Genomic DNA, 56979 nt, shown 5'->3' with positions numbered 1-56979 from the left:
CCGAAGGATTTAGTTCTGTACTGCACAGGACTGAGTCCTTTTAGTTTAACCTTAATTCGTTTGTTGTTGTAGTAATCAATATAGTCTACAATGGCTTGTTCCAATTACTTAAGCGACTGACATGACTTCTCATAACCATAAAACATCTCCGATTTCAGAATGCCAAAGAAGGACTCCATCATACCGTTGTCTGGGCTGTTACCCTTGCGCGACATAGATGCTCCAGGAACCGATGATAAGAATCGTGTTGGTATTGCCAATCTTGGTCACTATGGAGAATCGTATCCTCGTAGTGTTTCTCTGTGAAGGCCTGTTCCAACATCGTTTTTACTTGTTCTAAATTAGGAGAACAAGAAAGATTAAAAGCAATAATTTCGCTGTTAAAGTCATCTAAAAACAGGCGATAAATATAATTTCTGCGAGCTATTTGAAATGGCAAACTCTGTCACATCCGTATAACACTTTTCCATTGGTTTGGCTGCTTCAAATTGGCGTTGAATAAGCTTATCTACTTTCTTGTCAACGTCTCCTTTATGAGAAGAATATTTTCGTTTCTGTCGCATTTTAGCTTGTAAATTGAGTACTTTCATCAAGCGTTGAACTCTTTTCTGATTTACCAGATAACCACGATTTCTTAGTTCTAAATGAATCCGACGATAACCATAATTTCCCTTGTGTTCGATAAAAATGGATTGAATTTCAGCTTTAAGCTCTTGGTCCTTATCTGCTTTGTCTAGTTGTTTCAAGTGATAGTAGTAGGTCGAACGAGCTAGTTTAATGGCTTTTAGAAGAATATCTAACGAAAACTCAGTCATTAATTCTTGAACAATTTCTGTCTTTCTTCTTTCTCTTTTTTCTCCTTCAATCGGAGTTCTCTCAACTTTTTTAGGATGGCATTCTCCGCTCTCAGGTACTCATTTTCTGCTTGAAGACGTTCTAATTCTGTCCTCTTTTCAGGTCTCGTTTTTGGCTTACGTCCCATTTTAGGTACTCTCCCTCTTGATTTCTCAACAATAGTATACCCATTTTTCTTGTATTGTGCTAGCCAATTAAGAAGTATCGTACGACTTGGGAGGCCGTATTCAAGAGAAACTCTATCTTTAGTCCAGCCTTCATGTAAGACTTTATGAATCATTTCTTGTTTTAAATCAGGAGAATAGTAACGATTTTTTCCTTTTTTGACGAACTCCATTCCGTAACGATCAATCAATTTAATCATATACCTAAGATTAGAATTATTTATCCCAAATTTATTTGAAAGCTTCTCTAAGCTATAGCCTTGTTTTCTAAGTTCATAGATCTGAACTTTATCATCATAAGTTAATTTCAAGATAAAAACACCCCAAAAGTTAGATTTTTTCTGTCTAACTTTTGGGGTGCAGTTCAATTTCTCACTTCATTTTGGTCGTTTTGATTTTTTAAGTTTATATACTGGTGTTGATTACTATTTCAGCTAAAAAGGCAGAATTCTTCACTGGTTCCTTCATCAATTTTTTGTTCTTGAATTTTATTTATTGTGTAAATAATTTTGTTTCATTGCTAAGAGTCGGTTGAATTTTTTATTTTAGGGAATTAGATAATAGAAGTATTTATAGTTTTTAAATTATGATATAATGAATAAAGTTAATTATCCTTGGTAATATGATAGGAACTAATCCTAAAAAGATAAATCAAGAGATGAGAAAAAAAGGAGTTTGGCTGGTATGAATTATTTCGAGGGGAATGAGTTTTTTCTTCTTTTGTTTGCAGTTTTACTGATTGGTTTTGTGGTAAACTTTTTTGAAAAACGTAAGGACTACTATATTTTGGCGCTCTCCCTCTTATTTGCAGGAGCTATTTATGGCAAGAGTAGAGCAATGATTGTCTATTTACTCGCCTTTGTCGTTTATCAATATTTTCTAGTTTTTCTAGCACAGAGTATAGAAGTAAAGCGAATGAAACCTCTGATTTTCCTTTCTATTCTTCCTTTAGTGATCAATAAAGTTTTTGCCCTGACTTCTCTGCATTTGTTGGCCTTTATTGGAATTTCTTACATGTCCTTTAAGACCATTCAGATTATGCTAGAAATATCGGATGGCTTGATTAAAGAAAAAATCAGTGTAAAAGATTATTTACAGTTTTTGCTCTTTTTTCCAACAGTTAGTGCTGGTCCGATTGATCGGAGTAGGAGATTTTTAAAAGAGATAAACGATGTCATGCCACGAAAAGAGTATCTAGAGTTGGCAGGTGACGGTGTTTATCGTATCGTTCTAGGCCTTCTTTACAAGGTTGTTTTATCAACCTATGTGTACCAGATATTACTCGCTCTAAGCAATACTGGCACAGTCGTTTACTCAATCAAATATATGTACCTCTATACCTTGTATATGTTCTTCGACTTTGCAGGCTATAGTCTAATGGCTGTCGGAAGTAGTAACATTCTAGGTATTCAGACACCGATGAACTTTAACAAACCTTTCTTGAGTGTCGATATCAAGGATTTCTGGACCAGATGGCATATCACTTTGTCGACCTGGTTGAGAGATTTTGTATTTTCAAGAGTATTGATGCAGGTTATCAGGAAACAATGGTTTAAAAATAGACTACACAATGCAATCTACGCCTATATGGTCAATATGTTGGTCATGGGTTTTTGGCATGGTCTTAGTGTTAGCTACATTGTTTATGGTTTTTATCATGGTGTCTTGATGGCTGGATTTGAAGTGTATCAAAAGAAAAGTAATTTTTATAAGAAAAATAAAAATAAAAATTGGTATAAGTTACTAAGTTGGTTTGTAACCATGAATTTGGTTATGATTGGTTTCTTTATCTTTTCAGGTGAACCCTATAAAATCTTACTTACGATTTTAAAGAGATAAGAAATTGAAAAGAGATTGGACGGATCGAAGGGATAGGATAAAACTAGATGATTAAACTAAAAGCATTTTTGCTATCGCTTGTGCTCGTAATTGCGACGCTTGCCCTTTTAAATGTGACATACGTCAAGAAGATTGATGATTATTATAAAGTAAAGGATAACAGTATTCGCTACAGCACTTCGTATGAAAAGTATAAAAGTAGAGATATTCTGACAAGCAATATTACTCCCAATACATTTGTTTTATTGGGATCATCTGAGTTGGTTGCGACGATAAATGAAGACTATCATCCCAATAAAATTTTTAACTACAACGATTTTAATATCATGCAGATTGGGACCAGTTATTCACAAAACATCATTCAGGCTACGACCTTGGGTTCTATTGAGGGATCTATGACTAAGAGAAAAGTGGCTATAATAGAGTCGGTTCAGTGGTTTGAAAAAGATGGGACTCATCAAGATGCCTTTTTGAACAAGGCTTCTCAGGAACATATTTTCCATATGCTAGGTAATGATAAGATTAGTAAGGAAACGAAAGAAAAACTAATCAATCGCATTATCGAAATTACCAAGGGGAACAAGCAACAAAATGACATCTACAAAAAATACAAAAGTTATTTTATAGATGAGAAAGGAATGATTGTTGATAAAAAACTATTGGAGTTAGATAATGCGATTTATTCCTTTAAACTCAAACAGACTTTTTATCAAAAACATGCCAAATCAGATTATCCTTCACTAGGGGATAAAACCCCAGACTATGATTGGGAAGAAATGACGAATCAGTTTGTAGAAGAGGTCAAAAAGAAAACAGACAATAATGATTATGCTGTTGATAATAACTACTACAATACCTACTTAAAAGATCGCTATGTATCTCTGAAAGATTCTAATAAAGATTTGAGCTATCTGGAGTCGCCAGAGTATTCAGATATGGAACTTTTCTTGACAGTTGCCAAGGAATTGGGAATTGAAGTTGAAGTCATTATTTTTCCAGTAAACGGGAAATGGAATGACTACACAGGTGTCTCAAGAGAGATGAGAGAGAAAACTTATAAAAAAATAGAAGATATCGCAAAAAGCCATGGTGCAACGGTATTAAACTACGGAAACAGAGAGTATGATGATTACTTTTTATTTGATGTGATGCACGTTGGAGTGAAAGGATGGATGGAAGTTGAAAAAGAACTTTACAAATTTGCAAACCAAGATAACTAACACACACAGTTTAATCTTGTGGACGCTATTTTTCTATACGGTTATCTTAAGCATCGTGATTTATTGTTTTGTAACCGATTTTTCAAACATTCAAGAATTTATCTATAGTGAATTCTAGGATCACATACTATAAAAATCTCTAGATAAAGGGAACTGCACTGATAAAGTGAGACATAAGATAAGGCTCTATAATATTTATAGTGGAGAAATCCTATATAGGTAGTATGGAGCCTATTTTGTTGTAGTCCCCATATAATCTATACTGAAAAGCATTCGAGATATCATTAGAAAGAATCATATGGAACAAATTAATGTTACTGAAACGTAGTGAAAATAGACGGGTAAACAATTGAAAAACTAGTCTATAAAGTGGTATAATAGCAGAAAAATAAATTAGTAAGAAATTGATTTTATTTTAGCGAAAAATTACAGAAATGAATGGTTTTTCTTGATGAAACAGAGAAAAGAATTGTACCTCTTTTTTGGTCGGACAGCCTTGTATTTTATTATCTTTCTAGGGCTACTTTACTTTTTTAGCTATCTTGGTCAGGGTCAAGGAAGCTTTATCTATAATGAATTTTAACTTGAAGGAGAATCCTTATTATGTCAAATAAACCAATAGTAGATATGATTGAAACCATTGAGCATTTTGCTCAGACCCAGCCTAGCTATCCTGTTTACAATGTTTTGGGACAGGAACACACCTATGGAGATTTGAAAGCTGATTCGGATAGTTTGGCTGCAGCCATCGATCAACTGGATTTACCAGAGAAGTCTCCTGTGGTTGTTTTTGGTGGCCAAGAATATGAAATGTTGGCAACCTTTGTAGCGCTGACTAAGTCAGGTCATGCCTACATTCCCATTGACAGCCATTCGGCCTTGGAGCGAGTTTCAGCTATTTTAGAAGTAGCAGATCCAAGCTTGATTATTGCCATTTCAGACTTTCCATTGGAGCAGATTTCTACACCGATGTTGAATCTAGCTCAGGTTCATGAAGCCTTTGCTCAAGGGCCTAGCTATGAGATCGCGCATCCAGTCAAGGGAGATGATAACTACTACATTATCTTTACTTCTGGTACGACTGGTAAGCCAAAGGGAGTGCAGATTTCACATGATAATCTCCTCAGCTTTACCAACTGGATGATTACGGACAAGGAATTTGCGACGCCAAGTCGTCCGCAAATGTTGGCTCAGCCACCTTATTCTTTTGACTTGTCTGTCATGTATTGGGCTCCGACCTTGGCACTGGGAGGAACTCTTTTTGCCTTACCATCTGTCATCACTCAGGACTTTAAGCAACTCTTTGCGACCATCTTTTCATTGCCAATCGCTATCTGGACTTCAACACCATCCTTTGCGGATATGGCCATGTTGTCTGAAGACTTCAACAGCGAGAAAATGCCAGGTATCACGCATTTCTACTTTGATGGTGAAGAATTGACGGTTAAAACAGCTCAAAAACTGCGCGAACGTTTCCCAAATGCTCGTATTATCAATGCCTACGGTCCAACAGAAGCGACAGTAGCCCTATCAGCTGTTGCCGTGACAGACGAAATGCTAGCGACTCTCAAACGCCTACCAATCGGATATACCAAGGCTGATTCTCCAACCTTTATCATTGACGAGGAAGGCAATAAATTGCCAAATGGCGAACAGGGAGAAATCATTGTTTCTGGACCAGCCGTTTCAAAAGGTTATCTGAACAATCCTGAAAAAACAGTGGAAGCCTTCTTTGAGTTTGAAGGACTGCCAGCCTATCACACAGGCGATGTGGGAACCATGACAGATGAGGGCTTGCTTCTCTACGGCGGACGCATGGACTTTCAGATTAAGTTCAACGGTTACCGCATTGAGTTAGAAGATGTCTCTCAAAACCTCAACAAGTCTCGCTTTATCGATTCTGCTGTTGCAGTACCGCGCTATAACAAGGACCACAAGGTACAAAATTTGTTGGCCTATGTCATCTTAAAAGATGGTGTTCGTGAGCAGTTTGAACGTGATATCGATATTACCAAGGCTATCAAGGAAGACTTGACAGATATTATGATGTCTTATATGATGCCGTCCAAATTCCTTTATCGAGACAGTTTGCCACTGACTCCAAATGGGAAAATTGACATCAAAGGATTGATTAATGAGGTAAATAGGAGATGATGGAGTTCTTTAAACAGCTTCATCATTTAGAGCCGTATGGCAATCCTCAGTATTTTGTTTATGTGATTGCTGCAACCTTGCCCATCTTTATCGGTCTCTTTTTCAAGAAACGCTTTGCCTGGTATGAAGTGCTGGTTAGCCTCTTCTTTATCGTCACCATGTTGGTGGGTGGGAAGACTAATCAGTTGGTTGCCTTGGGTATTTATCTGTGCTGGGAAATATTGCTCCTGCTCTTCTATAAGCACTATCGAAAAAGTAAGGATGGGAAGTGGGTCTTCTACCTAGTTAGTTTTCTGTCCCTACTGCCGATTGTCTTTGTCAAGGTGCAGCCGGCTATCAATGGAACGCAGTCTTTGCTTGGTTTTTTGGGAATTTCTTACCTGACCTTTCGTTCGGTTGGGATTATCATCGAGCTGAGAGATGGAGTGATTAAGGATTTTACCCTCTGGGAATTCCTCCGTTTTCTTCTCTTCATGCCGACTTTTTCAAGTGGCCCAATCGATCGCTTTAAGCGATTTAATGAAAATTATCAGACCATTCCTGAGCGGGATGAGTTGATAGATATGCTGGAAGAGGCTGTCAAGTATATTATGCTTGGCTTTCTATATAAGTTTATCATAGCTCACATTTTAGGAGAGATTTTATTACCTCCTCTGAAGAATCTAGCCCTGCAGACAGGTGGCTTTTTTAACCACTATGCCTTGGCAGTTATGTATACCTTTGGTCTAGAACTTTTCTTTGACTTTGCAGGCTACTCTATGTTTGCCTTGGCAATCTCAAACTTAATGGGGATTCATAGTCCAATTAACTTCAACAAGCCTTTTTTATCTAGGGATTTAAAAGAGTTTTGGAATCGCTGGCACATGAGTCTGTCTTTCTGGTTCCGTGACTTTGTCTTTATGCGAATGGTCATGGTGTTGACCAGAAAGAAGGTCTTTAAGAATCGCAATGTAACCTCAAGTGTGGCCTATATTGTAAATATGCTGATTATGGGATTTTGGCATGGAGTGACCTGGTACTATATCGCCTATGGCCTCTTTCATGGATTAGGCTTGGTTATTAATGATGTTTGGATTCGCAAGAAAAAAACGCTCAATAAGGAACGGAAAAAAGCAGGGAAAGCTGCTCTACCTGAGAATCGCTGGATTCAGTTGCTTGGCATGGTTGTCACCTTCCATGTCGTCATGCTGTCATTCTTAATCTTTTCTGGATTTTTGAATGATTTATGGTTTAAAAAATAAAAGGAAATAAAATATGGATATCAAATCAGAAGTTATCGAAATTATTGATGAGTTGTTTATGGAAGATGTTTCTGACATGATGGATGAAGATCTTTTTGATGCAGGTGTCTTGGATAGTATGGGAACGGTTGAGTTGATTGTGGAGATTGAAAACCGTTTTGCTATTCGTGTCCCTGTTACAGAGTTTGGTCGCGACGACTGGAATACGGCTAATAAAATCGTAGCTGGTATTGTGGAGCTACAAAATGCTTAAACGCTTATGGTTAATCTTTGGGCCTCTGTTTCTTGCTAGTTTTCTTGTCTTATTATTGATTTATTTCTATCCTGGTAATCAAAGTCATAATTTGTTAGAAGAAAAACATTCTGCGGCTGCAATTAGCACGGAAAGTTTTAAAGAAAGAAGTCAAAAGGTTAGGGCTCTTTCAGATCCTAATATGCGTTTTATCCCCTTTTTTGGTTCAAGTGAGTGGATTCGTTTTGATAGTATGCATCCTGCTGTATTAGCTGAAAAGTATAATCGTTCTTATCGTCCATATTTTTTGGGTCAGGCGGGGGCGGCTTCTCTCAATCAGTACTTTGGTATGCAACAAATTTTGCCAGAAATTGAGAATAAACAGGCGGTATTTGTGATTTCTCCTCAGTGGTTTACAGAAGAAGATTACGAGCTTGCATCCTTTCAAAATTATTTTAATAATGATCAGTTGACGGCTTTTTTGGAAAATCAAACAGGAGATATAGCTGCGAAACACGCGGCCAAACGTATCTTAAAGCAAAATCCAGACTTATCTATGAAAAGTATTGTTCAGAAGTTGGAAAAGGGAGAGGAACTGTCAGAAGTTGATCATGCTCTCATTAAAGCATTTGCCCGATTCAATGAGAGACAGGCTTCTCTATTTGGTCAGTTCTCCATTAGAGGAACACTCAAATATAAGGAACATGTGGAGAATTATTTAAAAGATCTTCCAGATCAATTTTCTTACCAAGAGTTAGAAAAAATTGCTCGAAAGGATGCAGAAGCAAGTACGACCAATAATGATATGGGGATGGAAAATCAATTTTATAAGACCCAAATTAAAGACTACATCAAGAGATATAAGGGCTATCAAAAGAATTACAGCTTCCTAAAATCATCTGAATATAATGATTTACAGTTGGTTCTCAATCAATTTGCAAAATCGAAAGTTAATGTCCTCTTTGTCATCCAACCTGTCAACAAGAAATGGATGGACTACACAGGGCTTAGAGAAGATATGTACCAGCATGCAGTGGAGAAAATTCGTTACCAATTAGAAAGTCAAGGTTTCACTAATATTGCTGACTTTTCAAAAAATGGAGGGGATCCTTATTTTATTAAGGATACCATTCACCTAGGTTGGTTGGGTTGGCTTGCTTTTGATAAGGCAGTTGATCCTTTCCTATCCAATCCCACGCAAGCTCCGACTTACCATCTGAATGAACGCTTTTTTAGCAAAGACTGGGCGACTTATGATGGAGATGTTAAGGAATTTCAATAAATTGATTAAAAGCTTGAATTTTTTAGTTCAGGCTTTTTTGTTAAATGGCGAATATTTTAGTAAAAAATATGTTGAAAGTTTCAAAAATATTGTAAATAGCGTACAATATAGTGTGAATGAGAAAAAGAAAGGGATGAAAATGAATAAACGTTTCTTGTTACCTGTCTTGTCGACAGCCCTATTGGCCCCAGTCTTATTGGCTGGGCATGCTTATGCTGATGAAACGGCTAGTTCTATAGAGAAGTCACCTGCTGTAGCAACTCCTGCAGCTCCAACAATAGAGGCGGCAACTCCCACAACTGTTGAATCAGCGGAAGCAAAGGAAACTCCTGTTGAATCTCCTAAAAGCGAAGAAAAAGACACCGTTATCTTGCACACCAATGATGTCCATGGTCGTATTGTTGAGGAAAAGGGCGTTATTGGAGACGCTAAGCTAGCGACAGTCATCGAGCAGGAACGCGCGAAATCAAATCAAACTACTCTCGTCGTAGATGCTGGAGATGCCTTCCAAGGTTTACCGATTTCCAACTCTACAAAGGGTGAAGCACGCGCCGAAATTCTCAATCAGATGCAGTATGATGCCATGGCAGTAGGAAACCATGAGTTTGACTTTGGTTTAGACGAAGCTAAGAAATACAAGGAAATTTTGAAATTCCCATTACTTAGCTCAAATACCTACGTCAATGGTACCCGTCTCTTTGAAGATTCTACAATTGTTGATAAAGATAAGACTGTAGAAGGTGATGAGTTTGTTGTGATTGGTGTGACAACACCGGAAACAGCTACTAAAACTCACCCTAAAAATGTCAAAGGAGTAACCTTTACAGATCCAATCACAGAGGTGAATAAGGTTATTGAAGAAGTGCAAGCTAAGGCAAGTACCGAAGGTAAGGACTACAAACAATATGTCGTACTCGCTCACTTAGGTGTAGATACGACAACCCCAGTCGAATGGCGTGGTTCAACTCTGGCAGAAGCCTTGTCTAAAAATCCTCGTTTGAAAGGGAAACGCGTAACAGTAATCGATGGCCACTCTCATACAGTAGAATCAACGACCTATGGGGAAAATGTTACCTATAACCAGACAGGAAGCTACCTTCATAATGTAGGGAAAATCATCTACAAATCACATCAGCTTTTGGGAAATCCAACTCAGATTGCGGCTGCTGATGCCAAAAAACTACCAGCAAATCCAACAGTTGAAAAACTAGTCAAAGACATTAAACAAAAATACGATGCTGAAAATGCTGTTGAAGTCGTTTCAAATAGCCCAGTAGAACTCAACGGTGACCGGGAAAATGTTCGAGTCCGTGAAACTAACCTCGGAAACGTCGTAGCAGATTCCCTCTATCAGTATGGTCAAACAGGATTTAGCCATCAGACTGACATAGCTGTGACAAATGGTGGTGGACTGCGTGAAACTATTGCAAAAGGAAAACCAATCACAAAAGGTAATGTTATTGCTGTTCTTCCATTTGGAAATACCATTTCACAAATCCAAGTGACTGGGCAACAAGTATTGGATATGTTTGAAAAGTCACTCGGATCTATCTTGCAGGTCGATAAGGATGGCAAGAAGGTCTTGGATGAGAACGGACAACCATTGCTAGAACCAAGTGGTGGTTTCTTGCAAGTTTCAGGTGTGAAGGTCTACTATGATACTAACCTACCATCAGGGAAACGTGTCTTGGCAATCCAGGTCAAAAACCGCGTGACTGGTCGTTATGATCTCCTGGATCTCGTAAAAACCTACTATCTTGCAACCAATGATTTCCTAGCTGCAGGTGGAGATGGTTACACTATGTTAGGTGGTGCACGAGAAGAAGGTCCTTCTATGGATGCAGCCTTTGAAGAATATCTGAAAACTGCTGATTTGAGTCAGTATGAAAAGATTAATCCAAATTCACGGACGATTTCTGTTGATTCTAAAAACTTTAGTCTACCTACAGAAACGTCTCAAACGGATGCAGCTACAGGTGATGCAAATACTACTGTAAAACTTTCTTATGAGGTGGCAGGTCAATTTAGCAAGAAGGAAGTCGTTTCAGAAAAAGTTCTTCCAAATACAGGTAGTGAACAATCTATTTTCTTGCTTTTAATGGGAATGGTTGCAGGGTTAGCAGGTATCTTTGTAAGTAAAAAATCACAGCAAAAATAAGTTAAATTTCAAATCTAAAGGAGTCAAGGGAAACGTTTTTATAGCTCTTTCCCTTGACTCTTTTTTGGTTTGTGATATAATTAACCAGTAAAGAATCGATGGCTATCGGTATTTTTATCTAAAAGTGATAGTTAAGAAAGGAGTAACACATGAGACAGCTTGCGCAGGAAATTGATACTTTTTTGAATGAGGTTATCTTGAAGTCTGAAAATCAGCATGAAATCCTAATAGGTCATTGCACTAGCGAGGTGACCCTGACCAATACTCAGGAGCATATCCTCATGCTCTTGTCAGAGGAATCTTTAACAAATTCAGAACTGGCCCGTCGTCTCAATGTCAGTCAGGCAGCAGTTACCAAGGCCATTAAGTCTTTGGTCAAGGAAGGAATGCTGGAAACGTCTAAAGATCCGAAGGATGCGCGTGTGATTTTTTATCAGTTGACTGATTTGGCTCGTCCAATCGCTGAGGAGCACCATCATCACCATGAGCATACACTTTTAATCTATGAAGAAGTGGCGACTCAGTTTACTCCAAATGAACAAAAAGTGATTCAGCGGTTTTTGACTGCTTTAGTAGGAGAAATCAAATAATGAGATATATTACGGTAGAGGATTTATCTTTCTATTATGATAAGGAGCCTGTTCTTGAACATATCAATTATAGTATTGATAGTGGGGAATTTGTTACCTTGACGGGGGAAAATGGAGCGGCTAAGACGACACTCATCAAAGCCAGTCTTGGAATTCTCCAACCACGCATTGGTAAGGTAACTATTTCAAAGACAAATACGCAGGGTAAGAAATTGAGAATGGCCTATCTTCCCCAGCAGATTGCTAGTTTTAATGCAGGTTTTCCAAGTACGGTTTATGAATTTGTCAAGTCGGGTCGCTATCCGCGAAAAGGCTGGTTCCGTCGCTTGAATGCTCATGATGAGGAGCATATCAAGGCTAGTCTGGACTCAGTTGGCATGTGGGAACATCGAGACAAACGCTTGGGTTCTCTATCTGGAGGACAAAAGCAGCGAGCGGTGATTGCGCGTATGTTTGCTTCGGATCCAGATGTGTTTATCCTAGATGAGCCGACAACGGGGATGGATGCAGGAAGTAAAAACGAATTTTACGAACTCATGCATCACAGCGCCCATCATCATGGCAAGGCTGTTTTGATGATTACTCATGACCCTGAAGAAGTTAAGGACTATGCGGACCGCAATATTCATTTAGTCCGTAACCAAGACTCGCCATGGCGTTGTTTCAACGTTCATGAGAATGATCAGGAGGTGGGCCATGCTTAGTTTATTATCTTATGATTTTATGCAGCGTGCCTTTCTGGCCGTTATTGCCATGAGTCTTTTCTCGCCAGTTCTTGGAACCTTCCTTATCTTGCGCCGTCAAAGTTTGATGAGTGATACCCTCAGCCACGTCTCTCTTTCAGGTGTAGCCTTTGGTCTGGTCCTAGGGATTTCTCCGACTGTTTCTACGATTGCCATTGTCTTGATTGCGGCGGTCTTTTTGGAGTATCTCCGTACAGTTTACAAGAGCTTTATGGAAATCGGGACAGCTATCCTCATGTCGACAGGTCTGGCTGTTTCTCTGATTGTCATGAGCAAGGGTAAAAGCTCGAGTTCAATGAGTTTGGACCAGTATCTTTTTGGTTCTATCGTGACGATTAGTGAAGAGCAGGTTATTTCCCTCTTTGTCATTGCGGCGGTTGTTTTGATGTTGACCTTCCTCTTCCTTCGTCCGATGTATATCTTGACTTTTGATGAGGATACAGCCTTTGTGGATGGCTTGCCTGTTCGTACCATGTCTATTCTTTTTAACATGGTGACGGGGGTGGCCATTGCCCTTATGATTCCAGCTGCAGGAGCTCTTCTGGTATCGACCATTATGGTCTTGCCAGCCAGTATTGCCCTTCGTCTAGGGAAAAACTTTAAATCGGTTATGCTGCTTGCCAGTGCTATTGGATTTTTGGGAATGGTAGCAGGACTTTACATTTCCTACTATGCAGAAACACCTGCAAGTGCAAGTATTACCATTATTTTTGTAACTGTCTTTTTACTCATTAGTTTAGTAAGACGTTTTATCAAATAGGAGACTAACGTGAAAAAAATTAGCTTATTGTTCGCCAGTCTGTGTGCCTTGTTTTTAGTGGCTTGTTCCAATCAAAAGCAGGCAGATGGCAAACTAAATATTGTGACAACCTTTTACCCTGTCTATGAATTTACCAAGCAAGTCGCAGGAGATACTGCTAATGTAGAATTCCTAATCGGTGCTGGTACAGAACCTCATGAATATGAACCGTCTGCCAAGGCAGTTGCCAAAATCCAAGACGCAGATACCTTCGTTTATGAAAATGAAAACATGGAAACATGGGTTCCTAAATTACTAGATACCTTGGATAAGAAAAAGGTCAAAACCATCAAGGCGACAGGCGATATGTTGCTTTTGCCAGGTGGTGAGGAAGAAGAGGGAGACCATGACCATGGAGAAGAAGGCCATCACCATGAGTACGATCCCCATGTTTGGTTATCACCAGTTCGTGCCATTAAACTGGTAGAGCACATCCGTGATAGCTTATCAGCAGATTATCCGGATAAAAAAGAGACCTTTGAGAAGAATGCTGCTGCCTATATCGAAAAATTGCAAGCCTTGGATAAGGCTTATGCAGAAGGCTTGTCTCAAGCCAAACAAAAGAGCTTTGTGACTCAACACGCAGCCTTTAACTACCTTGCCTTGGACTATGGGCTCAAACAAGTCGCAATCTCAGGCCTTTCTCCAGATGCAGAGCCATCAGCAGCTCGCTTGGCAGAATTGACAGAGTACGTCAAGAAAAATAAAATTGCCTATATCTACTTTGAAGAAAATGCTTCACAAGCACTTGCTAATACACTTTCAAAAGAAGCAGGTGTCAAAACAGATGTCCTCAATACTTTAGAAAGTCTGACGGAAGAGGACACCAAGGCTGGAGAAAACTACATTTCCGTGATGGAGAAAAACCTCAAGGCTCTGAAACAAACAACAGACCAAGAAGGCCCAGCTATTGAGCCTGAAAAGGCAGAGGATACCAAGACAGTCCAAAATGGTTACTTTGAGGATGAAGCTGTCAAGGATCGCACCTTGAGTGACTATGCAGGTAATTGGCAATCAGTTTATCCTTTCCTTGAAGATGGTACGTTTGACCAAGTTTTTGACTACAAGGCTAAGTTGACTGGTAAGATGACTCAGGCTGAGTACAAGGCCTACTATACAAAAGGCTATCAGACAGATGTGACTAAGATTAACATTACTGATAACACTATGGAATTTGTTCAAGGTGGCCAAAGTAAGAAATATACTTACAAGTATGTTGGTAAGAAAATCTTGACTTACAAGAAAGGAAATCGTGGCGTGCGCTTCCTATTTGAAGCCACAGATGCGGATGCTGGACAATTCAAGTATGTTCAGTTTAGTGACCACAATATCGCCCCAGTTAAGGCAGGACATTTCCATATCTTCTTTGGAGGCACAAGCCAAGAAGCCCTCTTTGAAGAAATGGATAACTGGCCAACCTACTACCCAGATAACCTATCTGGCCAAGAAATCGCCCAAGAAATGTTGGCGCATTGATGAGAAACCGACTAGTTCATAGGAGCTAGTCGGTTTTTGGGTACTAGATGGTAACTTCATTATAGACCTTTCAGATACCTAAGGAACGTAATCGGTAACCGATGACAAAAATAGTATACACATCAATTTTAGATCATCAACCTCACTTAATGCTTGAACTATTGGAGTGCGGTTCATTTCAATGATGTTTTTTGTGAGTCTTTTAAAGGGATTAATCGTTACTTGTTTTGTTTCTTTGTCCACAACTTGTAAAGCTCAGATAGTATGTTGATAATCAACGGAGTTAGAGAGAACTAGCATGTTGCACCTAATTCCTTACCAGTTGGTTTAGCAAGAGATTAGACGACAATGTGACAATTCACCTCTAATTATTGACATTTCAGGAAAAATCGCAGTAAAAACTGCACAGCCTTCTTTAAATGTGCTATAATACAGGAAAATAATGATGGAGGTCACGATAATGGCAACATTTTTGATGATTTTTGTGGTGGTTTGTGTGCTCCTATTGGTGATAGTCACACTGAGTACAGTTTATGTGGTTCGTCAGCAGTCGGTGGCGATTATTGAACGCTTTGGGAAATACCAAAAGGTTGCCAATAGCGGTATTCATATTCGCTTGCCTTTTGGGATTGACTCGATTGCAGCGCGGATTCAGTTGCGCTTGTTGCAAAGCGATATTGTGGTTGAGACCAAGACCAAGGACAATGTGTTCGTTATGATGAATGTAGCGACTCAGTACCGTGTCAACGAGCAGAGCGTGACAGATGCCTACTATAAACTCATGCGTCCAGAATCTCAGATTAAATCTTATATCGAAGACGCTCTTCGCTCTTCTGTTCCAAAATTAACCTTGGATGAATTGTTTGAGAAAAAAGATGAGATTGCCCTTGAAGTCCAACACCAGGTAGCAGAAGAAATGACTACTTACGGGTACATTATCGTGAAAACCTTGATTACTAAGGTCGAACCAGATGCAGAAGTCAAGCAATCCATGAATGAAATCAATGCGGCGCAACGTAAGCGGGTCGCAGCGCAAGAATTAGCGGAAGCCGACAAGATTAAAATCGTCACTGCAGCTGAAGCCGAAGCAGAAAAAGACCGCCTCCATGGTGTGGGGATTGCCCAACAACGTAAGGCGATTGTGGATGGATTGGCAGAGTCTATCACAGAACTCAAGGAAGCCAATGTTGGTATGACAGAAGAGCAAATCATGTCCATTCTTTTGACCAACCAGTATTTGGATACCTTGAATACCTTTGCCTCTAAAGGAAACCAAACTATCTTTTTACCAAATACTCCAAATGGTGTTGATGATATCCGTACACAAATCTTGTCAGCCCTCCGTGCTGAGAAGAAATAATAGACTAAAGAGCCTGGAGTCAGGCTCTTTTTAGTGTTTGTGAGAGATAAGTCTTAGCTTAGGCAAGACGATTCACAAAAGTTACTAACAGGTTGTGGATAAGTGTGGATAACTTCTGATTATTTTAGTGATAATTCTTATTTGTGTGACCAATTTAGTAACTTTTGAGGATTATAAAGTAGTTTTAATTGCTGAAACTCAAGAGTTAAGCACAGTTTGGGATAGTTATTCACAGATTGTGGATAACCTTGGGGATAGAGTGTAGGCCTACTAATGATAAGCAGATAGATACCTAATACTCTCGTTGTTATAATAGATGATATAGAGTGTTTCTCGTGAAACATTCTATTTCTATATCTTTTCGAGTTATAGGTGACTTAGTTCGATAAACTCAAGAGGGATGATAGATTAAAAGAAATTATGTTGCTTGACTATTGGAGGGATTATGGTACATTAAATGAATAAAACAGGAAATAGAGGCTGAAAAGCTATTATCTGTGGGTTCTTGGGTTATTTCTGTCAAATTTGGAAAAGTTGCTATCGGCATATACACATTCCCAAAAAGAAACATTAGGAGAATTGGCAGATGTGATTTTAGGGAGTCTTGATTTTACAGATGATCATACTCATGATTCTTTCATGGATAGTGTTGTTTGGAGTGACGAGGATTTTTATCATGTCAGTTTTATTGTGGGAAGATTTACTTCGTTTTCTCCTGAAATTGAGTTTTTGTCCAGACTCTAAACAAAAATTTAAGTTCAGTCTAGGTAGGTCTAGTAGTTCAATGAAATGATTTATTGTGACTTGCCAGATTAGTTATTAAAACGGTAGTTAAGATTAAGTTTTATTTTTTCAAATTTCAATTCATCCTATGCGGTGCATGTGATTAATAATATTTTCGCGACCTTACCATTTTTGCTGACTTTTTTACACAGGGTATTTGGGTGAAATATTGGTACGAGAGTTAGGAATGATAGCTTTTCAATTTAAGGAGGAAAATAAGAATGACACCATTAAAATGGTTTGCAGGAGGAAGCGAAAGACGTTGTGAAGCCATGACTATCATAGATCATCTACTAGAAGACATAAAGGATACGCCTCAGCTGACTCCCTTGAAAAATCTGTTAGTGAGCTATAAAAGACGATTAGAGGACGATGGGACCTCTACCCCATTTATTTTGAGTCAAATGAATGTTGACCTTGCGCGCGTATTGATTGATAACAAGCTAAGTTTGTCAGAAAGTCAAGCCGAGCAGATCAAAAAATTGAGAGAACTATCTGCTATTCGATATGGTTATTGATGAAGTGCAGGGATAGGCCTCTTTCTATAAATTTCCAGTCAAATAAATTGCATTCGTTTTCTCAAGCAGGTATACTAATATAGTTAGATAAAAAATTCTGAAAATTTAAGAATAGAAAAGAGAACAAATCTTATGGCAAAAGATATTCGTGTCTTACTTTACTACCTTTACACTCCAATTGAAAATGCAGAGCAATTTGCTGCAGACCACTTGGCTTTCTGTAAATCAATCGGCCTTAAAGGTCGTATCCTAGTCGCTGACGAGGGAATTAACGGAACAGTTTCAGGTGATTACGAAACAACTCAAAAATACATGGACTACGTTCACAGTCTTCCAGGAATGGAAGACCTCTGGTTCAAGATTGACGAAGAAAATGAACAAGCCTTCAAGAAGATGTTTGTTCGCTACAAGAAAGAAATTGTCCACCTTGGTTTGGAAGACAATGACTTCGACAACGACATCAATCCACTTGAAACAACAGGTGCTTACTTGTCTCCAAAAGAGTTCAAAGAAGCCCTTCTTGATGAAGATACTGTTGTCCTTGACACACGTAACGATTATGAGTACGACCTAGGACATTTTCGTGGGGCTATCCGCCCAGACATCCGCAACTTCCGTGAGTTGCCACAGTGGGTTCGTGACAACAAGGAAAAATTCATGGACAAACGTGTTGTGGTTTACTGTACAGGTGGCGTTCGCTGTGAGAAATTCTCAGGCTGGATGGTTCGTGAAGGCTACAAAGATGTCGGCCAATTGCACGGAGGAATTGCAACTTACGGTAAAGACCCAGAAGTTCAAGGTGAGCTTTGGGATGGGAAAATGTACGTCTTTGACGAGCGTATCGCCGTAGATGTTAACCATGTTAACCCAACCATCGTAGGGAAAGACTGGTTTGATGGAACCCCATGTGAACGTTATGTCAACTGTGGAAATCCATTCTGTAACCGTCGTATCTTGACATCAGAAGAAAATGAAGACAAGTACCTTCGTGGATGCTCACACGAGTGCCGTGTTCACCCACGTAACCGCTATGTTTCAGAAAATGAATTGACACAAGCTGAAGTTGTCGAGCGCCTAGCCACTATCGGTGAAAGCTTGGATCAAGCAGCTACTGTATAAGATCAAACAGTCCTTAGGGGCTGTTTTTCTATGCTTTTTACTAAAAAATCTAAAGTTTGTTTCTGTATCTTTCAGGAAAATAGGGTATACTATATGTAAACGATTTCAAAGGAGTCCAGTTATGACGAAAACATTTTTTATTCCAAATAAACAGAGCATTTTAGGAGAACAGGAAATTTTGACTGCCAAGTCTATCTTGGCCTTGGTAGATGGCTTGGAGTCACATAGCTATGATGCAGTCTATCTCCGTCAGCCTCTTAATCGTCTCGAGTATATCGAGTGTGCGATAGTGGGGCAATCACAATTTCTTTTTAAAGTCAGTTATGATGATGGTCAAAAGGCTTACCGTGTCGATCTTCCTGCCCTACTAACGAAGACAGACTGGCGGATTATCAAGTCATTTTTAGAAGCTCTCCTTGCTTATACAGGAACTGAGATTGAAGGACTAGATGGTTTTGATTTTGAAGCTTATTTCCAAGCAAGTATTCAAGCCCATCTGACAGATAATGCAGCTCGTTTTACGATTTGCCAAGGAATTTTTAATCCTGTTTTCTTTAGTCATGAGGACTTGAAAAGCTTTTTAGAGGCAGATGGCTTGGCACAGTTTGAAGCACGTGTACGTGCGGTTCAAGAGACAGACGCCTACTTTGCAAGAGTTTCCTTCTATCAAGATGGAGAAGAGCAAGTGCACGGTGTTTACCATCTGGCTCAAGGGGTCAAGACCGTTTTACCGAGAGAACCATTTGTACCTGCAGCCTATATTGAGCAATTGGTGGATAAGAAAGTTCAGTGGGAAATTGACTTGGTTCAAATCACAGGAGATGGCTCTAAACCAGAAGACTATGAAGCCATTGCCCGCTTGGACTATGCAAAATTCCTTGAGGTACTACCGTCAGAATTTTACCACCAACTAGACGCCAATCAATTAGAAGTGCAGCCCATCCTAGGACAAGATTTTGAAGGATTGGCACAAGAAAAGTAAAGCAGGTCAATCGACTTGCTTTTTTGACATAGAAAAATCCTGCCATGGATGACAGGATTGAAGTTTAAAGAAAGGCCAAGATACGAAGATAATCTCCAATCAGTGCCACTTCAGCTACAAAGAAGAGGAGGATAATGACTCCGTTCACAAGGACAGACAAGAATAATTGATAGAAGGAGTCGGTTTCACTTGCTTGACTTGGTCTTGTAATGATATGGAGACTAGCAAGCAGAATGATTCCAACACTAATCACACACAAGAGAGCCGTAAATCGCAGGCTGTCAAAGAAGGCAAAGAAACTAGCAATAGCAGTGAGGATGATTGGAATTGCCAAGAGTTGACTATATTGTTGGAGAACCTTTTCTAGCGTCCAGTCTTTTTCCTGGTGGATAAATCGTCTCACAACGAAACTACCCAAGAGGAATGAAAAGAAGAAGAGTGTTGTTGCTACTAGTATAGAGATAATCGAAAAGAGAGTTAATGAAGCAAATTGTTCAGGGAAGTGGCTGTTTATAGTTGCCATATGTCCATAGTAAGCATGTTTGATGTGGTAGATACTAAAGAAAAAGGAAGATGCAGAAAACAGAATGAGCAAGAGAAAGGCTGTGTAGCTGTGTGTGTTACTTGTTTCAAGCTTGCTTGTAGGAGATTTGATTGCTTCCACTAGCCAAGACCAAAATAGTGAGATTTCTTCCTTTAATCGGGCAGTTTTGTGGGGGTCAATTTCTGGGATATAGGGACTTTCTAAAGCCTTGTTGATAAGGTTTTTAACTTTGGCTGAACTTTCTTGGGTCTTATCCTGATCAGCCTTAGCTTCTCCCTGTTCTTCAGTTTGATTTTCTTCTATTGTTTCGGGAGCTTCCTCATCATGAGTTTCAGCTTCTTTAGAAGAAATGTCTGTCTCTTCGCTTGCTTGTATATCAGTATCTACAGGCTCGACAGTCTCTGTTTCTTCAGGCTGATTTTCTGATGTTGTCTTAGGTGCTTTCTTCTCAAGATCGGCACTTTCAAACCATTCTTGTGTCATGGTAGAACCTCCTTTTTAGTTAGATAAATATGCTTTCATAGTAGCAGATGTAAGCGCTTTTGTCAACGATTTCTAGAAGAAGACTCGTGTTCCTCTGATTTGAGTAGATAGATATCCTGTTCTGCTCTGGCCATGAGTTGATCGTTTGCATCTGATTTTTCTGTTTTATAAGGATTGCTTAATCGTTCATCTTTGTTTTCTTTGTTTTTAAACGAACGCCTTCCTTCTCTTAAAAAATGAAGAATAGAGCCATGTTTTGTTGAAAGATCTAAGTTGATTCTTTGTTTTTCTTCTTCGGAAAGTAGCAGTTGTAGGTCTGTTTTCGCCATCAGTTCCACCTTACCATGTACTTGGATTTTTTCAGCGTGGATGTGATGTTTTGTTGACTCTAGCTGACTATCTGTAAGGTCTGTATCAAAGATATTGATAATATTTTGTGTTGTGAGTTTACTGTTTTTGATACGACTTCCTTCAATTCGGAGGAGATAGCCATTATTGGTATTGATGGTCGCATTTTCAAGACTAGCATTAGTGATACTGGTTTGTCCACGATTGGCTGAGATGTTGATTCCTTTTAGACTTCTTCCTTTTGGAACTTGGAGAATAACTTCATTAAAACGACGAGAGTAGCCACTTGCGATATGGAGAATCCCACCAATTCCAGAAGAGAGAAATGGAGTTTCAGACAGTTTCTTATCAGTGAGGCTTAGAGTTTTGTCGTTTTGATTTGTGACAAGATCATGGTTAGCAGAAATAGATGGATGATAAGAAATGTGGATTTGATCATCGAAAGAGTCTGTGATGGTGAGCGCGTGTTGGTGGAGAGTGATCTCTAGGTTTTCGACTTCCTTGCCAAAGGTCAACTCTTCCATCCGACTATCATAGACAGGCTCCTTGGACATGGCAAGTAGGCTCTTAATTCCGTCAGATTGGATGCCTACAAAGAGCAGGATAAATCCGATAATGGTAGTCACCACACCAAAAATGAGAAATCCTTTTGTAAACTTACGCATGCTGGTCACCTCTCTTTCCTTTTTTGAGAATAAATTGCACCAGGCGAACAATGAGTAGGCCGAAGAAGCGGGCTACATAGGAAATACCTAGTAAGACTAGTGAAGAAGCACCGATAGCCAGTAAACCAGAACCAAAAATCAAGATAAAGGCTGATTTAGCTTGGGCTAAGACAGTGAAACTTTCAACTAAAAATAGGAATCCACCGATGATACCAAGTATGGAAACTACAAAGAAAGCTAAGATGACGCTCGAAGCGGCCACAAGGATTGCGAAAAGAGCCAAGAGAATGGCGATTCCTAAAGGAATACCGATGGGTGCTGCAAGTAGGGCTAACAAGGCGATATGCAAAATTTGTCGGTTATTCTTTTGAGCAGGTGCTTCATTGATTTTTTTATCGAGAAGATTGGAGAGAACTTCGTGGGCCGCTTCTTTGGGAGTTCCTAAGCTAGCGATGAGTTCTTCTTCTCCATCGACTCCAGCATCGTCAAAGAGTTCCCTGAAATAGTCCATGGCTTCAATTTGGTCAGCTTCAGGTAGTTTTTTGAGATAAAGTTCTAGCTGAGTCAGGTATTCAGTTCTTGTCATGGCGGATACTCCCTTCTATGATTCCATTGATGGTGTCTGTATAAAGTGCCCATTCATCTTTTAGGGTCACGAGCTGTTCTATACCACCATTTGTCAAGGAGTAGTATTTGCGCATGCGACCTTGGAACTCTCTAGAATAGGTTATCAGAAAGCTATTGCCTTCCAATTTTTTTAGGATAGGATAGAGTGTAGATTCTTTGATATTAGCGATCAGCTTAATGGTCTGGCTAATCTCATAACCATAAGAATCCCCTTTTTCCAGTACGGCCAAGATGAGAAATTCAATCAAGGCAGAGGATGTTGGGAAGTACATGGGAAACCTCCTTTTCTAATGTGTAAGATTTTTATATATAATTTTTCTACACATACATTGTACATCTAAAAGAAAGCCCTGTCAAGAGAAATGTGTAAAATTTTTATATATAAAAAACTCCTAGTTTTTACTAGGAGTTTAGAGGATTTTATCAGCTCTGTCCACTGTGAAGAGGGCCACAGTCATCAGGATATCGACGAGTAAGAGAGCAACTACAGCTGGTACCCAAGAGTGGAACAGATCAAAACTGTATCCAAAGAGAGTCGGCCCAAAGGCTGCCAGGATATAGCCTCCTGTTTGAGATAGGCCGGACAATTGAGCTGTCTTTTCAGGGGCGCTTGTCTTGAGTGAAAAGTTGACCATGAGATAAGGAAAGAGGGCGCTGGTTGCGGTTCCGATGAGGAGATGGATGGCAAGCCAGTAAAAGAAATTACCGACTGGGAAAAAGAGCATGGAAATGCCGACCACGCCAGCCAGTGAAACCAGAGTGAGCATGAGCTGACGGTTGCGAGTAGACAAACTGGTTGTCAGGCTTGGGATGGTCATTGAAAAGGGAATGCTAATCAGAGAGAAGATAGAGGTCAGTAAGCCAGCTTCGTGACTGGATAGGCCTGCGTGGATAGCCATGGTAGGTAGCCAGGTCATAGCGGTGTAAAAGAGCAAGGATTGAAAACCTGCAAAGACAATCACTGCCCAGACCTGTTTATTATGCATGACCTTTGCTTTGCTTTTTTGTTTGGTTTGTGGAGTCAGTCTGTGATTATAGCAGTGATTTGGGAGCCAGACCAAAAAAGTTGCTAGACAGAGCAGGGTGAGGAGGATGATAAGTCCTTTCCAAGAACTGGCTTGTGTAATGGGCACAGCTAGATAGGAAGCCAGAGCCGTCGCAACCCCCATAGAAGTTACATATAAGGTGGTCAGATAACCAATTTTCTTTGGTTGATTAGCTTGGATAAGACTAGGAAGCAGAACATTGATGACTGCGATACTTGCCCCAACCATCAAGGTTCCTAGATAGAGCAGGGGCAGATTGATTAGTCGAATGAGAGAACCGATGGTCAAGAAGAAAAGGCTATAGGTAAAGAGATGCTCCAAGCCAATTTTCTGAGCTAGTCGGGTAGAAAAGAGCGAGAAGAGAGTAAACATGAGGAGAGGAAGGCTGGTCAGGACACCAAGTGAACTAACTTCGACTCCCAGCCCTTGCGAAATATCTCCCAAAATAATGGGTAAAACAGTAAAAGGAGTCCGCAAGGAAACACCAATCAGGATAATACCTGGAACAAAAAAGAGTGATTGCTTTTTCATATAATACCTCTTCTAGCTGATTTTAATAACAGCTTATTTTAAGGCTTTTTTCCTATAATGTCAAGTAAGGTTTCTGGCTTTCAAGATAAAAATAGGAAAGTCTTGAAAATTATGATAAAATAGTGGAAGGAAATCTATATATTGGAGAAAAACTGTGCTTGAAAAGCAAAAAATTAGCGTCTTGATGTCGGTCTATGTAAAGGAAAATCCGACATTTTTGAGAGATGCCATTAATAGTATTCAAAATCAAACCTTGCAACCGAGCGAATTGGTTCTCGTAGAGGATGGACCTCTCACACCAGAACTCTATCAGATATTAGACCAGGTTGAAGCTGAGTCTGATATTCCAGTGAAACGCTATCCTCTTGAGCAGAATCAAGGTTTGGGTCTGGCTCTTCGATACGGTGTTTTACAGTGCCAGTATGATATTATTGCCCGTATGGATACGGATGATATAGCTGTTCCAAATCGTTTTGAGAAACAGGTTCAGCTAATGGAGAAGGATAACCTCGATCTATTAGGTGGACATATTGCAGAGTTTATTGACAATCCTGATGAGATCGTTTCTTACCGTCGTGTTCCAACCCAGCATGCAGATATTGTAGCTTATCAAAGAATGAGAAGTGCCTTTAACCACATGACTGTCATGTTCAAGAAGGACATGGTTCTCAAGGCAGGCAACTATGAGGATGGCCTTTATATGGAGGATGACCTCCTCTGGCTCAATATGATTGCTGCAGAAGCTAAGACTGGAAATCTGGATCAAATCTTGTGTAAGGTTCGTGTTGGAGCAGGAATGTTTGAGCGTCGTGGGGGACTGCGTTACCTCAAACTCTATCGTCAAGCTCGTCAGCGCATATTGAAGAGAGGGCAAATTTCTTACATGGAATATGCGAAAAGCATTGCCATTCAAGCAATCGTTGCACTCTGTCCGGGCTTTGTACGTCAGTTTATCTTTGTCAAGCTTTTAAGAAAAAGCAAATAAGTTATAGACAAAACAAGCAAATTATATTATTATAGCAATAGAATCCTTTAACTCTTTTAAGGAGGAGTAAATTCCTATGAATAAAAAACTCACAGATTATGTGATTGATCTGGTGGAAATTTTAAATAAACAACAAAAACAGGTTTTCTGGGGAATATTTGATATTTTGAGTATGGTGGTTTCCATCATTGTATCTTATATCTTATTCTACGGCTTGATTAATCCAGCACCTGTTGACTACATTATCTATACGAGTTTGGCCTTCCTGTTCTATCAATTGATGATTGGATTTTGGGGGTTGAACGCTAGTATTAGTCGTTACAGCAAGATTACGGATTTCATGAAAATCTTTTTTGGTGTGACTGCTAGCAGTATCTTGTCATATAGTATCTGCTATGCCTTCTTGCCTCTCTTCTCTATCCGTTTTATCGTGCTCTTTATATTGTTGAGTACTTTCTTGATTTTATTGCCACGGATTACTTGGCAGTTAATCTACTCCAAACGCAAAAAAGGCAGTGGTGATGGAGAACACCGTCGGACCTTCTTGATCGGTGCCGGTGATGGTGGAGCTCTCTTTATGGATAGTTACCAACATCCAACTAGTGAATTAGAACTTGTCGGTATTTTGGACAAGGATTCTAAGAAAAAGGGTCAAAAACTTGGTGGAATCCCTGTTTTGGGTTCATATGATAATCTGCCTGAATTAGCCAAACGCCATCAAATCGAGCGTGTTATCGTTGCGATTCCGTCACTTGACCCGTCAGAATATGAGCGTATCTTGCAGATGTGTAATAAACTGGGTGTCAAATGTTACAAGATGCCTAAAGTTGAAACGGTTGTTCAAGGACTTCACCAAGCAGGTGGAGGCTTCCAGAAGATTGATATCACAGACCTTTTGGGTCGTCAGGAAATTCGTCTTGACGAATCGCGTCTGGGCGCAGAACTTACTGGAAAAACAATCTTAGTCACAGGTGCTGGAGGTTCAATCGGTTCTGAAATCTGTCGCCAAGTTAGTCGCTTCAATCCTGAACGTATCGTCTTGCTCGGTCATGGGGAAAACTCAATCTATCTTGTGTATCATGAATTGATTCGTAAGTTCCAAGGGATTGATTATGTACCTGTGATTGCGGATATTCAAGACTATGACCGCTTGTTGCAAGTCTTTGAGCAGTACAAGCCAGCTATTGTTTATCATGCGGCAGCCCACAAGCACGTTCCTATGATGGAGCGCAATCCAAAAGAAGCCTTCAAAAACAATATCCGTGGAACCTACAATGTTGCTAAGGCTGTTGATGAAGCTAAAGTACCTAAGATGGTTATGATTTCGACAGATAAGGCGGTTAATCCACCAAATGTTATGGGAGCAACCAAGCGCGTGGCGGAGTTGATTGTCACTGGTTTTAACCAACGTAGCCAATCGACTTACTGTGCGGTTCGTTTTGGGAATGTTCTTGGTAGCCGAGGTAGTGTGATTCCTGTCTTTGAACGTCAGATTGCTGAAGGCGGTCCTGTAACGGTGACAGACTTCCGCATGACCCGTTACTTTATGACCATTCCAGAAGCTAGCCGTTTGGTTATCCATGCTGGTGCCTATGCCAAGGATGGGGAAGTCTTTATCCTTGATATGGGTAAACCAGTCAAGATTTATGACTTGGCCAAAAAAATGGTCCTTCTAAGTGGACACACCGAAAGCGAAATTCCAATTGTTGAAGTTGGAATCCGCCCAGGCGAAAAACTTTACGAAGAACTCTTGGTATCAACCGAACTGGTTGATAACCAAGTTATGGATAAGATTTTCGTTGGTAAGGTTAATGTCATGCCTCTAGAAGCCATCGATCAAAAGATTGAAGAGTTCCGCACTCTTAGTGGAGATGAGTTGAAGCAAGCCATTATCGCCTTTGCCAATCAAACAACCCACGTTGAATAAAAAAGAAGAACGCATATTATCAGGTCTGAAGAACCTTGGTAATATGCGTTTTGTTATGTAGAAACTTGCTCCATTTTCTTTTGAAATGGGGTTTTTGCCCAGTCTATGTTATTGAAAATACTCCAAAACTTCTATGGGTTTGTGAGCGATATAATCAGGCTGATAGTTTAGTAAATCTGCTTGCTCTCCAAATCCCCAAGTGACGGCTAATTTCTGAATACCTGTTTCTTGAGCTCCCAGCATATCAAACTTGGTATCTCCGATGATGATGGCTTGTTCTGGTTCTAGTTGATGTGCCTGCAAGGCTTGGCGAATGACATCTGCCTTATGAGGTGCTTCAGGGCTGGAACCATAAATGCCATCAAAGAAATGATAGATTCCCAAATTTTTAGTCATATCTTGAGCAGTTGGAGTATTTTTTGTCGTGGTGATATAGAGTGGATAACTGCTCGATAACTCCCCAAGCAAGTCTACAATCTGAGGAAAGAGTTGAGCTTCATGGATGCCTTTTGCCTTGTAGTAAGAACGGTATATCTGGACAGCCTCAGAAATTTGGTCTTTGGGAAGGCAGGTCGCAAAACTACTTTCGAGGGGCGGTCCCATAAAACCACGAATAGTTTTGGCATCAGGGCTAGGCACCCCGAGCTCCTTAAAGGTATGGGTAAAGGCATTGTGAATCCCGATAGAACTGTCAACGAGGGTTCCATCTAGATCGAAAAAGATAGCTGTGATAGAGGTCATGGTTTCTCCTATTTGATAAGCTTATTCTCCGAAAATTTCTTTTTGGAGGCGACGACCAGTAGGGGTGGCAGCGAGTCCACCTTCAGCTGTTTCACGAAAGGCAGTTGGCATGCTTGACCCCACTTGGTACATGGCATCGATAACCTCATCCACAGGGATTTTAGATTCGATACCTGCCAGAGCCATGTCTGCTGCGATGAAGGCAAAGCTAGCTCCCATAGCATTGCGCTTGACGCAGGGAACTTCGACCAAGCCGGCAACAGGGTCACAGATGAGGCCTAGCATATTTTTAATGACAAAGGCAATGGCCTGGCTGGCCTGATAAGGTGTTCCACCGGCAGCTAGAGTCAAGGCTGCAGCACTCATAGCAGAGGCCGAACCAACCTCGGCCTGACAGCCACCTTCAGCACCTGAGATAGAGGCATTGTTTGCGATGACTAGTCCAAAGGCACCGGCAGCAAAGAGGAAATCCAGTTGTTGCTCGTGACTGAGGTCTAATTTTTCAATAGCAGCTGTTAGAACTGAGGGCAGACAGCCAGCACTTCCTGCGGTCGGAGTGGCACAAACCAAGCCCATTTTAGCATTATGTTCATTGACTGCGATAGCATTTCGGGCAGCAGAGAGAATTGTGTAATCTGACAGAGTGTTTCCGTTTTTGATGTAGTGATCCAATTTGGCAGCATCCCCACCTGTCAGGCCACTACGAGATTTATTTTCATTGAGGCCAAGTTGGACAGAGGCTTTCATGACTTCCAGATTGCGTTCCATGAGAAGGAAGACTTCTTCACGTTCGCGACCTGTCAATTCAAACTCTGTTGTAATCATGAGTTCTGCGACATTTCCTTGAAAGTCCAGATCTGCTTGCTCGACCAATTCTTTAATAGAATAAAACATGCTTCCTCCTATTTAAAGAAATTGACATTGTGGAGATGAGGGATTTTTCGAATTTCTTCGATGGCCTCATCACAGTTGCGACTATCGACTTCGATAATCATAATGGCTTTTTCACCAGCTTTTTCACGAGTGACATTCATCTGGGCGATATTGATATCATAGCGAGAAAGTGCCTCCGTAACAAGTGCAATCATACCTGGAATATCTTGATGAACAATGATGATAGTCGGTGTATTCATATTGAGAGAGACGGCAAAGCCATTGAGTTCGGTTACCTGAATATTCCCTCCACCGATAGAAATACCAGTCACGCTGATGGTCTTGTGGGCATTTTTAACGGTAATTTTAGTGGTGTTTGGATGAGGAGCATTACTGTCTTTCTGAATGGTCCAGACAATCTTGATACCGCGCTTGTGGGCAATTTCCAGGCTGTTTGGGATTTCAGGATCATCTGTATCCATGCCCAAAATACCTGCAACAAGGGCTAGGTCTGTTCCGTGACCACGATAGGTCTTGGCAAATGAGTTAAAAAGTTGGAATTCAACTTCTGTCGGAGTATCATCAAAAATGGAAGAGACAATCTTCCCAATACGAACAGCACCAGCGGTATGGCTACTAGATGGGCCAATCATAACTGGTCCGATGATATCAAAGACAGATTGAAAACGAAGTGATTTCATCAGTTTCCCCTTATAAAAATTCTTATCTCTATTATATCAAAGAATGAAGGTCTTGGCTTTAATTGTGGATGAAAACCTTTTTACACTACAAATAGCATAAAAAAGCATCTTTTGTAACAAAAAATAGCTTGTTTAGGGAAATAAAAAATACTTTTGTAATATTTCTACATAAAAGTGTCAAGAAACGGTAATATTTAAAGGGTATGATAGAACTATAGAAAGAAGGAGAATTTTCAAATATGAAATCAACAACTAAAAAGATTAAAACAACTCTTGCAGGAGTAGCTGCCTTGTTTACAGTATTTGCTCCATCATTTGTATCTGCCCAAGAATCATCAACTTACACTGTTAAAGAAGGTGATACACTTTCAGAAATCGCTGAAACTCACAACACAACTGTTGAGAAATTGGCAGAAAACAACCACATCGACAACATTCATTTGATTTATGTTGGTCAAGAGTTGGTTATCGATGGCCCTGTAGCGCCTGCTGCAACACCAGCGCCAACTACTTATGCAGCACCAGCTGCTCAAGATGAAACTGTTTCAGCTCCAGCAGCAGAAACTACAGAAGTAGTAGAAGAAGCAGCACCAGCTGCAAGCACACCTGCAGCAGAAGAAACTGTTGCTGTAGCAGAAACTTCAGCACCAGCTGCAACTGTAAGCGGTTCTGAAGCAGAAGCTAAAGAATGGATTGCACAAAAAGAATCAGGTGGTAGTTACACAGCTACAAACGGCCAATACATCGGACGTTACCAATTGACAGATTCATACTTGAACGGTGACTACTCAGCTGCTAACCAAGAACGTGTGGCAGATGCCTATGTTGCAGGACGTTACGGTTCATGGACTGCTGCTAAAAACTTCTGGCTTAACAACGGCTGGTATTAAGAAATAGAAAAAGAGCCTTTGATGGCTCTTTTTGTGTGCTTTTATTTGACAAAAGACAATTTTTAAATAGTAGTAATGACAGATTGCTTACGGCTGACGGGATTCTGGAGTTTCTCCAGCTGAATTAGTGCGATTATTACTGTTAGTATCGCGAACCTCAGCATTATTACTATTATTATTGGTATTCGTATCTCCTTGGGCTCCTGCAGTATCAGTAGCTTGATCTCGTGTATTGGTAGCAGTGTTTTCCCCACTTCTAGCACCATCAGATGAATATTGCTCGCTTGCAGGTGCTTGTGAATTATATCTGTTCCCATTTGACCCAGTATAGGTTGGAGTGTAGCTGCCTCCTTCTGAAGAATGTGTCTCTCTTTCTCCCTCACTACTAGTCGTTTCTGTTTCTTTTTTATTAGACTTTTGTTCTTCTTTTTTGGTCAAGACTTCAACTTGCTTTTGGAATTTAGAAATCAGTTCTTGAATGGGTTTTATTTTTTCATCAATAGTGGCTTGTTCTCTTGTGGAATTGACACTTTTAATAATTTCTAGTATTTTTTGTAAGGAAGTGATGGCTGTTTCAAGTGTTTGTTTATCTTCAAACTGGCTATCGGATTCCTTTATATCCAATTTTAAAGCTTTTTCAGTATAATGATTAGTGATTTTATCGGCCGTAGAAGTAAGGAAATCTGCTAATGTCTTTTTGCCTTCGTCAGAGGTTGGCTTCAATTCTTGGATTTTTTTCCAATCCTCTATAATCGTTTCAGAACCAATATTGAAGTCTTTAATGGCATTTTTTACTTGTTCAACATCTTGTCCATTCTTATGTTGTCTGCTGAGAGCGATGTTCCCTCTCTCTGCTTGGATATGTTCTTGATGAATGACTAAGCCTATTAAAAGTCCAAGACCTACAACAATAATGATAGTAAAAATAGTATTTTTTGATTTTAGGATATCTTTGTAGTTTTTCACAATCGTTCTACGCACATGGATGGTAGTATCTTAAAGGGATCATGTACGACTTCCTCCTAATTACAGTATATCATTTTTAGCTTATTTTATAAATAAGTTTATAAGTAGAATCGAGATTTGGCTGCACATTGTCTTTTTTGTGATTATATTGATGTTTCTATCAAAGAGAATATCAGATTATCAGCCTCTTTCTTGTCTTCTCTATCTAAGCATGTTATAATGAAAACTGCTCAAACGACCTTCAATCGTGAGGCACACACGACCTTCAATCGTGAATAAACGAATAGATGGGAGAACTACCATGAGTGATAACTCTAAAACACGTGTTGTCGTGGGGATGAGTGGTGGTGTTGATTCGTCGGTGACGGCTCTTTTGCTCAAGGAGCAGGGCTACGATGTGATCGGTATCTTCATGAAGAACTGGGACGACACAGATGAAAACGGCGTCTGTACGGCGATCGAAGATTACAAAGATGTGGCTGCGGTGGCAGATCAGATCGGCATTCCTTACTACTCTGTCAATTTTGAAAAAGAGTATTGGGACCGCGTTTTCGAGTATTTCCTAGCGGAATACCGTGCAGGGCGCACGCCAAATCCAGATGTTATGTGCAACAAGGAAATCAAGTTCAAGGCCTTTTTGGACTATGCCATGACCTTGGGGGCAGACTATGTAGCGACTGGGCATTATGCCCGAGTGGCGCGTGATGAGGATGGCACTGTTCACATGCTTCGCGGTGTGGATAATGGCAAGGATCAGACCTATTTCCTCAGCCAACTGTCGCAAGAACAACTCCAAAAAACCATGTTCCCACTAGGACATTTGGAAAAGCCTGAAGTTCGAAAACTAGCAGAAGAAGCAGGCCTTGCGACTGCTAAGAAGAAAGACTCAACAGGGATTTGCTTTATTGGAGAAAAGAACTTTAAAAACTTTCTCAGTAACTACCTGCCAGCTCAGCCAGGCCGCATGATGACTGTGGATGGTCGCGATATGGGCGAGCACGCAGGTCTTATGTATTATACGATTGGTCAGCGTGGTGGGCTTGGTATCGGTGGACAACACGGTGGTGACAATGCCCCTTGGTTCGTTGTCGGGAAAGACTTGAGCCAAAATATCCTTTATGTAGGTCAAGGCTTCTACCATGATTCGCTCATGTCAACCAGCCTAGAGGCCAGTCAAGTTCACTTTACTCGTGAGATGCCAGAGAAGTTTACGCTCGAATGTACGGCTAAATTCCGCTACCGTCAACCTGACTCTAAGGTGACTGTCCATGTCAAAGGAGACAAGGCAGAAGTCATCTTTGCGGAACCACAGCGCGCGATTACACCAGGACAGGCAGTTGTCTTTTACGATGGCGAAGAGTGTCTAGGTGGTGGCTTGATTGACAATGCTTACCGCGATGGACAAGTTTGTCAGTACATTTAGATTGACAAATTTTCTCAATTTGCTACAATAATAAAAGCAATAGAAATGATGGTCAAAGCTCATGGATGTTGCAGGCTTTTTTGTCCTGCACTTCTTTGGAGTTTTGACTGTTTTTGTGTCGTTTAAGGGAAAGGACAAGAATGACTCAGCAAGACTTTCGGACAAAAGTAGGAAATACGGTTTTTGGAGTTCGGGCGACAGCCTTGATTGTCCAAAATCGCAAGCTTCTAGTCACCAAAGATAAGGGCAAGTATTATACTATTGGCGGTGCGATTCAAGTCAATGAAAGCACGGAAGACGCGGTAGTCCGTGAAGTGAGGGAAGAACTGGGTGTCAAAGCTCAAGCTGGGCAACTAGCTTTCGTGGTTGAAAATCGTTTTGAACAGGATGGTGTTTCCTATCACAATATCGAGTTTCATTATCTGGTGGACTTGCTTGAAGATGCCCCACTGACCATGCAGGAAGATGAGAAAACGCAACCCTGTGAATGGATTGACTTAGATAAGCTTAAGGATATCCATCTAGTTCCAGCTTTTTTAAAAACAGCCCTACCCGATTGGGACGACCAACTGCGACACATTCATCTTGAGGAATAGGAGAGAAAATGATGGTTAAGCTTATTGCCCATGTACTTGTTCATAATGGTGGTGATTATTTGCTCATTCAGCGTTCGGAAATTAAAAGAGGACAACCCAACGTTTATCCAACTTACTGGGATATTCCTGGTGGCGGGGTTGAAAAGGGTGAACTTCCGCAAGATGGTGCTCTTAGAGAATGCATTGAAGAAGTGGGAGTTAGGCTAGATAGCAGTTCGCTCAAACTTCTTCACGAAGATAGTCAACTGGATACCTCTAAGGATACTGTCTTTACTCGCTTAGTTTATAAAGCAGAGTGGGTTGGGGATAAGCCAATTATCAGATTAGATCCTGAAGAGCATACACGCTTTAAATGGGTCACTATGAATCAAGCTCTAGAGGAGGAGAAGTTAGTTCCTTATTTGCGAGAAATTTTTGAAAGGTTAAGAAATGACATATAATTTTACTGAAGAATACGATATTATTGTAATAGGTGCGGGACACGCTGGGGTCGAGGCTTCCTTGGCCGCTAGCCGTATGGGCTGTAAGGTCTTACTTGCGACCATCAACATTGAAATGCTGGCTTTCATGCCTTGTAATCCCTCTATCGGTGGTTCTGCCAAGGGGATTGTTGTGCGTGAAGTCGATGCCCTAGGTGGTGAGATGGCCAAAACTATTGACAAGACTTACATCCAGATGAAGATGCTCAACACAGGGAAGGGACCAGCTGTTCGTGCCCTTCGTGCGCAGGCTGACAAGGAACTTTACTCTAAGGAAATGCGCAAGACGGTTGAAAATCAAGAAAATCTGACCCTTCGTCAGACCATGATTGATGAGATTTTGGTGGAAGATGGCAAGGTTGTCGGTGTTCGTACAGCGACCCATCAAGAGTATGCTGCTAAGGCTGTTATTGTGACCACAGGAACTGCTCTCCGTGGGGAAATTATCATCGGAGACCTCAAGTACTCATCAGGTCCTAACCACAGCTTGGCTTCTATTAACCTTGCTGATAATCTCAAGGAATTAGGACTCGAAATTGGTCGTTTCAAGACAGGAACACCTCCACGTGTCAAGGCTTCTTCTATCAATTATGATGTGACAGAGATTCAGCCAGGAGACGAAGCGCCTAATCATTTCTCATACACTTCACGTGATGAGGATTATGTCAAAGACCAAGTGCCATGCTGGTTGACCTATACCAATGGTACCAGTCATGAGATTATCCAAAACAATCTCCACCGTGCGCCTATGTTTACAGGTGTGGTCAAGGGAGTGGGACCTCGTTACTGTCCATCGATTGAGGATAAGATTGTGCGCTTTGCAGATAAGGAACGTCACCAACTTTTCCTTGAGCCAGAAGGGCGCAATACTGAGGAAGTCTATGTTCAAGGTCTATCAACTAGTTTGCCTGAGGATGTCCAACGTGACTTGGTTCATTCCATCAAAGGTTTGGAAAATGCAGAGATGATGCGAACAGGTTATGCCATTGAGTACGACATGGTCTTGCCTCATCAGTTACGTGCGACTCTGGAAACCAAGAAAATTTCCGGACTTTTCACTGCTGGTCAGACAAATGGAACGTCAGGTTACGAAGAGGCAGCAGGCCAAGGGATTATCGCGGGTATCAATGCGGCTCTGAAAATCCAAGGCAAGCCTGAGTTGATTTTGAAGCGTAGTGACGGTTATATTGGGGTCATGATTGATGACTTGGTGACCAAGGGAACCATTGAACCCTACCGTCTCTTGACCAGTCGTGCGGAATACCGTCTCATTCTCCGCCATGACAATGCTGATATGCGTTTGACTAAGATGGGACGTGAGATTGGCCTTGTGGATGATGAACGCTGGGCTCGCTTTGAAATCAAGAAAAATCAATTTGATAATGAGATGAAACGCCTAGATAGCATCAAACTCAAGCCAGTCAAGGAAACAAATGCCAAGGTTGAGGAGATGGGTTTCAAGCCTTTGACAGATGCAGTGACATCCAAGGAATTCCTTCGCCGTCCAGAAGTTTCTTACCAAGATGTGGTGGCCTTCATCGGACCAGCTGCTGAAGACTTGGATGACAAGATTATCGAATTGATTGAAACAGAAATCAAGTACGAAGGCTATATTTCCAAAGCCATGGATCAGGTTGCCAAGATGAAACGTATGGAAGAAAAACGCATTCCAGCTAATATCGACTGGGATGACATTGACTCTATCGCAACCGAAGCCCGTCAGAAGTTCAAACTCATCAATCCAGAAACCATCGGACAAGCCAGCCGTATTTCGGGAGTAAATCCTGCAGATATTTCTATTTTGATGGTGTATCTGGAAGGTAAAAATCGTAGTATTTCTAAAACTCTTCAAAAATCAAAATGATACGTCGTCGGCTTCGGCTCACCTAACTCAAGTTATGCTTTCGCCTAGCCTTCTAGTCTGATTTCGATTTTTATTGAGTTTTAATCTCAAAAGAAAGCATAGAGAAAAACAGCTCCGTCGGGGCTGTTTTCTTGCTTTATTCTTCATCTGGTGTGAGAATCATCGGGATGATGATTGGTTCACGTTCTGTATTTTCATAGAGGAAGGGGCGAATAGCGTTGACAATGGCACCATTGACAGATTGCACGCTAGCATCCTTGTTTTTCAGTGCGATACGAATTGCATTGAAGAGGATGCGTTGACTTTGGCGAATCAAATCACCAGACTCACGCATGTAGACAAAGCCTCGGCTGAGGATATCTGGACCAGACAGAATCATCTGCGACTTGAAGTCAACAGTTGCGACTGCCAGAACGACACCGTCTTCAGATAGATCACGACGGTCTTTGAGGACAGCAGCACCGATTTCACCGATACGATTTCCATCGACATAGATGTCTTGGGCGTTGAAATGACCTGCGATACGAGCTGAGTCAGCAGTAAGGGCAAGTACATCACCATTGCTCATGATAAAGATATTGTCCTTCTCGACACCAGTATCTACTGCTAGTCCAGCATGAACTTTTTGCATGCGGTATTCACCATGGACAGGCATGAAGTATTTTGGTTTAATCAAGCGGAGCATGAGTTTTTGCTCTTGCTGACCACCGTGTCCAGATGTATGGATATTGTTCACTTTACCGTGGATAACTTCGACACCAGCTTCAGAAATGATGTTAATCAACTTGTTGACGCTAGTCGTGTTTCCAGGGATTGGGCTAGAAGAGAAGATAACCGTATCACCTGGTTGGAGTTGCACCTGACGGTGGGTTCCGTTGGCGATACGAGAGAGGGCTGCCATCGGCTCGCCCTGACTACCTGTACAGAGGATGAGCACCTCGCCTGCAGGATAGTCTTTGATTTCATTTGGCTCGATAAAGGTTCCCTTAGGAGCTTTGATGTAACCAAGGTCAATTCCGTTGACAATGGCCTTTTCCATAGAGCGACCAAAGACCGCAATCTTGCGTCCTGTCTTAACAGCAGCTTCTGTTGCTTGTTGGAGACGGAAGATATTTGAGGCAAAGGATGCAAAGATGATACGTCCTTCGATGCCTTGGATGATCTTCATGATGGACTGACCAACGACTTTTTCAGAGTTGGTAAAGGTTGGCACTTCTGCATTTGTCGAGTCAGATAGGAGACAGAGCACGCCTTCTTCCCCAAGGGCTGCCATACGGTGCAAGTCCGCAGGTTCTCCAACTGGAGTGAAGTCGAACTTGAAGTCACCCGTACAGACGATTTTTCCTTGAGGAGTATGAATGACAATCCCCAAAGGCTCTGGAATAGAGTGAGTGGTTCTAAAGAAAGTTGCCTTAAGATTTTTAAAGGTCAACTCAGTGTTGTGGTTGATTTCGTAAAGTTTGGCGTTACGCAAGAGGCCGTGTTCTTCGAGTTTCCCACGAATCAAAGCCAAGGCAAGCGGTCCAGCATAGATAGGGACATTTGCTTGTTTGAGCAGGAATGGAATCCCACCGATGTGGTCCTCGTGTCCGTGGGTAATCAAAACAGCCTTGACGCGGTCGATATTGTCTACAATGTAAGAGTAATCAGGAATGACGTAGTCAATACCAAGCAAGTCATCTTCTGGGAATTTAATCCCAGCATCGACGATAATAATCTCATCTTGGTATTCAATTCCGTAAGTGTTTTTCCCGATTTCTCCCAGACCACCGATGGCAAAAACGCCAACTTCTTCAGGTTTAAGAGTATAGGCCATATTAGAACTCCGTGATTTCGAAGACGCCAGTTTCTTTTTCGTAATCTAGCAATTTGTCAGACAAGAGTTCGATATACTCGATGTTGTACTCTGGGCGATTTTCTTCGACAAGTTGGCGAGCAGCGATACGACCCTCGAGTTCTGAGCTGGCATCGATGTCTAGGTAAAGCGCGCGTGTTGTTTCACGACGTGGGCTACGTTCTTTTGTTTCTTGATAAAAAACTTTGTAAATCATATAGTTCCTTTCTATTTACAGGTCAGCTTATTCCAAACTTTTAGCAGAGATTTGCTTGATTTCATTCCATTTTGTGTCTAGATTGACCTTGATTCGTTACAATTATTTCAATTATAACATAAAATGAAAAATTAGTAAAAGACGGAAACGAGAAAGTCACAGGGCAACTTATTGGTAAGCGTTTGCAAAAACAGAGAAAATATGTTATTTTGATAATGGAAGTGAAATTTGTTGCTTGTCATAATTCCATATAGATTTTAAGTCAAGGAGGTTGCCCTATGTATAACTTATTTGCCTTTGCTATCGGAGCTCGCTTGGTGGCTTTTATTGTGTTTGTTGCTTGCGTTTATACTGGGAATCTTCTATTTGCCAAACTGGAACAACGACAAAGCAAGTTCTTGTGGAAGATTAGTTTTGTGACCCTCTACTCGCTTTTTCTCCTCCTCGTAACCTATGTCGTTTGGTTTGTATTTTACTTTGGATTAAATGCTTAGATGCCCTGCTGATGCAGGGGCTTTTTGTTTGGGGGTAAAACATAGTAAATTCATGACACTAAAATTCCACCCCTTCTATCAAGATGGGGCGGTTTTTACATTTTTCTAAAATGACATGACAATAGAATTTTCAGAGCTTATTAGTGTTATGTTAACGATTCTTCTGCTCAAAAATAGAGTTGAAGCATAAAAATAAAACAATACAAACAGATAGATCAATTGGTAAAGGGATAGTAGTAATGTTTAAATCATTGAGAATGCTGAGCAAACTGTAAGAGATGAAGACAATAAAATTTATCCTTCTAAAAATGTGTCTTTTATCTAGCATGACTTACCAAACTTTTTACGGAGATCTTTCCCAATGGTATAAGCTGCCATAAATAAAGCGATACCAACACCTGCACCAAAACCACCCTTGATTTCTTGTAATTCCTTATTAGAAATTTCACGATAGTTGTTCAAATCTTTCATCATATTAATCTCCTCCTAAAAAATAACCAGCTGCCAAACCAGAACCTACAAGTGCTGTTCCGCCTGCAATAGCTTTCCAAGATACTGCTACTCCAAAGATAATCAAGGGAGCGAGACCGCCATCAATATCTGATAATTCATTTTCAGATAGGGATAAAAATTGATTGTCAAGAACGTCAAAATTTGTCATTGAACTTTCCTCCTTTTTTCTTGTTCACTTTTATATTCGGAAAAGAAAAGGAAAAGTGAACATTTTTTTGAAATTTATTTGCGAATTATTTTTTGTTTAAGTCTAGGTATTCCTGTTTGGGGATAAAGAAAATTCCCATGTGCCAGCTTTTGTAGTATAATAGTAAGCAGACAAAAAGATAGGAATGTGTTATGAAAGTATTAGCTTTTGATACGTCCAGCAAGGCTCTTTCTCTTGCTATTTTAGAGGACAAGCAGGTTCTTGCCGAGACGACGATTAATATCAAGAAAAATCACAGTATTACCCTCATGCCTGCCATCGATTTTTTGATGGCAAGTTTGGATTGGACACCCAAGGATTTGGACCGAATCGTGGTGGCAGAAGGGCCAGGTAGCTACACAGGCTTGCGAATTGCGGTGGCAACTGCCAAAACTCTGGCTCATACTCTGAACATCGAGTTAGTTGGTATGTCTAGCCTCTTGGCTCTGGTGCCATACCAACAAGAAGGCTTGGTGGTTCCTATCATGGATGCACGTCGCAACAATGTTTATGCTGGCTTTTATGAAAATGCTCAGCTTGTCTTTCCAGAAGCGCACCTGTCCTTTGCGGAAGTGCTAGAGCAGGTCAAGGATGCTGAACAGGTAACCTTTGTCGGAGAAGTTGGAGCCTTTGTGGAGCAGATCCAAGAACAACTACCACAAGCTAGCTATCAAGAAACCTTGCCTAATGCAGCCACTCTTGCTCTTTTGGCTTGGGATAAGGAAGCAGACTCCTTGCATGATTTTGTGCCGAACTACCTCAAACGTGTTGAGGCTGAGGAAAACTGGCTCAAGAACCATACCGAGTCTGGCGAGTCTTACATTAAACGCCTATGATAGAAATTAAACGAATCCAACAGCAGCCTGACTTGGCTCAAGCCATCTACGCTGTTATGATAGCTGTTTACCCAGTCAGCCCTTGGACGCTGGAGCAAATCCAAGCAGACCTGTCCCAAGACCAGACTTGGTATGCTCTGGCTTATGATGGGGCAGAAGCGATTGGCTTTCTAGCCGTGCAGGAGAATCTTTTTGAAGCAGAAGTCCTGCAAATCGCTGTCAAACAAACCTATCAGGGTCAGGGAATTGCGTCAGCCTTGTTTGCTCAATTGCCGACAGATAAGGAGATTTTCCTCGAAGTCAGAAGTTCAAATCATCGAGCGCAAGCATTTTACAAGAAAGAAAAGATGGCAGCCATCGCTGAGCGAAAGGCCTACTACCATGATCCAGTCGAGGACGCCATCATCATGAAGAGAGAAATAGATGAAGGATAGATATATTTTAGCATTTGAGACATCCTGTGATGAGACTAGTGTTGCCGTCTTGAAAAACGACGATGAGCTTTTGTCCAATGTCATTGCTAGTCAAATTGAGAGTCACAAACGTTTTGGGGGCGTAGTGCCGGAAGTAGCCAGTCGTCACCATGTCGAGGTCATTACAGCCTGTATCGAGGAGGCACTAGCAGAAGCAGGGATTACGGAAGAGGACGTGACAGCTGTGGCGGTTACCTATGGACCGGGCTTGGTCGGAGCCTTACTAGTCGGTTTGTCAGCTGCTAAGGCCTTTGCTTGGTCTCATGGACTTCCGCTGATTCCTGTTAACCACATGGCTGGTCACCTCATGGCCGCTCAGAGTGTGGAGCCTTTGGAGTTTCCCTTGATAGCCCTCTTGGTCAGCGGTGGACACACAGAGTTGGTTTATGTTTCTGAGGCTGGTGACTACAAGATTGTTGGGGAAACGCGAGATGACGCGGTTGGTGAGGCCTATGATAAGGTCGGCCGTGTCATGGGCTTGACCTATCCTGCAGGTCGTGAGATTGATGAGCTAGCTCATCAGGGGCAGGATATTTATGATTTTCCTCGTGCCATGATTAAGGAAGATAATCTGGAGTTTTCATTCTCAGGTTTGAAATCTGCCTTTATCAATCTTCATCACAATGCCGAGCAAAAGGGAGAAAGTCTGTCTACAGAGGATTTGTGTGCTTCCTTCCAAGCAGCTGTACTGGATATTCTTATGGCAAAAACTAAGAAGGCTTTGGAGAAATACCCTGTTAAAACTCTTGTCGTGGCAGGTGGGGTAGCAGCTAATAAAGGCCTCAGAGAACGCCTAGCAGCTGAAATCACAGATGTCAAGGTTATCATCCCACCTCTGCGTCTTTGTGGAGACAATGCAGGAATGATTGCCTATGCCAGCGTCAGCGAGTGGAACAAAGAAAATTTTGCAAGCTTGGACCTCAATGCCAAACCAAGCCTCGCTTTTGATACCATGGAATAAAGAGTCAGCTTAGGGCTGGCTTTTTTGCTCTCTTAAATGTCAGAATATTTTGACAAAACTATAAAAATGATGATATAATATCTAAACAATAGGAGGTGGTGAGATGATTGAGAGAATGGAGTTGGGAGAATTTTACAAGGAATTACGCTTGGCGAGAAAGCTCAAGCAGTCAGATGTGGCTTGTGATGGTCTAACAGCCTCTCAGTTGTCCAAGTTTGAACTAGGGCAGTCTATGCTGTCTGCGGATAAACTCATACTAGCCATCCAAGGGATCAATATGAATTTTGATGAGTTTGGGCACAAGCTCATCAACTATCAAGAATCTCCACATATGCGAATTGGTAGAAAGGTTGTGGATCGGTTTGCCCACCAAGATATAGCTGGCTTAGAACAACTGTTGGAGGAAGTCGAGCAAGAACAGATGGCGCAGACCTATCGTCGTTTGAATGCTATTGTAATCAAAGATGCCATCCATTCACTAGATAAAAGCTACCCACTGGCAGAGGAGGATAGCGAATTTTTGACCAGCTATCTCTATGCTATCGAGTCTTGGACCTGGTTTGAACTCTATATATTCTGTAATACCATGCCTTTCTTGAGTAATCAAGATTTGATATTTTTATCAACCTCTTTGATTGAAAAATCCAAGGAATTTAAAGAGTTAGTACACAATCGATTGTATATGAAGCAAGGGCTCTTAAATATCTTATCAGAATTCATGGAGCGAAAACTTTTCTCCTACATCCCAATCTTTGAAGCCGAGTTGGAGAGTATGCTCCGCCCGTACGATGTTTTTGAGAAAGTATCATGGCAATTTTTAAAGAAAATGAGTATTTTTCTTCAAACCAAAGGAAGCAATCAAAAAGAGATTGAACACTTTATCCAATCTCTGCAAGTATTAGAAAATCCACAATTGACAGCCCTCTTCGAATTACGTTTGCAGCAATACAAGGAACTTATTGAGTAGTCAACAATCGCAAATCTGAAATTTCTATAAGAAAAATATCAAATATGCGATTTACTAAAATGTGGTGATTTCCGTGTTATACTATCATTATTTCATAGTATAGGAGAAAATAGAATGAAAAAGATAATCTCACGTCACTACTTTATTATAGCTATTCTACTAGTTATTGCTGACCAGAAGTTCAGTGGTCTAGTTTTACGCAGCGACCTTGTTACTGGTCTATCTGACTTTGCCTATTATTTTTCGGATATGATGTTGAATTTTCTTGTGGTTTTATTTGCTCTTATTGCTATGATTTGGTCGGGGAAATGGCAACAAATCAACAGTAGAAAGTTTAAAGGATCCTATCTTTTCTATTCCTTCCTAGCTCTGCTTGCTTTTGTTGTTTGGAATTTTGTCACCTTTTTTCTTTTCCCATCTACCAAAAATGAAATTTCTTATCAACTCGCCATTCCGACTTTTAAAGGAGCTACGGCATTTTTGATGTATTTTTTCTATCCTGTGATTGCAGGTCCCATTTTTGAAGAGATGATTTATCGTGGATTAGTGATGACTGCTCTGGAAAAAGGAAAGAAGTGGGGACTGGATGTGCTTGGCTCAGCTATATTATTTGGAATTTTGCACATTAGTAATTACGGTTGGGTTTTGACAGACTTTTTCGTATATATGGGTGGCGGTCTCATATTTGCAGTCTTGTTTAGAGTGACAAAGTCCATCTATTGGCCTATTGGGCTGCATATAGTCTACAATGGCATTGGTCAAATTTTACCGTTGCTGTAATTTCATTTGCTTAGTAATATTTTAGGAAGAGTGTTCCTAGGTATTCTACCCATTTAGTTTATTTCCTTACTGAATACTCTTATATTTGTTTGTAATCGCATTTTTAGGTATCCTTTTCATAAAAATGATCTTAGTTTTAGTAACTATTGCTACTAACTTTGTTTTATTGCTATTTCTTCTAGTTGCCTTTTCATGTTCTTTGATATTCGTGAAAGTATCTAGCAGAGAATTTGTATAATATATGTTTGAGACTGGACTGCCAGTCTTTTATGATGGCCACAATCAGCAGACTTTTTTCTCTTTCCTGAATGTGTTATAATAGTCCATGCTATGGCTGGAGCCTTTTCAGCCTACTCATACTCTTCGAAAATCTCTTCAAACCGCGTCAGCTTTTATCTGCAACCTCAAAACAATGTTTTGAGCAACCTGCGGCTAGCTTTCTAGTTTGCTCTTTGATTTTCATTGAGTATTATTAAGACAATATGGGGAGAAAGATGAAAGAAAAAGGATTTTGGGAGGGGGCGCAGGCAGCTATGCCAACGGCCCTTGGTTATGTCAGCATTGGCCTTGCCTGTGGAATTATCGGTGCGCCCTATGTGACACCTGTTGAGATGGGCTTGATGAGTCTCTTTGTTTATGCTGGGAGTGCCCAGTTTGCTATGCTGGCACTGATTGCGGTTCAAGCACCTGTAGCAGCTATTGCTATGACGGTTTTTTTGATCAATTTGCGTCTCTTTTTGTTGAGTTTACACGCATCGACTTATTTCCGTCATACCAGTCTTTGGCAAAATATCGGTATGTCTAGTCTCTTGACTGATGAGACTTATGGCGTTTTGATGGGCGAATTGGCCCATGCAGACAAGGTCAATCCGATGTGGATGCACGGGAACAATCTCAACAGCTATGTGGCTTGGTTTGTGGGGACAGTGGTCGGAACGGCTCTGGGTGGCCTGCTACCAAATCCAGAAATCTTTGGTTTAGATTTTGCCCTGGTTGGGATGTTCATCGGCATTTTTGCTTCGCAATTCCAGATTATGCAAAGACGGATTCCTGTCCGCAATCTGCTCATTATTCTAGCAGTTGTTGCGGTGTCCTTCTTTTTACTCTTGACAGTGGTGTCTCAGTCACTAGCTGTTCTGTTTGTGACGCTACTTGGTTGTACAATGGGGGTGGTTTTAGATGGTCAGTAAGTATCTTTTATTAGCAGTTATTTTCTCTGGTCTTGTGACTTGGATTCCCCGTATGATTCCTTTCATCTTGGTTAAGTATAAGGGCTTGCCTGCGATTGTTGAACGTTTTTTGAAGTTCTTGCCCGTTTCTATTATCTTTGCCTTGATTCTTTCAAGTGTAGTGACAGGCAAGGTTGGCAGTCTTCCTCAAATCAAATGGCTAGACTTCTTGGCAGTCTTTCCAACAGCTTGGGTAGCCTTTCGCTATCGTAATCTAGTCGGAACAGTTCTCTTTGGAGTGGTCTTGATTGCCGTCCTGCGTTTACTATTTTAAATGAGCCATAAAGAAAATCTATCACAGAGATAAATATCATATAATGGCATAATTACTTTTTTTCTGATAAGATAATAAGGTATTCTATTTTGGAGGAAATGACATGAAAAAAATCGTTAAATACTCATCTCTTGCTGCCCTAGGGCTTGTTGCTGCAGGTGTGTTAGCAGCTTGCTCAGGTGGTGCTAAGAAAGAAGGAGAAGCAGCTAGCAAGAAAGAAATTATCGTTGCAACTAATGCTACACCAAAACCATTCAACTATGAAGAAAATGGCGAATTGACTGGTTACGAAATTGAAGTGGTTCGCGCTATCTTTAAAGACTCTGACAAGTATGATGTCAAGTTTGAGAAGACAGAGTGGTCAGGAGTCTTTGCAGGACTTGATGCCGACCGTTACAATATGGCTGTTAGCAACATCAGCTACACTAAAGAACGTGCTGAAAAATACCTTTATGCAGCTCCAACTGCTAAAAACCCTAACGTTCTTGTAGTGAAAAAAGATGACCCTAGCATCAAATCGCTTGATGATATCGGTGGAAAATCAACAGAAGTTGTTCAAGGGACAACTTCTGCTAAACAGCTAGAAGACTACAACAAACAACATTCAGATAATCCAACTGTCCTAAAGTATACTAAAGCAGACTTCCAACAAATCATGGGACGCTTGAGCGATGGCCAGTTTGACTACAAGATTTTTGATAAAATCGGTGTTGAAACAGTCATCAAGGACCAAGGTTTGGACAACTTGAAAGTGATCGAACTTCCAAGCGACCAACAACCTTATGTTTACCCACTTCTTGCTAAAGGTCAAGATGAGTTGAAAACATTTGTAGACAAACGTATCCAAGAACTCTACAAAGACGGAACTCTTGAAAAATTGTCTAAACAATTCTTTGGAGACACTTATCTACCAGCAGAAGCTGATATTAAATAATTTCTTGAAATCATCCATTCTGAGTAGATGGGTGATTTCTCAGTTTTTAGGGATATAGTTTTAAACTATATATCTGACTATCTAATAACAATTTGTGAAATCAAACAAATTGTGAGATACTAGTACGGTATTATTTTTAAGGAGAAAGAATCATGAAAATCAAAAAATGGCTTGGTGTAGCAGCCCTTGCTACAGTCGCAGGTTTGGCTCTTGCAGCTTGCGGAAACTCAGAAAAGAAAGCAGACAATGCAACAACTATCAAAATCGCAACTGTTAACCGTAGCGGTTCTGAAGAAAAACGTTGGGACAAAATTCAAGAATTGGTTAAAAAAGACGGCATTACCTTGGAATTTACAGAGTTCACAGACTATTCACAACCAAACAAGGCAACTGCTGATGGCGAAGTAGATTTGAACGCTTTCCAACACTATAACTTCTTGAACAACTGGAACAAAGAAAACGGGAAAGACCTTGTAGCGATTGCAGATACTTATATCTCTCCAATCCGTCTTTACTCAGGTTTGAATGGAAGTGACAACAAGTACACTAAAGTGGAAGACATCCCAGCAAACGGAGAAATCTCTGTACCGAATGACGCTACAAACGAAAGCCGTGCGCTTTACTTGCTCCAATCAGCTGGCTTGATTAAATTGGATGTTTCTGGAACTGCCCTTGCAACAGTTGCTAACATCAAAGAAAATCCAAAGAACTTGAAAATCACTGAATTGGACGCTAGCCAAACAGCTCGTTCATTGTCATCAGTTGACGCTGCCGTTGTAAACAATACCTTCGTTACAGAAGCAAAATTGGACTACAAGAAAGCACTCTTCAAAGAACAAGCTGATGAAAATTCAAAACAATGGTACAACATCATTGTTGCGAAAAAAGATTGGGAATCATCACCTAAGGCTGATGCTATCAAGAAAGTTGTTGCAGCTTACCATACAGATGAAGTGAAAAAAGTTATCGAAGAAACATCAGACGGTTTGGATCAACCAGTTTGGTAATAAGAAATAGGGAGGTGGGAGAGAAAATTCCACCTCTTGCTTTTGTATAGAGCATGGATTGTCAGGAAGAGTAGTTCATAGAAAGGTAGAGAGAATATGGTTTTTCCTAGCGAACAAGAACAAATTAAAAAATTTGAAAAGGATCATGTAGCCCAGCATTATTTTGAGGTTTTGCGTACCTTGATTTCTAAGAAATCAGTCTTTGCCCAGCAGGTGGGTCTCAAAGAAGTTGCCAACTATCTGGGTGAGATTTTCAAGCGTGTGGGGGCTGAAGTGGAGATTGATGAGACTTATACGGCTCCCTTTGTCATGGCACATTTCAAGAGTTCGCGTCCAGATGCCAAGACCTTGATTTTCTATAACCACTATGACACTGTGCCAGCGGATGGGGATCAGGTCTGGACAGAGGATCCCTTTACGCTTTCAGTCCGCAGTGGCTTCATGTATGGGCGTGGGGTTGACGATGACAAGGGTCATATCACAGCTCGTTTGAGTGCTTTGAGAAAATATATGAAGCACCACGATGACCTGCCTGTCAATATCAGTTTTATCATGGAGGGTGCGGAGGAATCGGCTTCGACAGATCTGGATAAGTATTTGGAAAAACATGCGGATAAACTCCGTGGTGCGGATTTATTGGTCTGGGAACAAGGGACCAAAAATGCCTTGGAACAGCTAGAAATTTCTGGTGGAAATAAGGGGATTGTGACCTTTGATGCCAAGGTGAAAAGTGCTGATGTGGATATCCATTCGAGTTATGGTGGGGTTGTAGAATCAGCTCCTTGGTACCTCCTTCAAGCCTTACAGTCTCTTCGAGCTGCAGATGGCCGTATCTTGGTTGAAGGCTTGTACGAAGAAGTACAAGAGCCAAATGAACGTGAATTGGCCTTGGTGGATACCTATGCCCAACGAAATCCAGGGGAAATCAGCCAGATTTATGGTTTGGAATTGCCTCTCTTACAAGAGGAGCGTGCAGCCTTTCTAAAACGTTTCTTTTTCGAACCAGCCCTTAATATCGAAGGGATTCAGTCAGGTTATCAAGGGCAAGGAGTTAAAACGATTTTGCCAGCAGAAGCCAGCGCTAAGCTAGAAGTTCGTTTGGTTCCTGGCTTAGAACCGCATGATGTTCTGGAAAAAATTCGGAAACAGCTAGACAAAAATGGCTTTGATAAGGTAGAATTATACTATACCTTGGGAGAGATGAGTTATCGAAGCGATATGAGCGCACCAGCCATTCTCAATGTGATCAAGTTGGCCAAGAAATTCTATCCACAGGGCGTTTCAGTCTTGCCGACTACAGCTGGGACAGGGCCAATGCATACGGTCTTTGATGCCCTAGAGGTGCCAATGGTGGCCTTCGGTCTAGGAAATGCCAACAGCCGAGACCACGGTGGAGATGAAAATGTGCGAATCGCCGATTATTACACCCATATTGAATTAGTAGAGGAGCTAATTAGAAGCTATGAGTAGAGATATTATCAAGTTAGATCAGATCGATGTGACTTTTCACCAAAAGAAAAGAACCATCACAGCGGTCAAGGATGTGACCATTCACATCCAAGAAGGGGATATCTACGGAATCGTTGGATATTCTGGAGCAGGGAAATCAACCCTTGTACGGGTAATTAACCTCTTGCAAAAACCATCTGCAGGCAAAATTACTATTGACGATGATGTGATTTTTGATGGCAAGGTCACCTTGACACCAGAGCAGTTGCGTCGTAAACGTCAAGATATCGGAATGATTTTCCAGCATTTTAACCTGATGAGTCAGAAGACGGCGGAGGAGAATGTAGCCTTTGCCCTCAAACACTCTGGACTCAGCAAGGAAGAAAAGAAGGCTAAAGTAGCTAAGTTGTTGGACTTGGTTGGCCTGGCAGACCGTGCTGAAAACTATCCTTCACAACTATCTGGAGGGCAAAAACAGCGTGTGGCCATTGCGCGTGCCTTGGCAAATGATCCAAAAATCTTGATTTCAGATGAGTCAACTTCTGCCCTTGACCCTAAGACAACCAAGCAGATTTTGGCCTTGTTGCAAGATTTGAACCAAAAATTAGGCTTGACCGTTGTCTTGATTACGCATGAAATGCAGATTGTCAAAGACATTGCCAACCGTGTGGCAGTTATGCAGGATGGGCATTTGATTGAAGAGGGAAGTGTCCTTGAAATCTTCTCAAATCCTAAACAACCCTTGACCCAAGACTTTATCTCAACGGCTACAGGGATTGATGAAGCTATGGTCAAGATTGAGAAGCAAGAAATCGTGGAACACTTGTCTGAAAACAGTCTCTTGGTGCAACTCAAGTACGCTGGTGCTTCAACAGACGAGCCGCTTTTGAATGAATTGTACAAGCATTACCAAGTAACGGCTAATATCCTCTATGGGAATATCGAAATTCTAGATGGCACTCCTGTCGGAGAATTGGTGGTGGTTTTGTCAGGTGAAAAAGCAGCGCTAGCAGGCGCCCAAGAAGCCATTCGTCAAGCAGGCGTACAACTAAAAGTATTGAAGGGAGGACAGTAAGATGGAATCATTGATTCAAACATATTTGCCAAATGTTTATAAAATGGGTTGGGCTGGTCAGGCAGGCTGGGGAACAGCCATCTACCTAACCCTTTATATGACAGTTCTTTCCTTCGTCATCGGAGGTTTCTTGGGGCTTGTTGCAGGTCTCTTCCTTGTCTTGACAGCGCCAGGTGGTGTTTTGGAGAATAAGGTCGTTTTCTGGATTTTAGATAAGATTACCTCTATTTTCCGTGCGGTTCCTTTCATCATCCTCTTGGCAATCTTGTCTCCCCTTTCTCACTTGATTGTGAAGACAAGTATCGGGCCAAATGCAGCCCTTGTCCCACTTTCTTTTGCAGTCTTTGCCTTCTTTGCCCGTCAGGTGCAGGTGGTCTTGGCTGAACTGGATGGCGGTGTCATTGAGGCAGCTCAAGCTAGCGGAGCGACATTCTGGGATATTGTAGGTGTTTACCTATCAGAAGGTCTTCCAGATTTGATCCGTGTGACAACTGTGACCTTGATTTCCCTTGTTGGGGAAACAGCTATGGCCGGTGCGGTTGGAGCTGGTGGTATCGGTAACGTAGCCATCGCTTATGGATTTAATCGCTACAATCACGATGTGACTATTTTGGCAACCATCATTATCATTTTGATTATTTTTGTAATCCAATTCTTGGGAGATTTCTTGACCAAAAAATTGAGTCATAAATAAAAAAGAGCCGTGTGGCTCTTTTTTAGTAATCAGATTTTTTGTGCCAATTTTTTACTCAAGGCTTGTCCAATCAAAGCACCCACTAGGGCTCCGATGACAATACTTGCGATAAATAGAAGAACGGTTCCAGGGTTTGGCGCGACCATGATACGGTCAATATATTCTTGGGATTTTCCTCTTGCTAGAAGGGTTGCCATATAGGCTTTGGGAGTAATCCACATAAGTAGAATTGGTCCTGATGTGCTAAAGGCGAAAATAACGAAAGAAAGGAAATTCTTTGTTTGGTCCTTGTATTTTCCTAAATGAGCTACTCCATCTGCTAGGAGGCCACAGATAATTCCAGGAAGGAAGGCACCAGCACCGTGTTTAGATCCCAAGAAAAAGAAGGCCATGACAAGGCCGATAGTGGTAATGGCTCCAAAGCGCGGAATTTTTGCGACTAGGATCATATAGACGCTACCGCCGACAAGGGCAGTAAAGGCAGGCGCATAAAACATGTTTCCAGTTTGGTCAAAGAGATTGCCCAAAAGGACACCAATCCCCATGCAGAGGAAGTAAAGAACTGCAAAAAGCAGTGTAGTTAAGATAGATTTTTTCATGAATTGTCTCCTGATAATTTTCTCACAATTCTCATTGTACCACGGTTTGATGGGATTGTAAATGGGGAGAAAGTGTTATTGTTTGCTTGTCAAACTAAATTTTTTATAGATTTGTTAATAGTAGATGGTTAGATTGTTTTACTGTAAGGCTTAAACAAATTCAATCTTCGCCTATCTACTAAACAAACAACGTATTAAGGCTGCCCAACAACTTTTGCTTTCAACTAGTGACAGCATCGAAGATATTTGTTATGCTGTTGGTTACAGTAATGTTGGATATTTCTATAAAGTGTTCCGAAAATTGTGCGGAAAATCGCCAAAAGCCTACAGAAAACAGGTAGAAACTATACTATAAGATTTGTATTCCCTTACAAAAGGTGTTATAATATAAATAATAATATCAGGAGGTTCTATCATGAAAAAGAAACCGATTTATCTATGGGTCTTGCTAATCTTGTCTGCTCTTATTTCAGTTACGTCTCTGTTTGGAATTTTGAGTCCCTTACCTAGCAAAGAAGCCGTTCGTGCGAGTCAGAAAACTATTGAAGGGATTAGTGCTCAGCAATTAGAAGACCAGCTTAATTACACCTATAGAGTAGCAGAAGCATCTCATTCTATTTTTAATGTTGCCTTGATTGTGCTGTCTGCTATTTTAGTGGTAGTAGCGATTGTGTTCCTTGTTCGTAAAAATTTGCAATATGCAAATTATACTTATGTTGGCTATGTTTTATTAGCTATTATTGGTTCAATTTATAGCTATGTGGCTTTGCAAGACGCTGTCCAGTTGGTTAAAGATGAGACCATGCGTTTGACAATGAGTATTGGTTCAAAAGCTGTTAGCATTTTCTATATCGTAATCAATGTTCTTTTCCTAGCCCTTGTCTTCTATAAGATGTGGCGTCAACAGAAAGCCTTGGTAGAAGAAGAGGAAACAGAAGAACTTACCTAAGTATTGACAAAAAATAACTATCAAGTTACAATCTTGGTAGTTATTTTTCGATTATAGATAAAATCATGGAGGTACATATGAAGACAATTTCTTTAGTTTATATCAGTCTGAGTGGAAACACTGAGAGTTTTGTGACGCGCTTGAAAGATTATCTCTTGTCCCAGTACGAGGGAATTGAGGTTCAAAAGATTCATATCAAAGATTTGGTCAAAGAAGGCCAAGATTTCTATGAAATGGACCATCCTTATGTCGCTTTTTTGCCGACCTATCTCGAAGGTGGGAATGGCGTGGATAACGGAGATGTTGAGATTTTGACGACACCCGTGGGGGATTTTATCGCCTATGGTGACAATGCTAGTAAGTGTTTTGGAGTAGTTGGTTCAGGAAATCGTAACTTTAATAACCAATACTGCCTGACAGCTAAGCAATACAGTCAACGTTTTGGTTTCCCTGTATTGGCTGATTTTGAAATGCGAGGCATGCTAGGAGATATCAAATGTGTCGCAGCTATTATCGCAGATTTGTATGAGTTGGAAAGTTGAGCTGATAGCAATCTTTTCTAGAATGGTATCAATTATTAGAAGAAAGAAGTTATTATACACTCCTTTATAGTAGGGATAAAAATTACCGATAAACTTTTATATAAATGTTACTTGATATGGTTGTAAGATAAAAATATACCCTAAAAAATCCGAGAAGCTTTCTTCTCGGATTTTGATTATTTCAATTGATCTGTAATGTCTTTTGATAGCAACATTCCCAGATGGTAAGTTTTATTGATATATGCAATGACATCATTGATGTTTTCAGTCGTTTGAATTTTCTCTTTGATATCAGTCCTAAATGTTTCATCCTTTAAAAGTTGTTCTTGGTAGAGTTTTTGCAGTCTCTCTTTCTCGTACTTATTAAGCAGAAAAAGGAAAACCAAGCTAATTACAACGAGGATATAAGCATATTGGCTCATAGGATATCTCCCTGTATGATAAAGAAGTAGTAGTGAGTAGATTGAATTAGTGAAGCGCCTAACCAAATCACCATAGTTACGACGTTTTAGGACATAAATCAATCATATTTATGTCCTAAAACTAGTGAAGCACCTAGCCAAAGTCCGAATAGGATTTGGCGTTAGTTACTTAGATTGCTCCGCAATCAAGTAACTTTGGCGATTTACATCTTCTCTGGCGCTTCTACTCCAAGCAAGCGAAGGGCTTCTTTTAGAACGACTGCGGTTGCGTAGCTGAGGGCTAGACGGCTGTCGCGTTCTGGGCTTTCATCCAAGATGCGCGTATGTGCATAGTATTTGTTAAAGGTTTGAGCTAGGCTAATTGCAAATTTAGCAATGATAGAAGGTTCAAAGTTATCCGCCGCACGATTGATAATACGTGGGAAGTCTTGGATGAGTTTGATGATTTCCCAACTTTCAGCATCATTCAAGCTATAGTTGCTAGCTGTTTCTGGTTTGAAATCTGCTTTGCGTAAGATAGATTGGATACGAGCGTAGGCGTATTGAACGTAAGGTCCAGTTTCACCCTCGAAGGATACCATAGCTTCTAGGTCGAAGTCGTATCCATTTGTACGGTCGGTTTTGAGGTCATAGAATTTAATGGCTCCAACCCCAACAGCATGCGCTACTTGGTCTTTGTTTTCCAATTCAGGATTTTTAGCCTCGATTTGGGCTTTGGCACGACTAACGGCCTCTGCAACAGTAGGCTCTAGCAAGATGACATTCCCTTTACGAGTAGAGAGTTTTTTTCCTTCTTTTGTAACTAAACCAAAAGGAACGTGAGTAATATCGTTACTCCAGTCGTAGCCCATCTCTTGCAAGACGGCTTTGAGCTGTTTAAAGTGGGCAGATTGTTCTTGGCCAACGACATAGATAGATTTGGCAAATTGGTATTCATTTTTACGGTAAAGGGCTGCAGCCAAGTCACGTGTGATATAGAGAGTTGCACCATCGGATTTCTTGATGAGGGCTGGATGTTCAATTCCATATTTCTCAAGGTTGACAACTTGGGCACCTTCTGATTCAACAAGAAGGCCTTTTTCAGAAAGAATGTCTACAACTGCATCCATCTTATCGTTGTAGAAGGCTTCTCCATTGTAGCTGTCAAATTCAACCTTCAGTTCATTGTAAAGGCGGTTAAATTCCACTAAACTTTCATCACGGAACCATTGCCAAAGAGCGAGAGCTTCCTCGTCTCCATTTTCAAGTTTACGGAACCATTCGCGTGCTTCTTCATCCAAGCTAGGGTCATTTTCAGCTTCAGCGTTGATGCGGACATAGAGTTTAAGAAGTTCATCGATTGGATGAGCTTTTACAGCTTCTTCGTCGCCCCATTTTTTGTAGGCAACAATCAACATCCCAAACTGTTTACCCCAGTCTCCCAAATGGTTGACCTTGACGGTTTGATAACCGATTTTTTGGAAAATATGTGACAAGCTATCTCCGATAACAGTTGAGCGCAGGTGACCAATAGAGAATGGTTTAGCGATATTCGGACTAGACATGTCGATTACAACATTTTCTTGCTTGCCAATATGTTGGTCAGCATAGTGTTCTTTTTCAGTGATAACAGCTTGTAATACTTGAGCAGAAATGGTAGATTTATCAAGGAAAAAGTTGACGTAAGGTCCTGTTGCGACAACCTTTTCAAAGGCTTGGCTGTTAATTTTTTCAGCCAGTTCAGCAGCAATTATTTGAGGTGCTTTACGTTCGACTTTTGCAAGAGAAAAAGCAGGGAAAGCGATGTCTCCCATTTCTGAGTTTTTAGGGGTTTCCAGTAAATTTAAAATAGCCTCTTGGTCCAGGCTATCAATGACGCTAGCCAACTCGCTAGCAATCAATTCTTTTGTATTCATTAAGAGCTCCTTTTTGGACTTTTCTACTATTTTATCACAATTTTAAAGAAAGAAGAAAAAATTTTTGAAATCTCCTATTTTTTTGGTATAATATAGTTATAAAATTAGTTATAAATATGCATATAAGAGGATTTTATGAGAAAAAGAGATCGTCATCAGTTAATAAAAAAAATGATTACTGAGGAGAAATTAAGTACACAAAAAGAAATTCAAGATCGGTTGGAGGCGCACAATGTCTTTGTGACGCAGACAACCTTGTCTCGTGATTTGCGCGAAATTGGCTTGACCAAGGTCAAGAAAAATGATATGGTGTATTATGTACTAGCAAATGAGACAGAAAAGATTGATTTGGTGGAATTTTTGTCTCATCATTTAGAAGGTGTTGCAAGAGCAGAGTTTACCTTGGTACTTCATACCAAATTGGGCGAAGCCTCTGTTTTAGCAAATATTGTAGATGCAAACAAGGATGAATGGATTTTAGGAACAGTTGCTGGTGCCAATACCTTATTGGTCATTTGTCGAGACCAGCACGTTGCCAAACTCATGGAAGATCGTTTGCTAGATTTGATGAAAGATAAGTAAGGTCTTGGGAGTTGCTCTCAAGACTTATTTTTGACAAGGAGAGACGTACAATGACGACAGAAAAGCTATCACCCGGCATGCAACAGTATGTGGATATTAAAAAGCAATATCCAGATGCTTTTTTGCTCTTTCGGATGGGTGATTTTTATGAATTATTTTATGAGGATGCGGTCAATGCTGCGCAGATTCTGGAGATTTCCTTAACGAGTCGCAACAAGAATGCCGACAATCCGATTCCTATGGCGGGTGTCCCCTATCATTCTGCTCAACAGTACATCGATGTCTTGATTGAGCAGGGCTATAAGGTAGCTATCGCAGAGCAGATGGAAGATCCTAAACAAGCAGTTGGGGTTGTGAAACGAGAGGTTGTTCAGGTCATTACACCTGGGACAGTGGTCGATAGTAGTAAGCCGGATAGTCAGAATAATTTTTTGGTTGCCATAGACCGTGCTGGCAATCAATTTGGCCTAGCTTATATGGACCTGGTGACGGGTGACTTTTATGTGACAGGTCTTTTGGATTTCACGCTGGTTTGTGGGGAAATCCGTAATCTCAAGGCGCGAGAAGTGGTGCTGGGTTATGACTTGTCTGAGGAAGAGGAACAAATCCTTAGTCGTCAGATGAATCTGGTACTTTCCTATGAAAAAGAAGGCTTTGAAGACCTTCATTTACTGGATTCACGATTAGTAGCTGTGGAGCAAGCGGCATCTAGTAAGTTGCTCCAGTATGTCCATCGAACCCAGATGAGGGAATTGAACCACCTCAAACCTGTTATCCGCTATGAAATCAAGGATTTCTTGCAGATGGATTATGCGACCAAGGCTAGTCTGGATTTGGTTGAGAATGCTCGGTCAGGCAAGAAGCAAGGCAGTCTTTTCTGGCTTTTGGATGAAACCAAAACAGCTATGGGTATGCGGCTGTTACGTTCTTGGATCCATCGTCCTTTGATTGATAAGGAACGAATCGTCCAACGCCAAGAAGTGGTGCAGGTCTTTCTAGACCATTTCTTTGAGCGTAGTGATTTGACAGACAGTCTCAAGGGTGTTTATGACATCGAACGTTTGGCTAGTCGGGTTTCTTTTGGCAAAACCAATCCCAAGGACCTCCTGCAGTTGGCGACCACCTTGTCTAGTGTGCCACGGATTCGTGCGATTTTAGAAGGCATGGAGCAACCTACTCTAGCTTATCTCATCGAACAACTGGATGGAATCCCTGAGTTGGAGAGTTTGATTAGCGCAGCGATTTCTCCTGAAGCTCCTCATGTGATTACAGAAGGTGGTATTATCCGCACTGGATTTGATGAGACTTTAGACAAGTACCGTCGCGTTCTCAGAGAAGGGACTAGCTGGATTGCTGAGATTGAGGCTAAGGAGCGAGAAAACTCTGGTATCAGCACGCTTAAGATTGACTACAATAAAAAGGATGGCTACTATTTCCATGTGACCAATTCTCAACTGGGAAATGTGCCCGCTCACTTTTTCCGCAAGGCGACGCTGAAAAACTCGGAACGCTTTGGAACCGAAGAATTAGCCCGTATCGAGGGAGATATGCTGGAGGCGCGTGAGAAGTCAGCTAACCTAGAGTACGAAATCTTTATGCGTATTCGTGAAGAGGTCAGTAAGTACATCCAACGTTTACAAGCTCTAGCCCAAGGAATTGCGACAGTTGATGTCTTACAGAGTCTAGCAGTTGTGGCTGAAACCCAGCATTTGATTCGACCTGAATTCGGAGATGATTCGCGGATTGATATCCAGAAAGGGCGTCATGCTGTCGTTGAAAAGGTCATGGGGGCTCAGACCTATATTCCCAATACGATTCAGATGGCAGAAGATACCAGTATTCAACTGATTACAGGGCCCAACATGAGCGGGAAGTCAACCTACATGCGTCAGTTAGCCATGACGGCGGTTATGGCCCAGATGGGTTCTTATGTGCCAGCAGAAAGCGCCTATTTACCTATTTTTGATGCTATCTTTACCCGTATCGGAGCAGCAGATGACTTGGTTTCAGGTCAATCAACCTTCATGGTGGAGATGATGGAGGCCAATAATGCCATTTCGCATGCAACCAAAAATTCCTTGATTCTCTTTGATGAATTGGGACGTGGAACTGCAACTTATGACGGTATGGCTCTTGCTCAGTCCATCATCGAATACATCCATGAACATATCGGAGCCAAGACCCTCTTTGCGACCCACTACCATGAGTTGACTAGTCTGGAGTCTAGCTTGGAACACTTGGTCAATGTCCACGTGGCAACTTTGGAGCAGGATGGGCAGGTCACCTTCCTTCACAAGATTGAACCAGGTCCAGCTGATAAATCCTACGGTATCCATGTTGCCAAGATTGCTGGTTTACCAGCAGACCTTTTAGCAAGGGCGGATAAGATTTTGACTCAGCTAGAGAATCAAGGAACAGAGAGTTCTGCTCCCATGAGACAAACAAGTGCTGTCACAGAACAGATTTCACTCTTTGATACGGCAGAAGAGCATCCTATCCTAGCAGAATTAGCTAAACTGGATGTTTACAATATGACACCTATGCAGGCTATGAATGTTTTGGTCGAGTTAAAACAGAAACTATAAAAATAATCCCACTCATGCATTTGTGAGTGGGATTATTGCTATTACTTTCTATGCTCCAAGAGTTGATTGATATGGTCTACTTTTTTTGATGCTCTTTTATAGGAAATAGTCCAAATGATGAGGTAGACAATTGTAAACTCAAGAATGAGCTGGAGATAGAAAATCCAGTGGAAGGGGAACCAACCTGCTAGGGTTGCTAATGGGATAAAGCCTACTAGCATGAGGAAGAAATGGGTCAGAGTTGCACGGAGCAAGCTCCAGTCACGGCTGAATAATC

Annotated in this window: 58 protein-coding genes and 3 pseudogenes (2 of these 61 only partly in view); 43 read left to right on the top strand and 18 right to left on the bottom strand. The window is 41.0% G+C overall.

Annotation, left to right across the window (positions count from 1 at the left end; translation table 11 throughout):
* Positions 1–1330: pseudogene (locus FBF73_RS01105) on the bottom strand (IS3 family transposase); it reaches 4 nt to the left of the window's first position.
* 373 nt (positions 1331–1703) lie between these two features.
* Here FBF73_RS01105 and dltB (FBF73_RS01100) point away from each other — a divergent pair.
* The 18 genes and pseudogenes from dltB (FBF73_RS01100) (at position 1704) to FBF73_RS01020 (ending at position 19515) form a co-directional block, all read left to right on the top strand.
* Positions 1704–2858, top strand: coding sequence for a D-alanyl-lipoteichoic acid biosynthesis protein DltB (gene dltB / locus FBF73_RS01100; RefSeq protein WP_136936705.1), 1155 nt, complete (start codon positions 1704–1706; stop codon positions 2856–2858).
* A 47-nt stretch (positions 2859–2905) separates the two neighbouring features.
* Entirely contained in the window at positions 2906–4078 is a 1173-nt protein-coding gene (gene dltD, locus FBF73_RS01095) for a D-alanyl-lipoteichoic acid biosynthesis protein DltD (protein WP_136936704.1), read from the top strand.
* A 451-nt stretch (positions 4079–4529) separates the two neighbouring features.
* Positions 4530–4661 carry a teichoic acid D-Ala incorporation-associated protein DltX gene (locus tag FBF73_RS01090; RefSeq protein ID WP_004262018.1) on the top strand — a complete coding sequence of 44 codons (132 nt, stop codon included), beginning with the start codon at positions 4530–4532 and terminating at the stop codon, positions 4659–4661.
* Positions 4662–4681: 20 nt separating this feature from the next.
* A complete protein-coding gene (dltA, locus tag FBF73_RS01085; protein WP_136936703.1) occupies positions 4682–6232 on the top strand; it encodes a D-alanine--poly(phosphoribitol) ligase subunit DltA in 1551 nt (516 codons plus the stop codon).
* Complete coding sequence (gene dltB, locus FBF73_RS01080; RefSeq protein ID WP_136936702.1) at positions 6229–7473, top strand: D-alanyl-lipoteichoic acid biosynthesis protein DltB; 1245 nt, start codon at positions 6229–6231, stop codon at positions 7471–7473. The genes dltA and dltB (FBF73_RS01080) overlap by 4 nt, the downstream gene beginning before the upstream one ends.
* Positions 7474–7486: 13 nt before the next feature.
* Complete coding sequence (dltC, locus tag FBF73_RS01075; protein ID WP_136936701.1) at positions 7487–7726, top strand: D-alanine--poly(phosphoribitol) ligase subunit DltC; 240 nt, start codon at positions 7487–7489, stop codon at positions 7724–7726.
* Positions 7719–8987, top strand: coding sequence for a D-alanyl-lipoteichoic acid biosynthesis protein DltD (gene dltD, locus FBF73_RS01070; protein ID WP_136936700.1), 1269 nt, complete (start codon positions 7719–7721; stop codon positions 8985–8987). Before dltC ends, dltD (FBF73_RS01070) begins: the two co-directional genes overlap by 8 nt.
* 139 nt (positions 8988–9126) lie before the next feature.
* Positions 9127–11145 (top strand): cell surface ecto-5'-nucleotidase Nt5e, encoded by a 2019-nt coding sequence (nt5e, locus tag FBF73_RS01065; RefSeq protein WP_136936762.1) that lies wholly within the window; start codon positions 9127–9129, stop codon positions 11143–11145.
* A 149-nt stretch (positions 11146–11294) separates the two neighbouring features.
* On the top strand, positions 11295–11735 hold the full coding sequence (adcR, locus tag FBF73_RS01060; RefSeq protein ID WP_136936699.1) for a zinc-dependent transcriptional regulator AdcR: 441 nt from the start codon (positions 11295–11297) through the stop codon (positions 11733–11735).
* Positions 11735–12439: a metal ABC transporter ATP-binding protein gene (locus FBF73_RS01055; RefSeq protein WP_136936698.1), complete on the top strand. Its 705-nt coding sequence runs from the start codon at positions 11735–11737 to the stop codon at positions 12437–12439. The genes adcR and FBF73_RS01055 overlap by 1 nt, the downstream gene beginning before the upstream one ends.
* A complete protein-coding gene (locus FBF73_RS01050) occupies positions 12432–13238 on the top strand; it encodes a metal ABC transporter permease (RefSeq protein WP_136936697.1) in 807 nt (268 codons plus the stop codon). The genes FBF73_RS01055 and FBF73_RS01050 overlap by 8 nt, the downstream gene beginning before the upstream one ends.
* A 9-nt stretch (positions 13239–13247) precedes the next feature.
* Positions 13248–14753: a zinc ABC transporter substrate-binding lipoprotein AdcA gene (adcA, locus tag FBF73_RS01045; RefSeq protein ID WP_136936696.1), complete on the top strand. Its 1506-nt coding sequence runs from the start codon at positions 13248–13250 to the stop codon at positions 14751–14753.
* A 475-nt stretch (positions 14754–15228) separates the two neighbouring features.
* Positions 15229–16113 (top strand): SPFH domain-containing protein, encoded by an 885-nt coding sequence (locus FBF73_RS01040; protein WP_004235732.1) that lies wholly within the window; start codon positions 15229–15231, stop codon positions 16111–16113.
* A gap of 579 nt (positions 16114–16692) precedes the next feature.
* Entirely contained in the window at positions 16693–16857 is a 165-nt protein-coding gene (locus FBF73_RS09965; protein WP_153219761.1) for a hypothetical protein, read from the top strand.
* 123 nt (positions 16858–16980) lie between these two features.
* Positions 16981–17061: pseudogene (locus tag FBF73_RS01035) on the top strand (CPBP family intramembrane glutamate endopeptidase); the annotation flags it as partial.
* Positions 17062–17117: 56 nt separating this feature from the next.
* A complete protein-coding gene (locus FBF73_RS01030; protein ID WP_169435149.1) occupies positions 17118–17414 on the top strand; it encodes a bacteriocin immunity protein in 297 nt (98 codons plus the stop codon).
* Between the two features lie 132 nt (positions 17415–17546).
* Positions 17547–18533, top strand: coding sequence for a rhodanese-related sulfurtransferase (locus tag FBF73_RS01025; RefSeq protein WP_049539876.1), 987 nt, complete (start codon positions 17547–17549; stop codon positions 18531–18533).
* A gap of 121 nt (positions 18534–18654) precedes the next feature.
* Positions 18655–19515, top strand: coding sequence for a DUF4299 family protein (locus FBF73_RS01020; protein ID WP_136936694.1), 861 nt, complete (start codon positions 18655–18657; stop codon positions 19513–19515).
* A gap of 64 nt (positions 19516–19579) precedes the next feature.
* Here FBF73_RS01020 and FBF73_RS01015 read toward each other — a convergent pair whose 3' ends face one another.
* The 5 genes from FBF73_RS01015 to FBF73_RS00995 all read right to left on the bottom strand — a co-directional run bounded on the left by FBF73_RS01015 (position 19580) and on the right by FBF73_RS00995 (position 23759).
* On the bottom strand, positions 19580–20542 hold the full coding sequence (locus FBF73_RS01015; protein WP_136936693.1) for a DUF6574 domain-containing protein: 963 nt from the start codon (positions 20540–20542) through the stop codon (positions 19580–19582).
* Positions 20543–20604: 62 nt separating this feature from the next.
* Positions 20605–21555 (bottom strand): DUF4097 family beta strand repeat-containing protein, encoded by a 951-nt coding sequence (locus tag FBF73_RS01010; RefSeq protein ID WP_136936692.1) that lies wholly within the window; start codon positions 21553–21555, stop codon positions 20605–20607.
* On the bottom strand, positions 21548–22141 hold the full coding sequence (locus FBF73_RS01005; protein WP_136936691.1) for a DUF1700 domain-containing protein: 594 nt from the start codon (positions 22139–22141) through the stop codon (positions 21548–21550). Before FBF73_RS01005 ends, FBF73_RS01010 begins: the two co-directional genes overlap by 8 nt.
* Positions 22128–22454 (bottom strand): PadR family transcriptional regulator, encoded by a 327-nt coding sequence (locus tag FBF73_RS01000; RefSeq protein WP_136936690.1) that lies wholly within the window; start codon positions 22452–22454, stop codon positions 22128–22130. Before FBF73_RS01000 ends, FBF73_RS01005 begins: the two co-directional genes overlap by 14 nt.
* Before the next feature lie 138 nt (positions 22455–22592).
* Positions 22593–23759: a CynX/NimT family MFS transporter gene (locus tag FBF73_RS00995; RefSeq protein ID WP_136936689.1), complete on the bottom strand. Its 1167-nt coding sequence runs from the start codon at positions 23757–23759 to the stop codon at positions 22593–22595.
* A 154-nt stretch (positions 23760–23913) separates the two neighbouring features.
* On the opposite strand from FBF73_RS00995, the gene FBF73_RS00990 reads away from it, so the two are divergent.
* Together FBF73_RS00990 and FBF73_RS00985 are read left to right on the top strand one after the other, a co-directional pair.
* On the top strand, positions 23914–24744 hold the full coding sequence (locus FBF73_RS00990; RefSeq protein WP_136936688.1) for a glycosyltransferase: 831 nt from the start codon (positions 23914–23916) through the stop codon (positions 24742–24744).
* A 76-nt stretch (positions 24745–24820) separates the two neighbouring features.
* Positions 24821–26671, top strand: coding sequence for a polysaccharide biosynthesis protein (locus FBF73_RS00985; protein ID WP_136936687.1), 1851 nt, complete (start codon positions 24821–24823; stop codon positions 26669–26671).
* 108 nt (positions 26672–26779) lie between these two features.
* Here the strand turns inward: FBF73_RS00985 and FBF73_RS00980 are convergent, their stop codons facing one another.
* The 3 genes from FBF73_RS00980 to sdaAB are packed head-to-tail and all read right to left on the bottom strand — an operon-like array spanning position 26780 to position 28986.
* The gene (locus FBF73_RS00980) at positions 26780–27412 is read right to left on the bottom strand and encodes an HAD hydrolase-like protein (protein ID WP_136936686.1); all 633 of its coding nucleotides are present in this window, start codon (positions 27410–27412) and stop codon (positions 26780–26782) included.
* Positions 27413–27433: 21 nt separating this feature from the next.
* Positions 27434–28306 (bottom strand): L-serine ammonia-lyase, iron-sulfur-dependent, subunit alpha, encoded by an 873-nt coding sequence (sdaAA, locus tag FBF73_RS00975; RefSeq protein WP_136936685.1) that lies wholly within the window; start codon positions 28304–28306, stop codon positions 27434–27436.
* Between the two features lie 8 nt (positions 28307–28314).
* On the bottom strand, positions 28315–28986 hold the full coding sequence (gene sdaAB, locus FBF73_RS00970; protein ID WP_000838909.1) for an L-serine ammonia-lyase, iron-sulfur-dependent subunit beta: 672 nt from the start codon (positions 28984–28986) through the stop codon (positions 28315–28317).
* 239 nt (positions 28987–29225) lie between these two features.
* On the opposite strand from sdaAB, the gene FBF73_RS00965 reads away from it, so the two are divergent.
* On the top strand, positions 29226–29876 hold the full coding sequence (locus FBF73_RS00965) for a M23 family metallopeptidase (RefSeq protein WP_124787490.1): 651 nt from the start codon (positions 29226–29228) through the stop codon (positions 29874–29876).
* Between the two features lie 87 nt (positions 29877–29963).
* Here the strand turns inward: FBF73_RS00965 and FBF73_RS00960 are convergent, their stop codons facing one another.
* Positions 29964–30842: a hypothetical protein gene (locus FBF73_RS00960; protein ID WP_124787491.1), complete on the bottom strand. Its 879-nt coding sequence runs from the start codon at positions 30840–30842 to the stop codon at positions 29964–29966.
* A 301-nt stretch (positions 30843–31143) separates the two neighbouring features.
* On the opposite strand from FBF73_RS00960, the gene mnmA reads away from it, so the two are divergent.
* From mnmA to mnmG, 4 genes are all read left to right on the top strand, one after another.
* Positions 31144–32265: a tRNA 2-thiouridine(34) synthase MnmA gene (gene mnmA, locus FBF73_RS00955; protein ID WP_136936684.1), complete on the top strand. Its 1122-nt coding sequence runs from the start codon at positions 31144–31146 to the stop codon at positions 32263–32265.
* 140 nt (positions 32266–32405) lie between these two features.
* Positions 32406–32861 (top strand): NUDIX hydrolase, encoded by a 456-nt coding sequence (locus FBF73_RS00950; RefSeq protein ID WP_169435148.1) that lies wholly within the window; start codon positions 32406–32408, stop codon positions 32859–32861.
* An 8-nt stretch (positions 32862–32869) separates the two neighbouring features.
* Positions 32870–33301 (top strand): NUDIX hydrolase, encoded by a 432-nt coding sequence (locus FBF73_RS00945; RefSeq protein WP_136936682.1) that lies wholly within the window; start codon positions 32870–32872, stop codon positions 33299–33301.
* Positions 33291–35204 (top strand): tRNA uridine-5-carboxymethylaminomethyl(34) synthesis enzyme MnmG, encoded by a 1914-nt coding sequence (gene mnmG / locus FBF73_RS00940; protein WP_136936681.1) that lies wholly within the window; start codon positions 33291–33293, stop codon positions 35202–35204. The genes FBF73_RS00945 and mnmG overlap by 11 nt, the downstream gene beginning before the upstream one ends.
* Before the next feature lie 136 nt (positions 35205–35340).
* Here mnmG and rnjA read toward each other — a convergent pair whose 3' ends face one another.
* Complete coding sequence (gene rnjA, locus FBF73_RS00935) at positions 35341–37020, bottom strand: ribonuclease J1 (RefSeq protein WP_000331983.1); 1680 nt, start codon at positions 37018–37020, stop codon at positions 35341–35343.
* A 1-nt stretch (position 37021) separates the two neighbouring features.
* Positions 37022–37255, bottom strand: a complete 234-nt coding sequence (locus FBF73_RS00930; RefSeq protein WP_033584763.1) for a DNA-dependent RNA polymerase subunit epsilon — start codon at positions 37253–37255, stop codon at positions 37022–37024.
* Positions 37256–37533: 278 nt separating this feature from the next.
* Here FBF73_RS00930 and FBF73_RS00925 point away from each other — a divergent pair, with 278 nt between their 5' ends.
* On the top strand, positions 37534–37749 hold the full coding sequence (locus tag FBF73_RS00925) for a hypothetical protein (protein ID WP_136936680.1): 216 nt from the start codon (positions 37534–37536) through the stop codon (positions 37747–37749).
* 321 nt (positions 37750–38070) lie between these two features.
* Here the strand turns inward: FBF73_RS00925 and cibB are convergent, their stop codons facing one another.
* Together cibB and cibA are read right to left on the bottom strand one after the other, a co-directional pair.
* Entirely contained in the window at positions 38071–38223 is a 153-nt protein-coding gene (cibB, locus tag FBF73_RS00915) for a fratricide two-peptide bacteriocin subunit CibB (RefSeq protein ID WP_070528467.1), read from the bottom strand.
* A 1-nt stretch (position 38224) separates the two neighbouring features.
* Positions 38225–38410, bottom strand: a complete 186-nt coding sequence (gene cibA, locus FBF73_RS00910) for a fratricide two-peptide bacteriocin subunit CibA (protein ID WP_136936678.1) — start codon at positions 38408–38410, stop codon at positions 38225–38227.
* A 191-nt stretch (positions 38411–38601) separates the two neighbouring features.
* On the opposite strand from cibA, the gene tsaB reads away from it, so the two are divergent.
* The 12 genes from tsaB (at position 38602) to FBF73_RS00850 (ending at position 49128) form a co-directional block, all read left to right on the top strand.
* Entirely contained in the window at positions 38602–39285 is a 684-nt protein-coding gene (tsaB, locus tag FBF73_RS00905; RefSeq protein ID WP_136936677.1) for a tRNA (adenosine(37)-N6)-threonylcarbamoyltransferase complex dimerization subunit type 1 TsaB, read from the top strand.
* Positions 39282–39719: a ribosomal protein S18-alanine N-acetyltransferase gene (rimI, locus tag FBF73_RS00900; protein ID WP_136936676.1), complete on the top strand. Its 438-nt coding sequence runs from the start codon at positions 39282–39284 to the stop codon at positions 39717–39719. The genes tsaB and rimI overlap by 4 nt, the downstream gene beginning before the upstream one ends.
* A complete protein-coding gene (tsaD, locus tag FBF73_RS00895) occupies positions 39709–40719 on the top strand; it encodes a tRNA (adenosine(37)-N6)-threonylcarbamoyltransferase complex transferase subunit TsaD (RefSeq protein WP_136936675.1) in 1011 nt (336 codons plus the stop codon). The genes rimI and tsaD overlap by 11 nt, the downstream gene beginning before the upstream one ends.
* A 103-nt stretch (positions 40720–40822) precedes the next feature.
* Positions 40823–41686, top strand: coding sequence for an XRE/MutR family transcriptional regulator (locus FBF73_RS00890; protein ID WP_136936674.1), 864 nt, complete (start codon positions 40823–40825; stop codon positions 41684–41686).
* 114 nt (positions 41687–41800) lie between these two features.
* A complete protein-coding gene (locus FBF73_RS00885) occupies positions 41801–42466 on the top strand; it encodes a CPBP family intramembrane glutamic endopeptidase (RefSeq protein ID WP_136936673.1) in 666 nt (221 codons plus the stop codon).
* A gap of 494 nt (positions 42467–42960) precedes the next feature.
* Positions 42961–43656, top strand: coding sequence for an AzlC family ABC transporter permease (locus FBF73_RS00880; RefSeq protein WP_136936672.1), 696 nt, complete (start codon positions 42961–42963; stop codon positions 43654–43656).
* Positions 43646–43969, top strand: coding sequence for an AzlD domain-containing protein (locus FBF73_RS00875; protein ID WP_023945155.1), 324 nt, complete (start codon positions 43646–43648; stop codon positions 43967–43969). The genes FBF73_RS00880 and FBF73_RS00875 overlap by 11 nt, the downstream gene beginning before the upstream one ends.
* A 103-nt stretch (positions 43970–44072) precedes the next feature.
* The gene (locus FBF73_RS00870; RefSeq protein WP_004254995.1) at positions 44073–44903 is read left to right on the top strand and encodes an amino acid ABC transporter substrate-binding protein; all 831 of its coding nucleotides are present in this window, start codon (positions 44073–44075) and stop codon (positions 44901–44903) included.
* A gap of 152 nt (positions 44904–45055) precedes the next feature.
* Positions 45056–45910, top strand: a complete 855-nt coding sequence (locus FBF73_RS00865; protein WP_125410839.1) for a MetQ/NlpA family ABC transporter substrate-binding protein — start codon at positions 45056–45058, stop codon at positions 45908–45910.
* A gap of 96 nt (positions 45911–46006) precedes the next feature.
* Entirely contained in the window at positions 46007–47380 is a 1374-nt protein-coding gene (locus tag FBF73_RS00860) for a M20 family metallopeptidase (RefSeq protein WP_136936671.1), read from the top strand.
* Positions 47373–48434 carry a methionine ABC transporter ATP-binding protein gene (locus tag FBF73_RS00855; protein ID WP_136936670.1) on the top strand — a complete coding sequence of 354 codons (1062 nt, stop codon included), beginning with the start codon at positions 47373–47375 and terminating at the stop codon, positions 48432–48434. The genes FBF73_RS00860 and FBF73_RS00855 overlap by 8 nt, the downstream gene beginning before the upstream one ends.
* Before the next feature lies 1 nt (position 48435).
* Positions 48436–49128, top strand: a complete 693-nt coding sequence (locus FBF73_RS00850) for a methionine ABC transporter permease (RefSeq protein ID WP_136936669.1) — start codon at positions 48436–48438, stop codon at positions 49126–49128.
* A 29-nt stretch (positions 49129–49157) separates the two neighbouring features.
* Here FBF73_RS00850 and FBF73_RS00845 read toward each other — a convergent pair whose 3' ends face one another.
* Positions 49158–49727 carry an MptD family putative ECF transporter S component gene (locus FBF73_RS00845; RefSeq protein WP_124787506.1) on the bottom strand — a complete coding sequence of 190 codons (570 nt, stop codon included), beginning with the start codon at positions 49725–49727 and terminating at the stop codon, positions 49158–49160.
* 154 nt (positions 49728–49881) lie between these two features.
* Between FBF73_RS00845 and FBF73_RS00840 the strand changes: the two are divergent.
* The 3 genes and pseudogenes from FBF73_RS00840 to nrdI form a co-directional block, all read left to right on the top strand.
* Positions 49882–50082, top strand: a pseudogene (locus FBF73_RS00840) (helix-turn-helix domain-containing protein); the annotation flags it as partial.
* A 60-nt stretch (positions 50083–50142) separates the two neighbouring features.
* Positions 50143–50676 (top strand): ABC transporter permease, encoded by a 534-nt coding sequence (locus tag FBF73_RS00835; RefSeq protein ID WP_136936668.1) that lies wholly within the window; start codon positions 50143–50145, stop codon positions 50674–50676.
* 77 nt (positions 50677–50753) lie between these two features.
* Positions 50754–51218 (top strand): class Ib ribonucleoside-diphosphate reductase assembly flavoprotein NrdI, encoded by a 465-nt coding sequence (gene nrdI / locus FBF73_RS00830; protein ID WP_136936667.1) that lies wholly within the window; start codon positions 50754–50756, stop codon positions 51216–51218.
* 176 nt (positions 51219–51394) lie between these two features.
* Here the strand turns inward: nrdI and FBF73_RS00825 are convergent, their stop codons facing one another.
* Both FBF73_RS00825 and argS read right to left on the bottom strand, forming a co-directional pair.
* Positions 51395–51640, bottom strand: coding sequence for a hypothetical protein (locus FBF73_RS00825; protein ID WP_049544515.1), 246 nt, complete (start codon positions 51638–51640; stop codon positions 51395–51397).
* A gap of 203 nt (positions 51641–51843) precedes the next feature.
* Positions 51844–53535 (bottom strand): arginine--tRNA ligase, encoded by a 1692-nt coding sequence (gene argS, locus FBF73_RS00820; protein ID WP_136936666.1) that lies wholly within the window; start codon positions 53533–53535, stop codon positions 51844–51846.
* A gap of 135 nt (positions 53536–53670) precedes the next feature.
* Here argS and argR point away from each other — a divergent pair, with 135 nt between their 5' ends.
* A complete protein-coding gene (gene argR / locus FBF73_RS00815) occupies positions 53671–54117 on the top strand; it encodes an arginine repressor (RefSeq protein WP_001231476.1) in 447 nt (148 codons plus the stop codon).
* A gap of 50 nt (positions 54118–54167) precedes the next feature.
* Positions 54168–56702: a DNA mismatch repair protein MutS gene (mutS, locus tag FBF73_RS00810; RefSeq protein WP_136936665.1), complete on the top strand. Its 2535-nt coding sequence runs from the start codon at positions 54168–54170 to the stop codon at positions 56700–56702.
* Between the two features lie 41 nt (positions 56703–56743).
* On the opposite strand, the gene FBF73_RS00805 is transcribed toward mutS, so the two are convergent.
* Positions 56744–56979 carry the 3' portion of a DUF3021 domain-containing protein gene (locus tag FBF73_RS00805; RefSeq protein WP_136936664.1) on the bottom strand. 223 nt of this gene lie beyond the right edge of the window, so 236 of the gene's 459 nt are visible here — the last part of the coding sequence; the start codon falls outside the window, past its right edge; its stop codon occupies positions 56744–56746.

It is taken from the genome of Streptococcus mitis (genome assembly GCF_005144795.1).
GTDB classification, from domain to species: domain Bacteria; phylum Bacillota; class Bacilli; order Lactobacillales; family Streptococcaceae; genus Streptococcus; species Streptococcus mitis_BB.
Note: the sequence above shows the minus strand (reverse complement) of the source record. Positions and strands in the feature narration are given on the sequence as shown.

Bases quoted from the DNA above. Each gene is read 5' to 3' on its own strand.
- FBF73_RS00860 (WP_136936671.1), top strand. From the start codon at position 46,007: ATGGTTTTTCCTAGCGAACAAGAACAAATTAAAAAATTTGAAAAGGAT.
- FBF73_RS00985 (WP_136936687.1), top strand. From the start codon at position 24,821: ATGAATAAAAAACTCACAGATTATGTGATTGATCTGGTGGAAATTTTA.
- cibA (WP_136936678.1), bottom strand. From the start codon at position 38,410: ATGACAAATTTTGACGTTCTTGACAATCAATTTTTATCCCTATCTGAA.
- mutS (WP_136936665.1), top strand. From the start codon at position 54,168: ATGACGACAGAAAAGCTATCACCCGGCATGCAACAGTATGTGGATATT.
- FBF73_RS01090 (WP_004262018.1), top strand. From the start codon at position 4,530: ATGAAACAGAGAAAAGAATTGTACCTCTTTTTTGGTCGGACAGCCTTG.
- dltC (WP_136936701.1), top strand. From the start codon at position 7,487: ATGGATATCAAATCAGAAGTTATCGAAATTATTGATGAGTTGTTTATG.
- FBF73_RS00890 (WP_136936674.1), top strand. From the start codon at position 40,823: ATGATTGAGAGAATGGAGTTGGGAGAATTTTACAAGGAATTACGCTTG.
- FBF73_RS00885 (WP_136936673.1), top strand. From the start codon at position 41,801: ATGAAAAAGATAATCTCACGTCACTACTTTATTATAGCTATTCTACTA.
- dltD (WP_136936704.1), top strand. From the start codon at position 2,906: ATGATTAAACTAAAAGCATTTTTGCTATCGCTTGTGCTCGTAATTGCG.
- FBF73_RS00855 (WP_136936670.1), top strand. From the start codon at position 47,373: ATGAGTAGAGATATTATCAAGTTAGATCAGATCGATGTGACTTTTCAC.
- FBF73_RS01040 (WP_004235732.1), top strand. From the start codon at position 15,229: ATGATTTTTGTGGTGGTTTGTGTGCTCCTATTGGTGATAGTCACACTG.
- FBF73_RS00965 (WP_124787490.1), top strand. From the start codon at position 29,226: ATGAAATCAACAACTAAAAAGATTAAAACAACTCTTGCAGGAGTAGCT.
- FBF73_RS01010 (WP_136936692.1), bottom strand. From the start codon at position 21,555: ATGCGTAAGTTTACAAAAGGATTTCTCATTTTTGGTGTGGTGACTACC.
- nt5e (WP_136936762.1), top strand. From the start codon at position 9,127: ATGAATAAACGTTTCTTGTTACCTGTCTTGTCGACAGCCCTATTGGCC.
- FBF73_RS00825 (WP_049544515.1), bottom strand. From the start codon at position 51,640: ATGAGCCAATATGCTTATATCCTCGTTGTAATTAGCTTGGTTTTCCTT.
- FBF73_RS01030 (WP_169435149.1), top strand. From the start codon at position 17,118: ATGACACCATTAAAATGGTTTGCAGGAGGAAGCGAAAGACGTTGTGAA.
- FBF73_RS01020 (WP_136936694.1), top strand. From the start codon at position 18,655: ATGACGAAAACATTTTTTATTCCAAATAAACAGAGCATTTTAGGAGAA.
- FBF73_RS01005 (WP_136936691.1), bottom strand. From the start codon at position 22,141: ATGACAAGAACTGAATACCTGACTCAGCTAGAACTTTATCTCAAAAAA.
- FBF73_RS00845 (WP_124787506.1), bottom strand. From the start codon at position 49,727: ATGAAAAAATCTATCTTAACTACACTGCTTTTTGCAGTTCTTTACTTC.
- argR (WP_001231476.1), top strand. From the start codon at position 53,671: ATGAGAAAAAGAGATCGTCATCAGTTAATAAAAAAAATGATTACTGAG.
- FBF73_RS01050 (WP_136936697.1), top strand. From the start codon at position 12,432: ATGCTTAGTTTATTATCTTATGATTTTATGCAGCGTGCCTTTCTGGCC.
- rimI (WP_136936676.1), top strand. From the start codon at position 39,282: ATGATAGAAATTAAACGAATCCAACAGCAGCCTGACTTGGCTCAAGCC.
- FBF73_RS00945 (WP_136936682.1), top strand. From the start codon at position 32,870: ATGATGGTTAAGCTTATTGCCCATGTACTTGTTCATAATGGTGGTGAT.
- sdaAA (WP_136936685.1), bottom strand. From the start codon at position 28,306: ATGTTTTATTCTATTAAAGAATTGGTCGAGCAAGCAGATCTGGACTTT.
- argS (WP_136936666.1), bottom strand. From the start codon at position 53,535: ATGAATACAAAAGAATTGATTGCTAGCGAGTTGGCTAGCGTCATTGAT.
- FBF73_RS00980 (WP_136936686.1), bottom strand. From the start codon at position 27,412: ATGACCTCTATCACAGCTATCTTTTTCGATCTAGATGGAACCCTCGTT.
- tsaD (WP_136936675.1), top strand. From the start codon at position 39,709: ATGAAGGATAGATATATTTTAGCATTTGAGACATCCTGTGATGAGACT.
- sdaAB (WP_000838909.1), bottom strand. From the start codon at position 28,986: ATGAAATCACTTCGTTTTCAATCTGTCTTTGATATCATCGGACCAGTT.
- mnmG (WP_136936681.1), top strand. From the start codon at position 33,291: ATGACATATAATTTTACTGAAGAATACGATATTATTGTAATAGGTGCG.
- FBF73_RS00875 (WP_023945155.1), top strand. From the start codon at position 43,646: ATGGTCAGTAAGTATCTTTTATTAGCAGTTATTTTCTCTGGTCTTGTG.
- FBF73_RS00835 (WP_136936668.1), top strand. From the start codon at position 50,143: ATGAAAAAGAAACCGATTTATCTATGGGTCTTGCTAATCTTGTCTGCT.
- FBF73_RS01000 (WP_136936690.1), bottom strand. From the start codon at position 22,454: ATGTACTTCCCAACATCCTCTGCCTTGATTGAATTTCTCATCTTGGCC.
- FBF73_RS01025 (WP_049539876.1), top strand. From the start codon at position 17,547: ATGGCAAAAGATATTCGTGTCTTACTTTACTACCTTTACACTCCAATT.
- FBF73_RS00865 (WP_125410839.1), top strand. From the start codon at position 45,056: ATGAAAATCAAAAAATGGCTTGGTGTAGCAGCCCTTGCTACAGTCGCA.
- dltA (WP_136936703.1), top strand. From the start codon at position 4,682: ATGTCAAATAAACCAATAGTAGATATGATTGAAACCATTGAGCATTTT.
- dltD (WP_136936700.1), top strand. From the start codon at position 7,719: ATGCTTAAACGCTTATGGTTAATCTTTGGGCCTCTGTTTCTTGCTAGT.
- tsaB (WP_136936677.1), top strand. From the start codon at position 38,602: ATGAAAGTATTAGCTTTTGATACGTCCAGCAAGGCTCTTTCTCTTGCT.
- FBF73_RS00925 (WP_136936680.1), top strand. From the start codon at position 37,534: ATGTATAACTTATTTGCCTTTGCTATCGGAGCTCGCTTGGTGGCTTTT.
- cibB (WP_070528467.1), bottom strand. From the start codon at position 38,223: ATGATGAAAGATTTGAACAACTATCGTGAAATTTCTAATAAGGAATTA.
- FBF73_RS01015 (WP_136936693.1), bottom strand. From the start codon at position 20,542: ATGACACAAGAATGGTTTGAAAGTGCCGATCTTGAGAAGAAAGCACCT.
- FBF73_RS00930 (WP_033584763.1), bottom strand. From the start codon at position 37,255: ATGATTTACAAAGTTTTTTATCAAGAAACAAAAGAACGTAGCCCACGT.
- nrdI (WP_136936667.1), top strand. From the start codon at position 50,754: ATGAAGACAATTTCTTTAGTTTATATCAGTCTGAGTGGAAACACTGAG.
- adcR (WP_136936699.1), top strand. From the start codon at position 11,295: ATGAGACAGCTTGCGCAGGAAATTGATACTTTTTTGAATGAGGTTATC.
- dltB (WP_136936705.1), top strand. From the start codon at position 1,704: ATGAATTATTTCGAGGGGAATGAGTTTTTTCTTCTTTTGTTTGCAGTT.
- FBF73_RS00880 (WP_136936672.1), top strand. From the start codon at position 42,961: ATGAAAGAAAAAGGATTTTGGGAGGGGGCGCAGGCAGCTATGCCAACG.
- FBF73_RS00950 (WP_169435148.1), top strand. From the start codon at position 32,406: ATGACTCAGCAAGACTTTCGGACAAAAGTAGGAAATACGGTTTTTGGA.
- mnmA (WP_136936684.1), top strand. From the start codon at position 31,144: ATGAGTGATAACTCTAAAACACGTGTTGTCGTGGGGATGAGTGGTGGT.
- FBF73_RS01055 (WP_136936698.1), top strand. From the start codon at position 11,735: ATGAGATATATTACGGTAGAGGATTTATCTTTCTATTATGATAAGGAG.
- FBF73_RS00870 (WP_004254995.1), top strand. From the start codon at position 44,073: ATGAAAAAAATCGTTAAATACTCATCTCTTGCTGCCCTAGGGCTTGTT.
- FBF73_RS00995 (WP_136936689.1), bottom strand. From the start codon at position 23,759: ATGAAAAAGCAATCACTCTTTTTTGTTCCAGGTATTATCCTGATTGGT.
- rnjA (WP_000331983.1), bottom strand. From the start codon at position 37,020: ATGGCCTATACTCTTAAACCTGAAGAAGTTGGCGTTTTTGCCATCGGT.
- dltB (WP_136936702.1), top strand. From the start codon at position 6,229: ATGATGGAGTTCTTTAAACAGCTTCATCATTTAGAGCCGTATGGCAAT.
- FBF73_RS00850 (WP_136936669.1), top strand. From the start codon at position 48,436: ATGGAATCATTGATTCAAACATATTTGCCAAATGTTTATAAAATGGGT.